This window comes from Candidatus Eremiobacteraceae bacterium (assembly GCA_035314825.1).
In the GTDB taxonomy this organism is placed as follows: domain Bacteria; phylum Vulcanimicrobiota; class Vulcanimicrobiia; order Eremiobacterales; family Eremiobacteraceae; genus JAFAHD01.
The window spans coordinates 1-57,021 of the sequence record DATFYX010000007.1; the positions used below are offsets into that span (position 1 = coordinate 1).

The window sequence follows — 57,021 nt, forward strand, 5'->3', positions numbered from 1 at the left end:
GGCGGTCATGGCCAAACTCAAACCGCTGGCGACGGCGCGCTGTCCGTTCGATCCGCCGCCACCGCCGCCGCTGCCGAAGACGAGCCACTGGGTCCGGCCGAAACTCGTCGCCGAAGTGAAGTTCGGCGAGTGGACCGACGACGGGCTCTTGCGCCAGCCCGTCTTCCTGGGTCTGCGGACAGACAAAGATCCGAAGGACATCGTGCATGAGAGGCCGGTCGAACGATGAAGGGTTCGCTGCGAGAGTACAAGCGCAAGCGCGATTTCAAACAGACGAGCGAGCCCGCCGGTGCGGTAAAGGCGCGCGCGGGCAAGCGGCTGCGTTTCGTGGTGCAGAAGCACCGCGCTTCCCATCTGCATTACGATTTCCGTCTAGAGGCCGGCGGCGTTCTCAAGTCCTGGGCGGTGCCCAAAGGCCCGTCGCTGGACCCGGGGGAGAAGCGCTTGGCGATGCACGTCGAGGACCACCCGCTCGACTACTACGATTTCGAAGGCGTGATACCGCAGGGCAACTATGGCGCCGGCCAGGTGATCGTGTGGGACTACGGCTGGTACACGCTCGCGGAAGGCACCGACCCGGCGCGCGAGATCGCCAACGGCAAGATCAAGTTCATCTTGCACGGGCGCAAACTGCGCGGCATGTTCACCCTTGTGAAGATGCGCGGCCGCAGCGCCGGCGACAACGCATGGCTGCTGGTCAAAGACAAAGACGAGTACGCCGACCCGCATTGGGATGCCGAAAAGCATGTTCGCTCGGCGAAAAGCGGCCGCACGCTCGATGAAGTGGAGAAGAATCCGCGCGCTCGCACTTGGATCTCCAACCGCCCTGCCGCGCCGTCAAAGGCGCCAGCGGGGAAAGCGCGTGTAGCAAAACGCGCTACTACGGGTGTTGCGTTGCCCGCGTTGACCAATCTCGACAAAGTGCTTTGGCCCGACGACGGCTATACCAAGGGCGACTTGATCAAGTATTACCTCAGCGTCGCCCCGTGGCTGCTGCCGTATGTAAAGGATAGGCCCTTGACGCTGCAGCGCTTCCCGAACGGCATCAACGGCGTCTCGTTCTTCGAGAAGCAGGCGCCGCGCGGCGCGCCGGACTGGGTGGAGACGGTGAGCGTCCCGTCCACGTACGGCAAGCGCTCGAAGATCGACTACGTCGTGTGCAACGACGAGCGAACGCTTGCGTGGCTGGCGAATCTCGCGGCGATCACGCTGCACGCGTGGATCTCGAGCATCGGCTCGCTCGGCTCGCCGGATTTTTGCTTGCTGGATCTCGACCCGCAAGCGGGCTGCTCGCTTGCGGCGCTGGCCAAGGTCGCCCTGCAGCTGCGAGACGAGCTCGAGGCGTTGGGCATAGCGCCGGCGGTGAAGACGTCCGGCGGCAAAGGGCTGCACGTGATGTGGCGTCTGGCGCCGGATTACGACTACGCGGAGATCCGCCGGTTCACCGAGCTGACCGCGACGCGGCTGGCGGCCGTCATGGGCGATGCGATCACCATGGAACGCTCGATCAAGAAGCGCAAGCGCGGCAGCGTCTACATAGATTGGGCGCAGGTGGGCGAAGGCAAGACCATCGTCATGCCGTTCATCGTGCGGCCCAGGCCAAAGGCGCCTGTCTCGTGGCCGCTGGAATGGAACGACGTCGCGCGCATGGCGCGCTCGCGGGCAGCGGATATCTTCGCCGAAGCGGCGCGCTGGAACATCGCGACGGCGCCGGCGCTGCTCAAGAAGAGCGGCGACCGCTGGAAAGAGGCCCTGCGCAAACCGCAGCGTTTGGAACCGGCGCTCAAGAAGGCGCGCACGAGCTGGAGCTAGAGGTGACGGTCGTCGGGTCAGCGTCCGACGAACTTGTCGAGGCGGAAGCGGCCTCGCCGCGCCAGCATCGGTTTCCACAGATCGCCGAAGCGGCGCACTCGGGCCGGCACGTTACGCAGCGTGAAGTCGTCGATCGCGATGCCGCGCTCGATCTCTTCCCAGCGGACCGGTGTCGAGACTGCGGCGTGCTGCGTCGGACGCACTGAGTAGATGGAAGCCAACGTCCTGCCCCACGCGTTTTGGTTGTAGTCGACGAGCACTCTGCCGCGCGGCCGCTTCGACACGCGGTACTCGGCGGTGATGAGCTTGGGATAGGTCTTGGCAAGGCTTAACGCCAGCGCTTTAGCGAACGTCCAGACCTGCTTTTGCACCGGGCCGCGCACGATTGGCACGTAGACGTGGATGCCGCGCGAACCGGTCGTCTTGGCGTAACAGGGCATGTCGAGACCCTCGAGGGCGGTGCGCACCACCAGAGCCGTCTCGCGCACGTCGTCGAAATCCGCACCGGGAACGGGGTCCAAGTCGAAGTGGAGATAGTCCGGACGATCGACGTCGTCGCACGTCGCATACCACTGGTTGAGGTCGATGCATCCGAGATTGATCACCCACAGCAGCGACGCCAGGTCTTGGACCATCGGGAAGTCGATGACGTTGCCCGACGAGTGATCGATGCGGCAGGTCTCGATCCACTCCGGATGGGGCTGCGGGATGCGCTTCATGAAGAAGAACGGCTTGTTGATGCCGTTGGGATAGCGCTTCATGACCATCGCCCGGTCGCGCAGGTGCGGCAGCAGCACATCGGCGACGTCGGCGTAGTATTGCAGCAGTTCGCCTTTGGTGATACGCAGCTTCGGCCAGAACACCTTGCCGAGATTGGTGAGCGACACGGAGCGCCGGCCGATCGCCAGCGTGCAATCGCCAAGCGCGGGAAGGTAGGGCATCGGACGGGCTCGCAACCTTTCTGTCGATGGTAGCGTGGCGGCGCGGTTTCGCGTGAGCGCCCGAGTTCTCATCGTCGGCGCCGGCCCCGGCGGTCTGACGCTCGGGCTGCTCTTGGCGCGCGCCGGCGTCGCCGTCGAGGCGTACGAGCAGGCAGCGACGTTCGAGCGCGAATTTCGCGGCGAGAGCCTGCTGCCGAGCGGGCTGCAGATCCTCGAGGATCTCGGCCTTCGCGAACGGCTGGCGTCGCTCGAGCGAGCTTCTCCCACCGCCGTGCGGCTGCACATCGGGCGCAGCGGTATGGTCTACGACTCTCCGCCGCTGCGATCGGACGACGGCAGTCCGATCGTGACGTCGCTGCCGCAGCGTCAGTTGCTCGAGGCTCTCGCCGGCGAAGCGCGCGCGCTTCCCGGCTTTTCGTTGCGCATGGGCGCCGCCGTGCGCGAGCTGCTCGACGACGGCTGTTGCATCGCGGGCATCCGCAGCGGCGCGGACGAGGTGCGCGCCGATCTTGTCGTCGGCTTCGACGGCCGTTTTTCGGCCGTGCGGCGCAGCGCCGGGCTTGAAATGCGTGACGCGCATGTGGATTTCGACATCGCGTGGTGTGCGGTGCCGCGGTTTGCGGACGCATCGGACCGATACGAGGCGACGATCCGCGGACGCGAAGTGTGTTTTTGGTATCCGACGGGCTCGGTCACGCGCGTCGGCTTGCTGCTGCGCAAAGGCGAGTTCCAAGCGCTACGAGCCGCCGGTTTCGACCGCTTCCGAACCCGCCTCATGGCCGCGACGCTGGGCCCGCTGCAGGCGTCGCTGTCGGCGGCGCTTCGGTCGTGGGGGGACGTCACGTTGCTGCCTGCGGTCAGCGAAATGGCACCGCGCTGGTGGCGGCCGGGGCTGATCGTGCTCGGTGACGCCGCACATCCGATGTCCCCGGTCGGAGCACAGGGCATCAACGTCGCCCTGCAAGACGCGGTCGTCGCGGCCCGCCATCTGCTTCCAGCCATGGAGCTGACGAAATCATTCGACCGTCGCGAGGCGATCGACGCAGCGCTGGCGGCGATCGAGCGCGAGCGGCGGCCCGCCGTGGCGCGGATCGCGCGCGCCCAGAACCTGTTGCCGCGTCTGATGTCGCTTTTGGGTCCCGAGTCCAGCGTGCGCTTGGCGATCGCGCTATTCGGGCCGCTGGCGCGAAGCGGCTACCGGGCTACGCTCGCACGTGCGCTCATCGGGCGTTTCGTGTGGGGCGACACCGCCGTGAGAAAATCGCGGGCTTGATGATCCAAGAACGCCGGACGTCGTGTGCGAGAGGGTCCATCGACGCACGCGCCTAAACGCGAATCATCATTATATACGCATTCCTCAGAGCGCGCGCCGGACGTGCAAGAAACGTCCCGGAGCTCGCCGAAACCGCGCACGCTCGCGGCGACATAGCCAAGTGGTAAGGCAGAGCTCTGCAAAAGCTCCATCGCCGGTTCGACTCCGGCTGTCGCCTCCAGCCTCGCCGGATCCGCAAGCCGGGCAGAGCGCGCCCTTCACCGGTGCGCCGCTAACATCTCTAGGAACCCTCAAGCGGGCTACCGTCGAGCAGTTCGACCGGATGGGCGTCCGCACCGTGCTCGACCTGCTGCGCCACTACCCGTACCGGTACGAGGATCTTCGCTCTGCGGCGACCGTCGCTGCGCTTCGCGAGACGCGCGCAGCCGAGGGCGAGGTCAATCTGCTCGGCGTGATCCGCCAGGTCAAACACATCCGCTTGCGCGGCCGCGTGCGCGCCAAGACCACGGCGATCGTCGACGACGGCACGGGCACCATCACCGCGATCTGGTTCGGCCGCCCGTACTTGGGCTCGCAGCTGCGCGCCGGTCAGCGCATCTTCATGCGCGGGCGTGTCGAGCTCACGTTGACGGGCGTGCAGATGTTGGTGTCACGCCACCGCGTGGTTCCCGAGGAGGAGCCGTACAGCGGCGAGCTCGTGCCAATCTATCCGTTGACCACAGGTTTATCGAACCACATCGTGGTGCGCCTCGCCGCACGAGCCCTCTCACGCCTCGCGGCGAGCAAGAACGCCGACGCGCTTTTCGATCCGCTCCCGGCGGCGATCGCCGCGCGGCGCAAGTTCGCCGACGCGCGCTGGTCGCTGCGTGCGATCCACCAACCGGGCTCGCTCGAAGAAGCCGAGCGCGCGCGCGGCCGGCTGATCTTTGAAGAGTTCTTCTTGCTGGCATTGGCCGCCGCGCAGCGCCGGGCAGCGCGCATGGGCGAGCGCTCGCCCGATTTTTCGAAAGCATCGGCCCGGCACGCGGACGACTTCAACGCGGCGATCCGCTCGCTGCTGCCGTTCGACTTGACCGGAGCGCAGGCGCGCGTGATCGACGAGATCGTGAGGGACCTGGTCAAGCCCTCGCCGATGAATCGGCTGCTGCAAGGCGACGTCGGCTCGGGCAAAACTGCGGTCGCCGCTGCGGCGGTGCTGTTCGCGGTGCGCGCCGGCCATCAAGCCGCGTTCATGGCACCCACCGAAATCCTTGCGGCGCAACAGTTCAACACGCTCACGCGGCTGCTGTCCGCAGCCGGCGTGCGCGTCGCGATGCTGGTGGGCGCGCTGCGGCGCGCCACCCGAGATGACATCCTCGAGCAGCTGCGCCGCGGCGAGCTCGACGTCGTAGTGGGCACGCATGCGCTGCTGACCGAGGACGTCGAGTTTGCACGGTTGGGTCTGGTCGTGATCGACGAACAACATCGCTTCGGCGTGATGCAGCGCGCCGCGCTTCGTGCCAAGGGCAAACACGTCACGCCGCACACGCTGGTCATGACCGCGACGCCGATCCCACGCACCCTCGCACAGACCGTGTACGCCGACCTGGACATCTCGGTGATCGACGAGATGCCGCCGGGGCGCAAACCGCCGAAGACGTACGTGCGCGACGTCGCGAGCAAAGACAAGATCTTCGCGTTCATCCGCGATCAGGTGGCGCAAGGGCGGCAGGCGTACGTCGTGTGTCCGGCGATCGACGAGTCGGACCGCGCGTTGCACACGGCGGTCAAGCAGGCGGAAGAGCTGCGCGCCGACGCGTTCAAAGGACTGCGCGTGGGGCTGCTGCACGGCAAGATCGGCGGCCACGAGAAAGAGAAGATCATGCGCATGTTCGCGGACGGGTTCTTGCAGATCCTGATCGCGACCACGGTCGTGGAGGTCGGCGTCGACGTGCCCAACGCGACGGTGATGCTCGTGTTCGACGCGCAGTCCTTCGGGTTGGCGCAGCTCCACCAGCTGCGCGGCCGCGTCGGCCGTGGAGCCGCAGCCTCGTACTGCATCCTCGTCGCCACGGACGATTCAGAGGAGACCGCCCGGCTGCATATCTTGGAGAAGACCAACGACGGTTTTGCGATCGCCGAGGAAGACGCGAAGATCCGCGGTTCGGGCGATCTGCTCGGCACCCGCCAGCACGGCATGGCGGACTTCCGCCTCGCGCATCTGGTGCGCGATTACCCGGTGTTCCTCGACGCCAAAAAGGAAGCGGATGCGCTGATCGCGCGCGACCCCAGGCTGGAGCGCGCCGAAAACGCGCGCCTGGCGGCATTCTTGGCCGCGCAAGACACGGACACCGCGCTGCGCGCCACCTCGTAAGAGCGCTCGAAAGCTCGGCTTGGCCCTACCTTAAGGAGAGCACCGCGCTGGCGTCCAATCCCAGCGTATGCGACTTGCAGGCGGCAGCCGGGCTCGGACCACGCTCTCGGCGCCCAAGGGCGCCAAGACGCGTCCGACCGGCGCGAAAGTGCGCGAGGCGATGTTCGCCATCTTGGCGCAACGCGTCGAGGGCGCGCGCGTCCTCGACCTGTTCGCCGGTTCCGGAGCGCTCGGTCTCGAGGCGATGTCGCGCGGCGCCGCATCGGTGGTCTTCGTCGACAACGACGCGAACGCGGTGATGACCATCCGGCGCAACGCCGTGCGGGTCGTGCCCGACAGCGACCGCTGGCGCATCATGCCCATGCACGCGCTGCGCGCGCTGCGCACGCTGCGCGGCTCCTTCGACATCGTGCTGGTCGATCCGCCATACGAGCGCGGCGCGCTCGACGAGTTGCGTCTGATGATGCAAAAGACGCTGCTCGGCGAAGAGGGCATCGCGGTCATCGAGCACCCGAGCTCCGACAAGCCCGATCTGCCCGATTCGCTCGAAGTCGTCAAACGCGCGAAATACGGCGACACGTCGCTGACGTTCGCCGTGTGCAAGCGCGGCAAAGGCGTCGCGGCAGACGGCGCCGCGCGCGCGGCTGCCGTCCGTGCGCCGCGTGCCGCCAGGCGTTCGTCGCGGGGGAACCGCTGATGGCGCGGGCGCGCACGCGCGCCGTCGCTGCACCGCGCGATGGATTCGTCGTCGTCTACCCGGGCAGCTTCGATCCGGTGACGTTCGGCCACCTCGACATCGTGCGCCGCGCCGCCGCGCAGTTCCCACGCGTGATCGTGGCCGTCGTGGCCAATCCCAGCAAAACGCCGATGTTCACGTTGGCCGAGCGCGTCGCCATGCTGCGCGATGCGTGCGCCGGCATCCGCAACGTCGAAGTCGATTCGTTCGCCGGCCTGCTCGTCGAATACGTGCGCTCGGCCGGACCGGCGCTGATCGTGAAGGGCTTGCGGATCGTGTCTGACTTCGAGCACGAGTTCTCGATGGCGCTGCTCAACCGCAAGCTGCGCGGCGGCGCGGACACGATCTTCATGCCGGCGAGCCCGGAGTTCGCCTACGTGTCTTCGTCGTCGGTCAAAGAAGTGTTCTCTCTCGGCGGCGACATCGCCGAGTTCGTGCCGCCTTCGGTCCTGCGCCGCATGCGCGCGCATCGCGCCAAGGGGAAGAAGAGGTGATCGCATGAGCGTCTACACCGTCATCGACAAGCTCGAGAGCTCCATCAAAGAAGGCATCTGGCTGCCGTTCGGCGCGCGCATCGTGAGCCAGGACCGGCTGCTCGACTTGGTCGAGAAGCTGCGCTCGACCCTGCCCGACGAGGTGAGCCGGGCGAAGGCGGTGACGAAAGAAAAGGACCGGCTGATCGAGGGCGCAAGATCGGAAGCAGCCGCGCTTGTCGCGCAGGCGTCGACGACCAAGACTCAGCTGCTCGACGAGTCGGACATCACGCGGCAGGCGCAGGAACGCGCCGCGCAGATCATCTCACAAGCCGAGGCACACGCGCGCGAAGTGCGCCGCGGCGCGGACCAGTATGCCGACGGCGTGCTGGCGGCGCTCGACACGAGCTTGGGCAGTGCGCTGGCCGCCGTTCACAAGGGCCGTGAGCAGCTCGCGACGAGCCTGTCAAGCAACGGCGAGGCGAAGGCGCGCGACCGTTCGTGACGGGAGATCCCGAAGAAAAGCATACGCGGCTGCGGCTGCTCGGCGCGGCCGCGATCGGCCTCATCGTCGGGCTGGCGGCGTTTTTGATCCCGCTGCCGGTTCTGGTGTTCGGACCCGGTGACGCGGTCGACCTCAATGGGCTCGTCGCCGTGCCCGGGCACTCGCCGCCGCCGGGAATACTCTACCTCACCGATGTGAAGGTGATGCCGGGCCGGCCGGCGTTCTATCTAGCAGCCAAAGTGCTGCCCGGATTTGAGATCGTGCCGCGCCGGGACTTCGCCGGCAACGACAACGACACGCAGTTCGACCGCGAGCTCGAAGACGCGATGAAGGAAAGCCAGAAGGTCGCCCAGATCGTGGCCGAGCGCGCGGCGGGTCTGCCGGTCAAGACGGCGACGACGACGAAGATCGTGGAGATCAAGGCCGGCATGCCTGCGGCAGGCTGCTTCAAGACCGGCGACACGATCGCGTCGATCGACGGCCGCACGCCCGACGGGGTCGAGGCGATCGCCGCGGCCGCGGGGAGAAAGCCGGTCGGGTCGACGTTCGCGTTCAAGATCGAGCGCGACGCCAAGCCGGTGGAGGTCGCCTGCCACACCGCGCTCTACAAAGGAAAGCCGCTGTTCGGCATCATCGTGTCGGCGAACACCACGCTGGTATCGCTGCCGGTGCACGTGGAGTACAAGGTCAAAGACATCAACGGCTCGTCGGCGGGTCTGATGTTCGCGCTGCAGATCTACCGCTCGCTGACGGGCACGCCGCTCGCGGGCGGCACGCAGATCGCCGGCACCGGCGTGCTGGCAGCCGACGGCGCGGTCCTGCCCGTCGGCGGCGCGATCGAGAAGCTGCGCGCGGCCATCGATCGCGGCGCGAAGATCTTCTTAGTGCCAAAGGCCGACTACCCGTCTATCTCAGGCATCCACGGCATCAGGATCTTGGCGGTGAGCTCGTTTGACGATGCGCTCGCGCAGCTGCGCCGGTACTGAGGCGTTGTCCCGCAGGGAAGCACATTTGACAGGGTGGAGCGCCTTTTCTATAATGATGCAAGTCAAATCGATGGCCCGTCATCAGGACGGGCTTTCGCGTGCGCAGGCATCCCCGTGAAAATCTCAGTAGAACGGCTCTTTGGCCACGACGTCGAGGCCATCGAGATCGACCAGCATGTCCGGCTCGACGGCGACCTGGCCCGGCGTTATCCCGACGGGGTGCGCCTGCGCGCGGCGATCAGGCGCATGCAGCGCGGCGTGTACATGGAGGGCGAAGTCGCCGGCCGCGAAGCGGAGACGTGCGTGCGCTGCCTCGAACCGTTCGTGCGCGAGGCGCGCATCGAGATCGCCGAGGCCTTCAGCGAAGACGTCAGCCCGCAGGACGCGCAGTTCGCGGATCTGGCGCCGCTGGTGGATCGGACGATCGACGTCAGCGAGCTCGTCGAGCAACTGCTCGAAGTCGACGAGCCGATGGCAGCGATCTGCGAGCCGCGATGTCGCGGCATATGCCCGCACTGCGGTGCGAACAGGAATCGCGAGCAATGCGCCTGCCATGAAGATCAGATCGACGAACGTCTGGCCGGCCTGGCAAAATTGATGCAAGAACCCGGAGTGAATTGAAGACGATGGCGAATCCGAAACAAAAACGCAGCAAATCGAATACGCGGACCCGGCGCGCGACGTGGAAGACCAAAGCGCCGGCGCTCTCGACCTGTCCGCAGTGCCACCAGCCGCGCCGGCCGCACTTCGCGTGCCCGAACTGCGGCCACTACAACGATCGCATCGCGATCGCGCAAAAGGATGAGGCCAAGCCGGCCGGCTAGGCCTGCACGCAATAATGAACTACGGCGTCACGATCAGCGGAGTCGGCGCATACGCGCCGCCCGGCGTCCTCACCAACGAGGACCTCGAGAAGCTCGTGGACACGAGCGACGAGTGGATCGTGCAACGCACGGGCATGCGGCGCCGGCATATCGCAGCTCCCGATGAAGCGACTTCGGATCTCGCGATTCCCGCGGCGTTCGCCGCGCTCGACGCCGCCAAGCGGGCGCCCAGCGACATCCAGTGCGTCATCGTGGCGACAGCGACGCCGGATTATCTGTTTCCGGCCACCGCATGCATCGTCGCCGCGCGTCTGGGCATCCCGGGCGCGGCGGCCTTCGACGTGTCGATCGGCTGCTCGGGTTTCGTCTACGCGCTGACCACCGCCGCGGCGCTCATCCGTTCCGGCGTCTACGAGCGCATCTTGGTCATCGGTGCAGAGACGCTGTCGAAACTGGTCGACTATACGGATCGCGCGACGTGCGTCTTGTTCGGGGACGGCGCCGGCGCGGTCGTGGTCGAGCGCTCGGATGAGGATTGCTTTCTCGGCAGCGAGCTCGGCGCCGAAGGCTCCGACCCGAGCGTGCTGTACCTGCCCGGCGGCGGCAGCCGCAACCCGCTCAATCGCGCGCTCAACGGGTACGTCGGGAACGGTCGAGCGAGTGACGGTCGAATGAATTCGACCGCTACAAGTGCGGCGAAGGGGAATGGGGCGGCGCACGAGCGCTTGGGCTATATCCAGATGCAGGGCCAGGCGGTCTTCAAGTTCGCGGTTCAGCAGATGGCGGGCTCGGTGCAGACCGCGCTTGCCAAAGCCGGCCTCACGCCGGCCGACGTCGACTTCGTCGTGCCCCATCAGGCCAACAAGCGCATCGTCGACGCGACGATGAAGATGCTGGCGCTGCCGCTCGAGCGCTGTATCACCAATATCGACGAGTACGGCAATACGTCGTCGGCGTCGATCCCGCTCGCGCTGGCCGACTCGATCCGCGCAGGCCAGATCAAGAAGGGCAACGTGGTCGTGTTCGTGGCGTTCGGCGCCGGGCTGTCGTGGGGCGCTGTGGTGTGGCGCTGGCTGGGCGCGCCGGTCGGCGACGCGCGCGCGGCGGCACCGGCAAGCGCGGCACAAGCCTAAGCCGGCATGCCGACGCTCGGTGTCATCTTCCCCGGCCAGGGGTCGCAGAGCGTCGGGATGGGCGTCGACGTCGCCGAGCGCTTTCCCGTCTCGCGCGAGTGCTTCGCGCGCGCTTCCAAGATCCTCGGCTACGATCTGCTCGAGCTGTGCCGCAATGGCAGCGACGAGCAACTGCGCGAGACGCGCGTCGGCCAGCCGGCGATCTTCACCGCCAACGTCGCCATCTGTCGCGCGGTCGAGACGCTCGGCCTGACGCCGATCGTGTCCGCGGGCCACTCGTTCGGCGAATACTGCTCGCTCACGATCGCCGGGTCGCTCACCTTTGACGAAGCCGCGCGGCTGGTGAACGAGCGCGGCTTAGCCATGGGTGCTGCAGCCGATGAAGCGCCGGGCAGCATGGCTGCCGTGATCGGCTTCGATCAGGCGCGCGTCGCTGAGATGTGCGCGCAGGCCCGGCAAAGCAGCGGCGCCCGCGTCGATCTCGCCAACCTCAATGCGCCCATCCAGATCGTCGTCTCCGGCGATGAGGCCGGCGTCAACGCGCTGTGCGAGCTGGCAAAGGAGGCCGGCGCGAAGCGCGTCGTCACGCTCAACGTGTCGGGCGCCTGGCACAGCGAGCTGATGCGTCCGGCGGTCGCGCGCTTCAGCGCGTTCGTCGAGTCCGCGCGCATCGCGTTGCCGGCATTCGAGGTCATCAGCAACGTCGAGGTCGAGCCGTATCGATCGGTCGAGCAGATCCGGCGCTGTCTCATCGCCAGTCTGGTCTCGCGCGTGCGCTGGCACGAGACGGCCGTGGCGCTAGCGGCGCGCAAACCGGACTTTATCATCGAATGCGGCGCCAGCGCCGTGCTCGCTCCCATGATGCGCCGCTTGCCCGGCGTGGACGCGGAGCGCGTGATCCATGTCGCGGACGCGCAGGGCGTCGCAAAGCTCGCGCAGGCCGCCGGCGTCGCGCCGCGCGGCCAGGACACGGTCGGGAGCTCCCCGCTGTGACTCGCACGCTCGAAGGCAAGACGGCTCTCGTCACGGGCGCGGGGACAGGCATCGGCCGCGCCATCGCGCACGCGTTCGCGCAGGCGGGCGCGGCGGTCGTGCTCGCAGGCCGGCGCCGCGAGCCGCTCGAGGCGGTCAGGCAGGAGGTCGAGGGAGCCGGCGGAATGGCGCACGTGCACGTGGCTGACGTTTCGCTGCAACCCGAGGCAGCGCAGCTCGTCGCCGCGGCGGTCAAAGCTTTGGGCCGTCTCGATGTCCTCGTCAACAACGCCGGGCGCACCTACGATCAGCTCATCTTGCGCATGAAATGGGATGAGCTCGACAAGACCCTGGCGACCAACCTGCAGTCGATGTTCTACACCTGTGCGGCAGCGGGAAAGGTCATGATAGGTCAGAAAAGCGGCTCGATCATCAATGTCACTTCCGTCGTGGCATTGACGGGAAATGCGGGGCAGAGCGCGTATGTCGCCTCGAAGGCCGGCGTGATCGGGCTTACGAAGTCGCTCGCGCAGGAGTTCGGGTCGCGCAACGTGCGCGTCAACGCCGTCGCTCCCGGATTCATCGAGACGGAGATGACCGCGTCGCTGCCCGACGCGCTCAAGCAGCAATACATGGGTCGCGTGCCGCTTCGCCGGTTTGGCAGCCCCGACGAGGTCGCTCGCGTGGCGGTGTTCTTGGCCAGCGACGCCGCGGCATACATGACCGGCCAGACGCTGGCCGTCGACGGCGGCCTGCACATGTAGTTCTATGGAGGTCATAAAAACCTGATGTCAGTCTTCGAGAAAGTGAAGAAGACCATCGTCGAGCAGCTCGGCGTCGAGGAAAGCGAAGTGACGATGGATGCGTCGATCACCGACGACCTCGGCGCGGATTCGCTCGACCAGGTGGAGCTCGTGATGGCGCTGGAGACCGAGTTCAATCTCGACATCCCCGATGAGGAGGCCGAGAAGATCAAGACGGTCGGCGACGCCGTCAAGTACATCGAAGAGGTCACCGAAAAGGCGTGACGGTCGCGCGCGGTTCCGCCCCGCTTCCGCACCCGCGCTAGCTAGGTCCATGCTCGAATCTCTATCCGGTCGCCTGTCGGCGATCTTCGCACGGTTGCGTTCCCGCGGCAAGCTGAGCGAAGCGGACGTCTCGGAGGTGCTCCGAGAGGTCCGCATCGCGCTGCTCGAAGCAGACGTCAATCTGGGCGTGGTGAAGGACTTCATCGCCTCGATCCGGCCGCGCGCCGTGGGCGCAGAGGTGCTCGAGTCGATGACGCCCGCGCAAGCCGTGATCGCGATCGTGCGCGACGGGTTGGTCGAACTGCTCGGCGCGCGTCTCGATCCGGTGCATTTCGAAGGCACGGGTGCGACCACGGTGATGCTGGCCGGGCTACAGGGCAGCGGCAAGACGACGCATGCCGCCAAGCTCGCGCTCTTGTGGAAGAACGAGGGCCGGCGGCCGCTGCTCGTGGCCTGCGACGTGCACAGGCCGGCGGCCGTCGAGCAGTTGCGCATGCTCGGCGCCCAGATCGACGTGCCGGTCTACGCGGAGGACGGCGCGAGCGACGCGCCCGGGATCGCCGCGCGCGCGCTCGAGCAGGCGCGTGCCGCGGGCAACGCGGTCGTCGTCTTCGACACCGCCGGCCGGCTGCAGATCGACGAACCGATGATGGCCGAGCTCGAGCGCGTGAAGGCCGCGATCCGGCCGTCCGAGACGCTGCTCGTCGTGGACTCGATGACCGGTCAAGAGGCGGTCAACGTCGCGCAGGTCTTCGACCGGCGCATCGGCCTGACGGGCACGATCCTCACCAAGCTGGACGGCGACAGCCGCGGCGGCGCCGCGCTCTCCATCCGGGCTGTGACGGGCAAGCCGGTCAAGTTCATCGGCGTCGGCGAAAAGGTGACCGCGCTCGAGCCCTTCCACCCCGACCGTCTGGTGTCGCGCATCCTCGGCATGGGCGACATGCTCACGCTCATCGAGAAGAGTCAGCGCGTTTTTGACGAACGTCAAGCCAAAGAGCTCGCCACCAAGATCCGCACAGCGAGCTTCACCCTGGCGGACTTCCTGGACCAGCTGCGCCAGCTCAAACGCATGGGCTCGGTGCAGGACCTGCTTCGGATGATCCCGGGGATGGGGAAGCTCGGCGCCGTGCGCGACATCGACGATTCCGAGGTGGCGCGCGTCGAGGCGATCATCTTGTCGATGACGCCGAAGGAGCGAGCCGATCCGCGCGTTCTCAACGCCAGCCGCCGGCGGCGCATCGCGGCCGGCAGCGGCAGGACCGTCCAAGACGTGAATCGATTGATCAAACAATTCGAAGCGTCGCAGAAGATGATGAAGACGCTGGGCCGCGGGCGCGGCCGCTAGACCATCGCGAGAGCGATCAGAGGAGAGACATTGGCCGTCAAGATCAGACTGCGCCGCACGGGCGCGAAAAAACAGCCTTCATATCGCGTCGTCGTCGCCGACTCGGCGTCGCCCCGCGACGGACGTTTCATCGAGATCATCGGGCACTTCAACCCACGCCGCGAACCCGCCGAGCTCGTGCTCGACGAGGACAAAGTCAAACACTGGCTGGGCAACGGCGCGCAGCCCTCGGACACCGTAGCGCGGCTGCTGGCCGCAAAGGGACTGTACGACAAGGCGAAAGTGCCGATGCGCAAACCGCGCGAGAAGCGCAAAGGAAAGTCAAATGCCTGACCGTCCGCCGGAGTTCACCGACATCGATCTGGATGACGAAGACGATCACGCCGCGACCGATCCGGCGCCCGTGCCCGCCGAGCCCGCTGATCTGGACGACGCTGACATCGATCTTGACGGCGATGAGGACGTAGACGAGGACGATGCGGAGGGCGACGACGAGGAGACCGGCGACGCGGACGTCGACCTCGATGAGGGCGCGGCGCCGGCGCCACAGGCGTCGCGTGCACCCTACGATGAGGATGACGAGGAGGAGCACGATGTCCGCGACGGCATCCAGCGGGCCGCGGCCGTGCTGAAGTACATCGTCGAGAACATCGTCGACGAGCCCGACCAGATCTCGATCGGCGCGACCGAGGACGACCGCGGGCCGGTCTTGCTCTTGCGCGTCGCCGAAGACGACCGCGGCAAGGTGATCGGCCGCCAAGGCCGCATCGTCCAAGCGATCAGGACGGTGGTCAAAGCGGCGACCATCGGCACGGGCGAGAAGGTCAGCGTCGAAATCATCGATTGAGCGGCGCCGACCGGGATGCACAGGTGCTGGTCGGCCGAGTGGTCGGGGTGTTCGGATTGCGCGGCGACGTCAAGGTCGCCGCTTCTTTTTTGGAGCTGCGCCCAGGGTTGGCGCTGACCGGCCGCGCCCCCGGGCAAGATGCGCGCACGCTGATCATCGAGCGCGTGCGGCCTGCGACCGGCCACGTGCGGGTGCTGTTCGAAGGGGTGACCGACGCGGACCAGGCGCAGGCGCTGCGCGGCACGACGCTGCACGCGCGAGCCGCCGATCTGCCGCCGCTGCCGGCCAATGCGTATCGCGAATCAGAACTTGTCGGTATGACGGTGACCGACGCCCGCCTTGGCGAACTCGGCGCTGTGGTCGGCGTCGCCCGCTATCCCGGCGCGGATATGCTCGTGGTCGGGCCCAAGCGCGCGCTGGTGCCGATGCTCGAAGCGTACGGCCTGACTGTCGACCGGGTCGCGAGAGTGATAACGACGCGTCTGCCGGCGGGTTTCGAGGACTTGTTGTGATGCTGTTCGCGGAGCCGCTGCGATGATGCGCGCGGCGCTGCTGCGCGCGGCGGACAACCGCGGGCTGCAGCATCTCATCATGCGCCATGGCCGGCGCTTCGGCGCCTACCGCTTCGTCGCGGGTGAGACCGTCGATGAGTTCATGGATGCCGTGCGGGAGACCAATCGGGCCGGCATGCGCGTCGCCGCCGGGCTGCTGGGAGAAGACGTGCGCAGCGGCGAGGACGCGGCCGGCGTGGCGAACGCCTACCGCGCGCTGATCGACCGGTTCGCCGCCGACCGTGCCGACGCCAACGTCGCCCTTAAGCTGACGCATCTCGGGCTGCCGATCGCTGCCGACCTAGCGGCCGGCAATCTCGACTCCGTCCTCGCCAAGGCCGCCGAGCATGGCAGCTTCGTGCGCATCGACATGGAGCAGTCCGAGCATACCGATGCGACGCTTGCCATCTATCGGGAACTGCGGGCGCGAGGGATCGACAACGTCGGCGCGGTGCTGCAGGCGTACCTGTACCGTTCGGAGGCCGACCTGCGCGCGCTGCTGCCGCTTCAGCCGAGCCTGCGAATCGTCAAGGGCGCGTATCTGGAGCCTGCATCGATCGCATTTCCGCGCAAGCTCGACGTCGACCGCAATTACGTGCGCCTACTCGAGCTGTGCTTGCGCGAAGGCCGGTTCACGGCGATCGCGACCCACGACGACGCCATCATCGCGCACGCGATCGAGTTCATCCGGCGCGAGGCGATCGCGCACGACCGCTTCGAGTTCCAGATGCTCTACGGCGTGCGCCCACGGCTGCAGGCGGATCTCGTGCGGCGCGGGTACGGCTTGCGAATCGCGGTGCCGTTCGGTTCGCAGTGGTATCCGTATTTCATGCGCAGGCTCGCGGAGCGGCCGGCCAATGTCATGTTCATGCTGCGCTCGATGTGGCGGGGATGAGCGAGCACCTCACGCGCGGCATCAACTGCGCGAGCCTCACGCCGCTCGGCGCGGACGGCAGCGTCTGCATCGATCTGCTGATCGCCCACTGCCGCTGGTTGTTGGACGAAGGCTGCGAGAGCATCGTGCTGCTCGGCACCACCGGCGAGGCGAACTCGTTCACGACGGCAGAGCGCCAGGCGATCCTGGAAGGCGTGCTCGAGCGCGGCATCGCGCCGGACACGTTGATCGTCGGCACGGGCTGCTGCGCGGTCGGCGACACCGTGGCGCTGACCAAGCACGCGCTGGCATGCGGGGTCGTGCGCGTGCTGATGCTGCCGCCATTCTACTATAAGAACATCGAGGAGAATGGCGTCGTCGCTTCGTTTTCGCGCGTTATCGAGGCGGCCGGCGAGGAGCGCCTGCGCCTGTACCTCTACCAGATCCCGCAACTTACCGGCGTTTCGCTCGTGCCGACGGTGATCGAAGCATTGCTCGAGACATATCCACAGGTCGTCGCCGGGATCAAAGATAGCTCGGGCGATTGGAACGGCATCGCGACCTTATGCGCGCGCTTCGGGGAGCGGATGGATGTGCTGGTCGGCAGCGAGCGATATCTGCTGCCGGCGCTGCGCGCCGGGGCGAGCGGCTGCGTCACCGCCACCGCCAATGCACATCCTGCGATGATCAGCGAGCTGTATCGCAACGCAGTCCGGGAGGACGCGGACGCGCGCCAAGAAGAGGTCGCCGCCGCGCGCGCGATCTTCGAGGAGTTTCCGATGATCGCGGCGCTCAAAGAAGTCACGGCTGTCCGCACCGGCGACGCGCGCTGGCGCAACCTGCGCCCACCGCTCACACCGCTCGACGCCGCGCGCGCGCAGCGCCTCGCGCGTTAGGCGCGCCAGCGGAGGAGTGTCCCGCGTGGCGCCGAAGGGCGGCTTATCGAACGCCTCTTCTGACGGGAGCTGTGATGAGACTTGCACGGATCGCCCTATGTTTCGGTGTACTCGTCGGCCTCGCCGCCTGCAGCTCGTCGTCGTCGACGACGATCAACATGCCGGCGGCGCAGACGATCTACGTGGGCAATGACGGCCCCACGAAGAGCATCGAGACGTTTTCCACCCTTGCCAGCGGCAATGCGACTCCGACAACGACCATCACCGGCGCGCTGACGACCGTCGCGAGCCCGCTTGGCATCGCCGTCGACAGTGCGGGCTTCATTTATGAGGCCGAGTTCGGCCACCCCATCATCAACGTCTTCAGCCCTGGTTCCACCGGTAACGTCGCCCCGGTGCGCACGATCACGAGCGTGAGCTCTCCGCTGGGTCTTGCGGTCGACGCAGCAGGCGATCTGTTCGTCGCCGATCGAGGCGCCGTCAACGTGAAGGTCTACGGGCCGGGCGCGACCGGCGCGGCCGTTCCGTTGCGGACGATCTCCGTCGCCGCGGCGGGCATGACCGATATCAGCTATCTCTGTCTCGATAACGCAGGCAATCTGTATGTCGGCGGGGAGAGCAGCGCCCACATCGCGGTCTATCCCGCCGCGACGGCGAGCGGTAACCCGGTGCCGCTTCATAACATCTCCGGTGCGGCGACGGGCCTCCTGAATCCCTACGGGATGTCCACCGACGCGCTCAATAACCTATACGTCGCCGACTACGGCACCCAGAAGGTGAGCGTGTTCCCGCTCGGAGCCGACGGGAATGTGGCGCCGGCCCGGACCATCACCAGCTCCGGCCCCGCGTTCGTGAACATCTACGGTACCGCGATCGACAACCGCGGGAACCTCTACGTCAACGACAACAACACGAACACGATCTTTGTCTTCCCGCCGACCGCGAGCGGCGCAACGGCTCCGACGGCGACGATCGTGGGAGCCGGCACGGGCTTGTCCAATCCGTGGGGACTGGCGATCCACTAAGACTACGCGATACTAGTTCGTCGTCCTCAGGAACGCCTCGATCGCGGGATTCACGAGATCGGGGCGTTGCGCCATCGCCAGGTGGCCGGCGCCGGGTACCTCGAGAAGTTGACTGCTGCCGAGGTGCTCGTGCAAGTAGCGCGAGTATTTCGGCGGTGTCAGCCCGTCTTCGCCGCCGACGACGATCAACGTCGGCGCGGCGACTCCTGGTAGCCGCGGCATGATGTCAAACTCGTTGCACGCCGCGTAGTCGGTACGCGTCGCCCTTTGACCTACCGTCTCGTGCCACTGCTGCACCCGCTGACGCAATTCGGCTGGCGCGTTCGCCGACAGCGCGTAATCCACGAGCGCCGGAATGCATGCAGGCCATTGGCGGTCGAGCATATCGAAGATGGCCTGGCCGACACGTAGGCGGGCGCCGGTGCCGATCAGGATGAGGCCGGCCGCGTGGTCCGGATAGCGCAGCGCCCACTCCATGGCGATCGCTCCGCCCAGCGAGTTGCCCCCCACGACTGCTTTGCCTGCGCCCGCGCCGCGGATCGAACGTCCCAGCCAATCGGCCATGTCGCCGACGCTCGCGAGCGGCTCGCCGTCCGGGTGCCCGGGCAGCGACAGCGCGACCGAGCCTGGGAACGCCTCGACTTGCGCGCGGAAGCTATCCTGCGTGTAGCCCGAGCCGTGGACCCAGTACAGGCGTTGCAGCATCCGCGCGGGTTCGGGCGTCGCGAGGTCCGGTCCGCTCCTGGCCGTCGAATGAATTCGACCCCTCCATAGGCGCAAATCCCAGGACATCGTACACATGTTCGACGAACCTACGTTCGCATGCTGGACGTCGCGGGCGCTGTCGCGTTCGAGAAGCTTGACCTCTGGTCGTGCCCATTTGCCGTGATCGATATCGAGACCACCGGCAGCGTCGCGGGCAAGCATGCGGTCACCGAGATCGCGATGGTCCACGTCGTCGAGGGCCGGCTCGCCAAACGCTGGCGCTCGTTCGTCAATCCACGCCAGCCGATTCCGCGTTTCATCACCGCGCTCACCGGCATCACCGATGAGATGGTCGCGGGAGCTCCGCTCATCGGCCGGCTGCTGCCCGACGTCGTCGATTTCATCGGGGACGCGATCGTCGTCGGCCACAACGTGCGCTTCGACGCGGGTTTCATCGAGCACGAGCTGCGCGCGCACGGCTATCCGGGCCTTGCCAATCCGACCGTCGACACGCTCGTGCTCGCGCGGCGCACGATCGCCGAGGTCGCCAACTACCGGCTCGGCACCCTGACGCGCGAGTTGGGGATCGACGTCGAGCGCCATCATCGCGCGCTCGCAGATGCGACGGCGACCGCGCAACTGCTCGTCCACTGCATCCGCAAGCTCGAAGATCACGGCGTTTTCACATACGGCTCGCTGCTCGAGTACTTGCGCACGCGCGCCCAGCCCCGCCGGCGCCCGTCCTCCGCGCGCAGCTATCCTCCGGCCGCGCAACTGCCGGTTTGGACCTCGATCCTGCTCGACGAGCTGGCGCACGTGCCTTCCAAACCCGGCGTTTACCTGCTCAAGGATGCGGGCGACAGCGTCGTCTACGTCGGCAAGTCGCGCAATCTGCGCCAGCGCCTGCGCGCGTACGCCACGGCCGGCGCGCCCGCGGGCGCCAAGCTGCAAGCGCTGCGCGGCGTCGTGGCGTCTTTCGACTATCTGGTCACGGGCTCGGAATTCGAGGCGTTGCTGCTCGAAGCGCAACTGGTGCGCCAGCACAACCCGCCGTTCAACGCCTTGCTGCGCAACTTCAAGGAGTTCGCGTTCATCAAACTCGAGCGGGGGCATCACGGCCGCGTGCTGACGACCACCCGGCTGGCGGCCGACGGGGCGCAGTACTACGGCCCGTATCGGAGCATGGCGGCCGCGCGCGCCGCGGTGGCTGCGCTGCAAGACGCGCTCGGCTTGCGCGGCGTCGACGCTCCGTCGGACGACGGACTGGCGCTGCCGCCCGGACGGGCCGAGGCGCTGGTGGACGAGGCGATCGCGTTCTTGGAAGGTACCGCGGACGACGTGCTGCTGTGCACGGCGCGCCGGCGCGACGAGGCGGCGGCCCGGGGCCGGCATGACGTCGCCGCGCGCGAAGAGCAGCGCCTTGAGCGCCTGCGCCGCTTGCGCGCGAGCCACGCCAGTCTCGAATTCGCTGCCGGTCTTAACGTGCTCGTCCTGGCCCCATCGACCGATCCGGCGCTGGAGCAGTGCTATCTGTTCTGCGGCGGGCGCCTGGCCGGCCGCTGCGGCCTGCCGCGACGCCTACCGCAGCGCGACGCGGCCCGTGCGGCGCTCGCGCAGCTGCTGCGCGAACGCTACAAACCGACGACGGCGCCTCATTCGTTCATGCGCCAAGAGGAGATCGATCAGATCTCGATCCTCGCGACGTGGTATCGCGAGCGCCGCGAAGGTCTCTCGTACGTCGATCTGCCCGGCATCGATCCAACCGAGAGCACGGCAGCCGGCTGGGCCGCCGCTATCCTTGACGGGCAGGCGCTAGACGTGGGTTGGGAAGTACCAAAGAATCAGGGCGAACAACAGCGCGAAGCCGGCCGCCAAGAAATAGAACAGGGCGGCTGCCCCGTTGTCATCGGCGACGCGGTGCTCGACATGGCTGGTTGAGATGTGTGCTGACATGGCTGAAATATCATCTCCTGCCGGCGCGCCCACAGCTATGACCAGGCTCACGTCTAGCGGAGGCGTGACGAGCCGGTCCGTCGTAGTAACCGTGACGGGGTTGCAGCTTCCCTAGGAATTCCACGCCGCATGAAGACTCGCATCATCCTCCTCGCCGCCATCTTGACCCTCGCGCCGATCGCCGCCGCGGCAATACCGCACGCGCCGGCTCCGGTCGATGCGCAGACCAAGGACATGCTGCTGCCGCAAGGGACGTTCGTCCGCGTCCGCATCTTGAACCAGATGTCGTCGCAGTACAGCCACGCCGGCGACCCCTTCTCGTGGGTCGTCTCCGACGATATCCTCGTCGGCAAGCGAGTGGTGATCCCCGCCGGCACGATCGGATTCGGCAGATTGTCCAAAGTGATTCCCGCACACGGCGGCAACCAGCCCGGCTACATGGTCCTCACCTTCTACCCGATCGCGCTGACGGATGGCGGCAGAGTCGACGTCGCCATCACCAAGGCCAGCATCGTCCTCGATTCAAACACCAAGAACGGGTATGCGCCCGCCGCCGACGACGTCGCGAACATGATGTTGCCATACTTCTTCCTGATCGACGCCTTCCGCAAAGGCCCCGACATGACGATACCAAAGAACGCGGTGTTCCACGTCGGGGTGTTGGAAGACGTCTTCGTACAGCCTGCCGCCGTCGCTATCTCGGCGACGCCGCCGCCCGCGCCGACGCCCGGTCCGCCAGCCGGCGGTACGATGGCGACAAGTTCATCGGCGCCGGCTTCGGGTTCGCCCACCGCGTCACCCGATATTCCGGCGGGCGCGACCGCGCCCGTCCACGCGACGCCGCACCCGGCCGCGACTCCGACTCCTGCGGCGTCGGCGACCCCCGCAGCCCTTTCTTCGCCGAAGTAGCGTTCACACGACCCGGTTGGTCAGGGTGCCGATGCCCGCGATCTCCACGCTCACCTGATCGCCGCGCTGCATCGGTCCGATGCCTGACGGCGTGCCGGTCGCGATGACGTCGCCCGGTTCGAGCGTGAACGCGGCGCTGATGTACTCGATGAGCGTCGGGACGTCGAAGATCAGTTTGCTCGTCGGGCAATCCTGTCTGAGCGTTCCATTGAGCGACGTGCGCACGCGCAGCGCGGCCGGGTCGAGCCCCGTGACGATCCACGGACCAAGCGGCGCGAACGTGTCGAATCCTTTCGCGCGCGCCCACTGGCCGTCGCTCTCCTGCAGATCGCGCGCGGTGACATCGTTGCAGACCGTGTAGCCGGCGACGACGTCGAACGCCTGCGACTTGGGCACGCCATGGCAGCGCTTGCCGATGACCACGGCGAGCTCGCCTTCGTAGTCGACACGCCGGCTCTGGGATGGATACACGATGTCGCCGTCCGGATCGTTGAGCGCGGACGGAGCTTTGAGGAACAGCAGCGGTTCTTTCGGCAGCGCGTTGCCGAGCTCGGCCGCGTGATCGGCGTAGTTGCGGCCGACCCCGATGATCTTGGACGGGACGCACGGCGCGAGCAGCTTGACGCGCGCCAGCGGCCAGCGCTCGCCGCCGGCGACGGCGCTATCATCTTCGATAGTGCCGCTCTTGATGCGGCCGTCGATGGCGAATCGTACCAGTCTCATGAACGGCGTTTGCGCGCGGGCGCGGCGGATGCCTTTTCGAAAGGCGCGCTGTGCGGCCGCGGGTAAGTGGGCGCCCATGAGCACTCACGAGTTCGATCTATGCGTCATCGGCGCGGGCAGCGCGGGCTTCGCAGCGGCGACGACGGCGCGCCGCATGGGCAAGCGCGTGTCGCTGGTGGATGGCGATGGCCCGCTCGGCGGCTTGTGCATTCTGCGCGGCTGCATGCCGTCCAAGACCGTCTTGCGTTCGGCCGAGGTCGCGCATCTCGCGCGCACCGCGGGAGACGTCGGCGTCACGGTGAGCGGGGTCGCGCCCGACGTCGCCGCCGTGATCGCCCGCAAACGGCGCATCATCGAGGGTTTCGCCGACTACCGGGTCGGCGGCATCAAAGAGTTCCCGCTGTTCCGCGGCCAGCCGACGTTCACAGGTCCGCACGAGCTGGCCATCGGCCCGGACACCATCAGGGCGTCCAAGTTCGTGCTGAGCACGGGCTCGGTCGTCAACCTGCCGGATATCCCCGGTCTGCGCGAAGCCGGCTACGTGACAAGCGACGACGTGCTCGAGCTGGAGAAGCCGCCGCGCAGTTTCATCACGTTGGGCGGCGGACCGACCGCGTGCGAGCTCTCGCAGTACCTGCGCCGCATGGACTGCGACGTGACGATGGTGCAGCGCAGCCCGACGATCCTGTCTTCAGAAGATCCCGACGTCGGCGAGGCCCTCGGAAGTGCGCTCGAGGACGACGGCATCCAACTGCACACGGCGACGGTCGTCAAGCGCGTCGAAGCCGATGGTGGGCGCAAGCGCGTCATCGCGCAGCGCGGTCCCCACGAGATGGCCTTCGAAGCCGACGAGATCTTCCTCGCGCTGGGGCGCAGGCCCAACGTCGACGGCCTGGGTTTGGAGCGAGCGGGCGTCAGGTCCGATGCGCGGGGCGTGAAGGTCAACGAGTATCTCGAGACCACCAACCCGGATATCTGCGCGGCGGGCGATGTCACCGGCAGCTACGAGCTCGTGCACGTGGCCGTCTACGAAGGCCAATTGGCCGCGCACAACGCGTTCGACAAGGACAAGAGACGGTCGCAGTACGACCTGCAGCACGCACGCGCGGTGTTCACCGACCCGCAGGTGGCGATCGCTGGCAAGACCGAGCGGCAACTGAGCGAGCTGGGCATCAGCTATTCGTCGTCGGCCTTCCCGTTCGACGACCTCGGCAAAGCGATCAGCGCGAACCTGACCCAGGGCTTCATCAAGGTGATGGCCGGAAAGGATGGCGTCATCTTGGGCGTCACCATCGTCGGCGCTGAAGCTGCCGATCTCATCCACGAGGCGATAGCCTTGCTGTACTTCAAGGCCAACGTGCGCGACGTGCTGGAGATGCCGCACTTGCATCCGACGCTGTCGGAGATCATCACCTATCCGGCAGAAGAGCTGTGCGAACGGCTCGAGGGCGAAGCGCGTGTCCTCGTCTGCCCGTAAGCGCACGCTGTTCGAGCATCCCCGGCTCTACGATCTAGCATTCGGCTTTCGAGATTTCGTCGAGCAGACCGACGGGCTGCTGGCGCTGGCCTCGCGCTATGGCGCGCGAGCGCCGTCGTCCGCGCTCGAGCTGTGCTGCGGGCCGGCGCACCATCTGCGCGAGCTGGCGCAGCGCGGCCTGCGCGCGTACGGCGTCGACCACAACCGCGAGATGCTCGCGTATGCGCGCAGCCTGAGCCGGCGCGACCGCGTCGACGTGCGCTTGATCCGCGCCGACATGCGCACGTTCTCTCTGCCGAAGCGCGTGGACATGGCGTATTGCCTGTTCGATTCGTTCTGCCACAACACGACTGATGCCGACGCGATCGCGACGCTGCGCTCGACCGCTGCGGCGCTGCGGCGCGGGGGAGTGTTCATCGCGGAGCTGACGCATCCGGCTGATTTCTTCGCAGGCATCCGCTCGCGCAGCCTCAGCCGCTGGACGCAGCGTTTTCCGGATGTCACGATCGCGACGCGCTTCGCGCATACCAATGTCGATCCCATCGCGGAGACGTTCGAGCCCAGCATCGAGATCGACGCGCGCTATCGCGACGGCCGCCGTCCGGTCCGCATCGTCGACCGGCTGCAGTACCGCATCTGGATGCGCAGCGGTCTGCGTTTGGCGGCCGCCGCGAGCGGGCGATTCGATATCGTCGGATGGCACGGCGACCTGACGCCCGACGTGCCGTTGAGCATGCGCGATGAGGCCTGGCAGATGGTCGTCGTGATGCGCAGGCGCTGATGAATATCGCGGTGCTCGTTCCGCATTGGGCGGGGCGTCTCGCGGCCGCGCTGCAGACGCCGGCATCGCCGGGCGGCGCGCGCTTCGACGTCGTCGCCGTCGACCCGGCGGATCCGACGGCGTCGCGCGACGTGCTGAGCGGCGCCGAAGTGGTCGTCACGGGGAGATTCGACGCGCAGTTGGCGGCGCTGTGCCCCGCGCTCAAGCTGCTGGTGTGTCCATGGGCGGGGACCGAGAACATCGATCGCGCCGCACTGCCTGCCGGCGTCTCGCTGATCAGCGGCGGCGGCACCGAAGAGCCGATCGCCGAATACGTGATCGGCGCGCTGGTGGCGCTGCGGCACCACATCCTCGAGGCCGACCGCGCGCTGCGCGGCGGCGAGTGGCTCTACAGCTATACGGGCGACGGCGCGTTCGTCGACGAGCTGTTCGGGTCGACGCTCGGCTTGCTGGGCTACGGGCGCATCGGGCACGAGATCGCCAAGCGGGCCGTCGCGTTCGGCATGACGTGCAAGGCGTTGACGATGCACCCGCAGCGCGCCCAAGGGGCTGACCGCGCGTCGTGCGAGCCCGGACCGCTATCGGACCCCGCAAGCGTGGATGAGCTGGTCGCGGGCTGCGATGCGCTGGCGGTCTGCTGCGAGTTGTCGGATGTCACCCGCGGCATGATCGACGCCCGGCGGCTGCAGAGCATGAAGCCGACTGCGGTGCTCGTCAACGTGGCGCGCGGGCCCATCGTCGTCGAACGCGATCTGTACGAGGCGCTGCGAGACCGGCGCATCGCCGGCGCGGCGATCGACGTGTGGTACCAATATCCGCAGCCTGGATCGAAGCACGCCAGCCCCTCCGCGTATCCGTTCGATCAGCTCGGCAACGTCATCATGACGCCGCACGACAGCGGCTGGACGCAAGCAGCGATGCGGCGCCGTCTCGAGGGCATCGCCCGCGCGATATCGTCCTTCGCGCATGGAGGCCGCGCGGGCTAGCCCGGCCGCCGCTCGATGAGCGAGCGTGCGCGTGCGAAGACGCGGCGCAGCATCGGCAGCGTGAGTTTGCCGGTGTTGGTGTTCTGACGGCTGGGGTGGTAGCTTCCGAGCAGCGCGACGTCGCGCCGGCCGGGGGCCCGCAAAACGTATTCGGTGCCGTGAGAGAAACGAGGCCGCCTCTTGTCTTCCGCCACGTAGCCGCGTTCGCGCAAGCGGTCGTAGCCGATGTCGAACCCGATCTTGCCGAGCCCGACGACGACTTGCAGATCGCGAAGCAGGTCTAGCTCGGCTCGCATGTGCGTCGCGCAGCGATCGATCTGGCGCGGCGTGGGTTTGTTCTTGGGCGGCGCGCAGCGTAAGGCGGCGGTCATGAACGCGTCGATGAGCTCGAAACCGTCGTCGCGATGGGTCGACGTCGGTTGGGTCGCAAAGCCTGTCGCGTAGAGCGCGGGCGCAAGCCACGCGGCGGAGCCGTCGCCCGTGAACATGCGTCCTGTCCGGTTGCCGCCGTGCGCCGCAGGCGCCAGACCGACGATGAGCACGCGCGCGTCGGCGCGGCCGATGCTGGGAACGGGCTTGCCCCAATAGCGATCGCCTGCGAACTCGCGCTTGCGCTCGCGCGCGATGGCGGCGCAATACGAGCGTAGCTCCGGGCAGCGGCGGCACGCGACGATGCGGCGGCGCACCGCGGCAAGGGTCATGCGTTTTTGGACTGCTCGTGTCAACTCGGCGGCGGTTCCCTTTGCACGTCGAAGGGAAGCGTGAGGCGCAGCCCTGCCGCCAGCGGTCGCGGATCGTATCCGAGCGCTCGCTTCGCCTTGCTGTTGTCGCCGATGTACGTCGCTGCCCCGGCTCGCAAAGCTTCGCCGGTGTACGTCGGTGGCAGAGGGAAGACCGTGCCGACGGCATCCATGAACGCCGCCAGCGCGCGCATCGTGGCAGGTCCTGGGTGGAAGCGAGGTGCTTTGATGCCCGTGAACTGCTCGGCGAGCGCCAGCGCGTCGATGAGCGTGTGCGGCGGGCCGGCGATGATGTAGGTCTCGCCGGGGGCTGCCGCCTCCATCGCTCTGATGTGCGCCCGCGCGATGTCGTCCACGTAGCCCCAGCACAGAGCCGCGCCGCGCGGGAGCAGCGGCAGCCGCCCTTTGAGGTATTGCGCGAAGAGCTCAGCCACTGCGCTCGTGTCGCCGGGTCCGTACACCGCACCCGGCATGACGATCACAAGCGGCAGGCCCTGGCGTATCATCGGCTCGGCCACTTCGTGATGGGCGACCCACTTGGTGCGGTCGTACTCGGTCAGCCATGGACCGCCCGGCGTGCGGTAAGACTCGTCGACCAAATTGCCGTGCGTGTCGCCGTTGACCGCAAGCGTGCTGGTGTACACGCCTTTGGGAACGCCCAGTTCCTTCATCATCGTCAGGACGTTGCGAGTGCCGTCGACGTTGATCGCTTGGCCTGGCGACGTATCGCGCGCGCCGATCTTGTACCAGCCCGCGATGTGAAAGACGCCGTCGACGCCGGCCATCGGTGCGCGCAGGCTCGCGGCGTCGGTGATATCGCCGGCGTGCACGGCCACACCCAGGCGCGCGAGATCGCCTGCGCGCGATGGATCGCGCGCGAGGGCGACGACCGTGTGGCCGGATAGGACGAGTTGACGCGCGACGTGTCCGCCGATGAATCCGGTCGCTCCGGTGACGAAATATTTCACCACATCGCGTTTTGTGTCGCCTCGCGGCGCACCTTTGCGGCAAGGCAGGACGGCCTGTCCGAATGGCCAAGGCGTCGGGGCCATAGTGAAGACATCTGACAGCGCGATCCAGCGGCGGTTGGACGATGCGCAAAGCGGAACAGCGCGCGCCGGCGTCTTGGGCATCAGCGACGGCCTCGTCACAAACATCTCCTTGATCCTCGGCGTCGCAGGTGCGAACGCGGATGCTTCTTTCGTGCGTCTCGCGGGGTTGGCGAGCCTTGTCGCGGGCGCGGGCTCGATGGCGGTCGGCGAGTACATCTCGATGCAGGCGCAAAAAGAGCTGCTCGAGCGGGTGCTCTCCGATGCGCGGGCCGAGCAGCGGACCGATCCGAACGCGATGACCGCGCGTCTTGCCGCCGTCTTCCAGCGGGCGGGCGTGCACCCCGATGATGCGCGTCATGCCGCCGAGACCGTGGCCCAACATCCCGAACAAGCGTTGGACACGTACGCGCGGATCGGACTGGGCTTCAACCCGAAGGAGTTAGGAGCGCCGGTCGGCGCCGCCATATCGTCGCTGCTCACCTTTGCAGCAGGAGCGCTCATCCCGCTCCTGCCGTGGTTTTTTTGGTCGGGAACGACAGCGGTGTTGATCTCGATATCGCTCTCGACGGTCGCCGCGGCGGCGATCGGCGGGTACCTCGGGCAGCAGACCGGCAAGGGCGTCGTCTGGTCGGCGGCCCGCCAAGTGCTCGTCGTCGCGGTGGCGGCGACCGCGACATATCTCGTCGGACGAATCTTCCGCGTTCGCGTCACGTAGCGGCTCTGCACAACGGCAGAGCAGAAAGGAACACACATGCCGACACGCACGGCTCAAGCTCAGTGGAACGGAGATCTTCGCAGCGGCAACGGCCACATGCGGTTCGGCAGCGGCGCGTTCGATGGGCCGTACTCCTTTGATTCGCGCTTCGGCGACGGGAAGGGGACGAATCCGGAGGAGCTGATCGCAGCCGCCCACGCCGGCTGCTTCAGCATGGCGACTGCGGGAGGTCTGACGCGCGCGGGCCATCCGCCGACGAGCATCGAGACGAACGCGAAGCTCACGCTCGAGCAGCGGCCAGAAGGCTTTCGCATCACGACGATCGAGCTGACCACCACTGCCGTCGTGCCGGGCATCGACGAAGCCGAGTTTCGGACGATCGCAGAAGAGGCGAAGAAGAACTGCCCGGTCTCCGTGGCGCTGGCCAGCGTGAACATCACGTTGAACGCCGCGCTGAAGCGTTAGGTCGGTGCGCAGAGGGCCGTTCATCAGCGCGCTGGCGATCGCGGCGCTGGCCCCGTCGCTGGTCCGCGCCGGAACGCCGCCGCCGCCCGACGTCGAGCTGCCCGCTCTCTTCAAGGGCGGGCGTCCGTTCTTGCGCCTGACCGCGCCTGACGGATCGCGCGTGCTCGCCTGGCTCGACACCGATGGTACCGGGTTCATCACGCGCGCGGCAGCCAAGCGGCTCGGATTACAGGTAGCCGCGTCAGGGCGCGCCGCGCTGCCCGCATTCGCCGAACAGCTGCCTCCGGTCGGCGGCGACGGTACGCTTCCCGTGATCGACCCAGACCCCAAGGACCCGGTGCTGGCCGGCGTCGATGTGCAGCTCGGCGCGACGTGGTTCGCAGGGCGTGTGTGGACGATCGATTACCGCAACGAGCACATCGTCTGGAATGTGGATAGGCACGACATCACGTCGGATGCGATCAATCCGGTGAAGCTCCATTTCCGAAACGGCATCTACCCGACGCTTCCGGTCGTGGTCGAGGGCGAGCTGATCGAGATGTCCTTGGACACCGCCGCGACGGTCGTGGAAAGGACGGGCACGATCGCCGCCACCAGTTTCATCACCCATGACAGGCTTGCGAAGTGGCATGCCGCACATCCGGACTGGCCCGTGCAGAACATATCTCCGGGCGTCGATCGCATCGAAGTGACTGAGGTGAAGGTGCTCAGCATCCTGCTCGGCAGCGTCTCGTTCACCACGCGTCCGAACGACGACGTGTTCGAAGGGGAGACGCTGCAGGGCAAGCTCGGTTCGAACGCCTGGGCATTTCGCGTGCTCATGCTGGACTACGTGCGCGGCTTCGCCGCGTTCGACTAACGCGCCGACGTCATGGAACTGCTCGTCTTGGGAGGCACGAAGTTCCTCGGGCCGCACCTGGTAGAGTCCGCGCGTGCACGCGGCCACCAGGTGACGTTGTTCAATCGCGGCAAGAGCGGTCGTGCGCCTGCGGACGTCGAGTGGATCGCCGGCGATCGGGATGGCGAGCTGGGCAAGCTGGGTCAGAGGCGCTGGGACGCCGTCATCGATACCTGCGGTTTCGTGCCGCGCGTCGTGAAGGCATCGGTGGACGCGCTGCGCGAGCGTGCCGGCCGGTACGTTTTCGTGTCGACGATCAGCGTCTATCCGGAGAGTTTTGGCGGATCGTTCGACGAGAGCGAACCGCTCATCGCCCTTGAAGATCAGTCGGTCGAGACCGTGACGCCACAGACCTACGGCGGCCTCAAGGCGCTGTGCGAGGCGCGGGTCAGCGCCGGTTTCGGCGATCGCGCGCTGATCGTGCGACCGGGCCTGATCGTGGGTCCGCTCGATCCGACCGACCGCTTCACCTATTGGCCCAACCGGTTCGCATTGGGCGGCGAGATACTCGCGCCGGCGCCGAGCGAGGCGTTCGTCTCGTTCATCGACGTGCGCGATCTGGCGGACTGGATCGTGGCGGCGCTGGACGGGGGCGTGGCAGGGATTTTCAACGCCAGCGGACGGTACGGCGCCATCACCATGGGAGACATGCTTGCCGCCTGTGCGGCGGCGGCCAGCACCGGGGTTCCGCTCTGGGTGAGCGAGGCGTTCTTGCTCGCAAACGGCGTGACGCCGTGGACCGAGCTGCCGTTATGGATCCCGCAAGGCGAGGACAGCATCGTAAAGGCGAGTTCCGCGCGGGCGGTCGAAGCGGGACTGCGCTGCCGCCCGCTCGCAGACACCGTCGCGGCGACGCTGGAATGGAGCAGGGGCCTTGGCCTTGACCGCCCCCTGAGGGCCGGTCTCACGCGGGAGCGCGAGGCCCAGTTGCTCGCCGCATGGCGGGCATCCGCGAAGACGACGACGTAACCAGCGGTACGATAAACGGAAAGGACCGCCATCATGAGCGCGCAGTCAGACCAGTGGCCCGCGATTCCGCTCGAGTCGTGGCGCGACACCCTCGACACCTTGCACCTGTACTCGCAGGTGCCTGGCAAGATCCGGACCAAGCTCGCGCCGCCCGAACCGGAGTTCAACCACGTCACGCTGTACGTCGCCGGGCGGGGGCTCACCACCGGTCCGATACCGTACGGCGGGCGCGCGTTCGAACTCGCCTTTGACTTCGTGGACCATAGGTTCGTCATCGCGTGCAGCGACGGCGCCACCAGTTTCATCGATCTGGGGCAGCGCAGCGTGGCGTCGTTCTATGCGGCGGTGATGGCCGGGCTGCGCGACTGCGGCGTCGAGGTGAAGATCTCCGAGCTGCCGCAAGAGGTGCCGGATCCCATCCCCTTCTCACAGGATGACAAGCACGCGTCGTATGACCGCGCCGCCGTCGAGCGCTTCTGGCGCGCCCTTGTCGGCATCGACACCGCCTTCAAAGCGCATCGGGCGCCGTTTCGCGGCCGCCACTCGCCCGTGCAGCTGTGGTGGGGTTCATTCGATCTCGGCTACGAGCGGTTTTCAGGCCGGCCGGCCGCGCCGCCGCCCAACGCGAATTTCATCTATCGCGAGTCGATGGACGCCGAACTGATCAACGCCGGGTTCTGGCCCGGCGACGCGAGGTTCCCCGAACCGGCGTTTTTCGCGTACGCGTATCCGAAGCCCGAGGGATTGGAGTCCGCTTCGATCGCGCCGACGGCTGCGTTTTGGAGCAAAGAGCTCGGAGAGTGGGCGCTGCGCTATGAGGATGTGCGCCGCTCGCCGTCGCCGCACGATATGATCATGCAGTTCTTGTCGAGCACGTACGACGCCGCGGCCTCGCGCATGCGTTGGGATCCCGAGTTGAAGGGCAGGTCCTAGACATGCCGGCGGTGTCGAGTCGCGAGATCCGGTTGGCCGCGCGGCCGAAGGGCTGGCCGTCGCTCGACGACTTCGCCATGGCCGCAGTCGAAGTACCCGCGCCCCCGGATGGATGGGTACAGGTCCGGAATCTGTGCATGTCGGTCGATCCCTACATGCGCGGGCGCATGGACGAGGGCAAGTCGTACGTGCCGCCATTCGAGCTCGGCGAGCCGCTTGAAGGCGCAGCGGTCGGCGAGATCGTCGAGTCTCGCGCGGCCGGGTTGGCGGCGGGCGATATCGTAACATCGATGTTCGGATGGCGCGAGTATTTCGCGGCGCCGGCCGACACCGTTCGAAAGGTCGACCCGAGCGTACGACCGCTGTCAGCCTATCTGGGCGTGCTCGGCGTGACCGGGTTCACCGCCTGGGTCGGACTGCAGCTCTTCGAGATCGCGACGGGCGAGCGCGTGTTCATCTCGGCGGCGGCCGGCGCCGTCGGCAGCGTCGCCGGACAACTGGCCAAGCTGCGCGGCTGTTTCGTCGTGGGCAGCGTCGGCTCGCCGCGGAAGGTCGCGTTCGCGCTGGAGGAGCTCGGCTACGACGCGGCGTTCAACTACAAAGACGGCGACATCCGCAGGCAGCTCGCGCGCGCGGCACCCGACGGCATCGACGTGTACTTCGACAACGTCGGCGGCGAGCATCTGGAGGCCGCCCTGTCCGCGCTGCGCGTGAACGGCCGAATCATCGCGTGTGGAGCCATCTCCGCGTATAACGCGAGCGAGCCGCCCCCGGGCCCGCGCAATCTGGGTTTGGTGATCGGCAAGCGGCTGAGTATCAAAGGCTTCATCGTGACCGATTGGAGCCGGCGCATGCCCGAGTTCGTGGCCGAAACCGGCCGCTATCTGCGTGAGGGCAAGCTTAAAGCCGAAGAGACCGTGGTCGACGGGATTGAGAACGCGCCGCGGGCGTTCCTCGATCTGCTCAATGGCGAGAACATCGGCAAGATGGTGGTCAAACTTAGTGGCGTATCGTGACGGCGACGCCGAGAATGCCGACCACGATCTCGATGGCGATCAGGACGATGACGATGAGCTCGAGGAACTCGCTGCGCGCGGTCGCGGCCCGATCGATCAGGTAGCGGTAGACCTCGCCGACGCTGTCGAGTTTGCTCTCGATCTGGCGCTGCCAGACGTCCAATCCTAGCCGCGACGCGACTGCGCGGTAGATGCGCGCGTAATATGCGTCGCCGACGATCTTGAGCGCGTTGCTTGCCCGATCGGCGAGCTCGCGGATGTCGACGAGCAGATAGCCGAGCGCTTCGGCGCGTTCGTCGGCCTCGAAGCGGCGCAGGGGGCGCCATTTGCGGCGCGGCGGCAGATCGGTCGAATAGATGGCGTCGAGCTCGGCGTCGAGGCGCGCGTCGTACGTGCGGAATTCGACGAGCTGCGAGTTGGCGAACTCGAGCAGGTCGAGGATGACCTCGGCATTCTCGCGGCTGTCGCAGATGAACGCTGCATCCCATTGCAGCACGACGAGATCGTCCGGCAGGTAGCTGAAGCGCAAACGCAGGGTCTCCGCCTGTTCTTCCGGCGAGAGCGGCTGGTGCTCGGCGAGCATGAGTCCGAGCACGGCGGGCCCGTGCTGGTCGAGCAGCATCGCCGCGTCGAGCGGCGTCGCAAGCCGCTCGACGGCGCTGGTGAAGTAATCCTCGACCAGCGTGTCATGGGGTTCGACGAGCGCGGGCGCGCTATCGCGCAGGATCTCGTCAAGCAAGCGGCGGGCGTCGCCGATCAGGCGGTCGTCTGTGCGCAGCGCGATGATCAAGTCGATGAACCCCGACCACGTTCCCGAGTACGGAAAGGCGAAGCGGATCGAGACGACGCCGTAGTCGTAGACCTTAGCGCGGGCCTCGGCGCTGACGCCGCCGAGCGTGACGGAGGGAAGTTTCGCGGCCAACGGCGGCACGGCGAATTGGATGTGCTCGGCCGACGGCGCGGCGCGAAAGCGCAACGGCGCGGGCTGCGCGCTCTCACCGGCGATGCTGCCGAGCTTGGTCAGGTCGATCGTGTCGGAGACGTCGAACAAAAAGCTCGCATAAAAAGTGGCGGCGGCGATGTCGGGGCCTTCGGGCATAATGGACTCTCGCCGCGCGATAGCGGGGAATCCTCTTTTGCGACCGCCGCGCAGGCAGGACATGGGCGGTTCGCAGGAAAGCTGATGGTCGCCGAGCCTCCGTGTGAAGAAGGAAGAGGGCGATGAGTTTCAGCGCAGCGGATATCAGGGAGACGTCTTTGATCGTCCTCGTGTTGATCGTGGTGGTCGGCCTGGGCTCGTATTTCGTCACCCGCCGGATGCGCGCGAGCAGTGCGGACGACGCGCCATTCGGCGTGATCCTCGCTGCTGCGTTCGCGCTCGTCGGATTGCTGCTCGGTTTTTCGTTCTCGCTCGCGCTGTCGCGCTACGACGCGCGCCGCCAGGTCACGGTGCAGGAGGCCAACGCCATCGGCACCACGATCCTGCGGGTCCATCTGCTCCAGCCGTCGATCGCCGTGCCGATGTGGTCGACCCTGCGGGAGTATGTCCAAGCGCGTATCGACTTCGCCGCGGCGGGCACCCAGCCGGGCGCGCGGGATGAGCCCGGCAGGCGCAGCGCGGCGCTGCAAAGCAAGATGTGGTCGCTGGCGATGAGCGCCGCTCAGCGCGATCCGCACTCGACGATGGTGCCGCTGTTCATCCAAACGCTCAATGCCGTGATCGATCTGAGCGCCGAGCAGGACGCCGCGCTCAGCGCCACGATTCCGGACGCCGTGCTGGTCATCTTGATCTGCGTCGTGCTCATCGCGGCGGCCCTGCTGGGAGCGAATTTCGGCAGGGTGAAGGAATTCGACTTTCCCGCGTTCTGTTTTTTCGCGGCGATGTTGGCGGTGGTCATCGCGACCATCCTCGACCTGGACCGTCCCCAGGGCGGATTCATCAAAGTGCCGCTGACCCCGCTGCAGAATCTACAGCCGATGGTGGCCGGCCCGCCGCCGGTCCCGAGCGGCGTGCGTTAGAGGTCGATGGATCAATCGGTCCAGACGCTCGCTCCTGACCTCTGGACGACGCTGCGCGGCGTCTTCGAGCTCGATCCGCACGCGTTCGTCGCCGGGTTGGCGCTGCGCGATTCCGCTCTGGTCGCGTTCGCGATCGTCTTCTTGGCGGGCCTGTCTGAAGCGATCGGGCAAAGCGTCGTGCTGTTCGCCAACCGCATCAAGCCGGCCCGGTTTTTCCTCAGTCTTGCGGTCACCGCATTGCTGTTCGGGTTCTCCTACGTGTTCTTGACGTTGAGCACGTGGGCCATCACGTTCTTGCCGCTGGCGACGCGCATCCCGCTGCGCTCGCTGGCGATCGTCTTCGCGCTCAGCTACGCGCCGCTGCTGCTGGGGTTCCTCGAGGCGCTGCCGTACATGGGCGTGCCGGTCGGCTGGCTGCTGCGCATCTGGTACCTGCTCGCGTCGCTGGTCGGCGTGGCCGCGGTGGGTCATCTCTCGGTGCTCGACGCCATCCTCTACGTGGGGGTCGGCTGGCTCGCGCTCGTGATCGTGCGCCAGATCATCGGCCGGCCGGTCGCGCTGTTGACGGCGCGGATCATGAGCGCGGTCTCCGGCGTGGAAGATTTCGACATGGACGAAGTCGCGGCGATCTCGCGCGCCGAGGCGCAGCCGGCCGCACCCCAGACGACTGCCGCAACGCCGGGCGCGGCACAGTCGGCTCGACCCGCGCATCCGCCGAGCCGCCGAGTGACGGCGTTGATCGGCGCGCTCGGCTTTGTGGTCGTCGGCGTCGTCATCGCGGTCTCGGTCAAGCCGCTCCAGAACGTGCTGTTCGGCTGGACCATCCATCTGCCGGTCGCATTGCGGCTGCCGTTCGACCTGTTATGGTTCGGCGTCGTCGCGTTGCTGGTCGCCGCCATCCTCGCGCCGCTCGAAACGCTGGGTTGGTGGGCCGGTTGGTATGGCGGCGAGATCCAGGGCGATGCGTCGAAGGTCGCCGCGGACGGAGGGGGAGCGGCCGGGATCTCGCGCTATATCATCTATCTCGACGGCATCGGGCAATCGAGCTCGACGTACACCCCCGACGTCGAGACCTTTCTCGACGCGCTCGCGCCGGCGCTGCCGCAGCGCGTACGCCTGCTGCGCGGCCTCATGGTGTACTCCGTGCTCAACAAGCCGCTGGAAGAAGACCCGATATGGTCGGGCTTTTGGACGATTGTCGACAAGCTGCGGTTCGCCAATCCGGCCAGCCTGCTCGGCATGTTCGTCAACCTGCGCAACGTGATCATCGTCGCCGTCTCGGCGGATTCGCGGTACGGACCGATCTACAACTACGGCATCGCCAAAGTGCTGTACGACGGACTCCTCGAGGACGGCTACCGCGTCGGCAGCGGCGTTCCGGTGACGTTGATAGGCTACAGCGGCGGGGGTCAGATGTCGGCGGCATCGGCGGGCCTGCTCAAACGGGCGATCGGCGCGCCGGTCGAGGTGATCTCGCTCGGCGGGGTCATGAGCGGCGCGAACGACTTCTTGGATCTGATGATGTTGCACCATCTCGTCGGGGAGAAGGACGGGGTGGAACGGCTGGGCCCGCTGTTGTTCCCGTCGCGCTGGAAGATCGCGTGGAACTCTTTTTGGAACCGGGCGCGGCGGTTGGGCCTGATCGAGATCATCTCGCTGGGCCCGGTCGGGCATCAAGTGCCCGGCGGCATGTTCGATCCGGTGGCCAGATTGCCAAACGGCCAGACGTATCTGACGCACACGATCGAGAACATCTCGGATATCGTGCGGGCCAAACCCTAACGGTCCAGGTGCAGTTCCATCTCTTCGGTGGGCGTGAAGCCCAGCGATTCGTACACCATGCGGCCTTGTTTCGAAGCGCGCAGGCGCACGACCACGCAGCCCTTGCCACGCGCCCACTCGATCGCTGCTTGGGTGATGCGCTTCGCGACGCCGAGACGCCGATGTGCGGGCGCGACGTAGACGCTGGTCACGTAGGCCGAGGGCTGGCCGTAGATCTCGCTGCGATGGTTGCGCAGGACGTACACGCCGCCGGTGCCGACGAGTTCGCCGTCGTGCTGCGCGACGAAGAACGCGGCGTCATGGCGCGCGATCAGGCCCGTGACGAATTCTGCGAACCGCTCGCGCCAGAGGCCGTCGGCGTCAAGGTCCGAGCCATCGAGCTCGAGCGTCATCGCGCGGCGCATCTCGATGATCGCGGAGAGTTCGCCCTCGGCGAACGGACGTATGTCGATGGGCAGGGTCTTGGGCGCAGACACAGGCGGATTTTGGCGAAATAGGAAGCGACGGCCTTGCGGCCGCCGCTTCCTTTTCGAGTCATCGCAGTATTATTCGGTTAGGAACAGCCCATGCTGCGGCCGCAGCTATCGCAGACGTAGCAGGCGCCGTTGCGGCGCGTGATCGAGCCGCATACGTCGCACAGCGGTGCGTCGCCCATCATCGCCGCCATCTGCGCCTCGCGCGAGCGGACGGCGGCGAGGTGCGCGGCCAGCGTCGGATCCATGATGGCGGACGTCTGCGCAGCTTGGCTCGCGCCAGAACCGTGCGCGCCGTTGGCGCCATTGGCGCTCTTGATGCGTGGGTTATTTCCCGGCCCGGCATTCGGGCCGCCATGGCCGTTGCCCGGATCGTCGTGCACCTGCTGTGCGGCGACATGCGCCTCGAACTCGGCTTGCGCCGCGTCTTCGTGGGTGACGGCGTCGACATCGCGGTCCTCCGGCTTGACCTGGACGAAGTCGGTGCGTCCGAGATATTCCATGCCGAGCACGCGGAAGATGTAGTCGATCACGCTAGTCGCGTGTTTGATGTTGGGATGGTCGACGAAGCCGTTGGGCTCGAAGCGCGTGAACACGAACTTGTCCACGAACTCCTCGAGCGGTACGCCGTATTGCAGACCGATCGAAACAGCTATAGCAAAGCAATTACCCGTGAGCACGCCCCCTTCAAGCACAAATGTGCTCGTGGTCGGCTCGACGACGCAATAGACAGGTTCTTGGCCATCGAGCGGCTCGATGGATTCTACAAAATACGGCAGCATCGTTTGACGCGCTGTAATCCGCCAAAGGGGCGCAGTGCGCGGTCCGAAGTTGGTCGGCTTGTCGTTCATCGAGACACCGGTTATCGTGTACCCGTAGAGCGGCGCATTGGCGATGAACCACTTGGCGGCTTCTTGATTGCTCGTACAGAGGAGTTCGGCGCCGCGGCAGTTCGAGCCGCCATCGGCGCTCATCCATCCTCTTATAAAGCTCGCCACGTAGGCACGGCTGTGTCGACTGGTATCAGGCAAGGCCTTAAGCGCTATGTCAGGCGATATGAACGTAAGACGCGGATCTCCGTGCAAAGAAGGCGGATGGACGATGGTATGCGCGAGGCCTGCCAGCACTGGTAAGTGTGCTTGGTCCTTGGCGCCGCATAGCCTCAAGTGGTAGCGCTGCGGATAGTGGACGTGCTGGTCACCGTCGCCGAACACAAACCCGTGCATGAAGCCTTCAGGATCGAGTTCGCTGACACACTCGATTCGGGCTGCGCCGAGACAGTCGCCAACTTTGAGAGACGTCGTTACCGATCCATCCTCGAGAACCCAGCGGTGATTCGGCGTGACGGTAAAGGTGCGCCTGAAAGCGCTTCCCTTACTACCGATCGTCTTGAGGACAACACGTTGAATTGGCTGCTCGCCGAACTCAACTACCCAGCCGCGTCGGCGAAGTCCATCAGCGCACGTAACGGTCACTGCTTGGCCGGCCTTGGACTTGAGCGTAACAAGAGAATTGCCGTCGAAGAAACGTGTGTCGCCGGTAAAGCAATTCATAAGGCTTCTGAACGACGCGCCTTCTTTGTGCAGGTCGACGAAGATCTCGCCAAGCGTGCCATCGGCGTATTCGCCGGTCCGTAGGAAGACCGTGTGACCCGAGATCTTCGCCTTTTGCGTCCAGCCGCGGCGCTTGGCGGGCAGCCGGTTGCGCTCGATGGCTTTGGCGAATTGGCGTTTGAAATCGGTCGAGGTCGTGTTGGCGAGGATGCGCTGGGCGGCGGCGAGGATCTCGTCGGGGCGCAGCTCTTCGGCGCGCTGCTTGCGAGCAGCCTCGAGCTGCTTGGCGAACTCCTCCGAAAGTGCTAGCTGTTTGTCGTCCTCTTGCGCGGTCTTGTCCGAGCTTTTGTTCGAGAGCGGCTGCGAGAGTTTCGAACCATCGCGGTAGAGCGCCATGGCTTTGATGCCGAGTTCCCACGAACGCATGTAGGCCTCTTTGATCTCGTCGACAGTCGCCTCGTTGGGCATATTGATCGTCTTGGAGATCGCACCGCTGATAAACGGCTGCGCGGCCGCCATCATGCGGACGTGGCCCATGTGATGGATGAAGCGCTTGCCGAGCTTGCCGCACCGGTTGGCGCAGTCAAACGCGGGATAGTGCTCCTCTTTGAGGTGTGGTGCGCCCTCGATCGTCATCGTGCCGCAGATGTAGTTGTTCGCCGTCTCGATCTCTTCACGCGAGTAGCCAAGCGCGCGCAGCAGGTCGAAGTCCGTCGCCGTGTATTGTTCGGCGTCGAAGCCGAGACGCTGCATCGTCGCCTCACCCAGCGTGAACTGGTTGAACGCAAAACCGACCTCAAACGCTGACGGAAGCGCCTTTTCGACCTTGGCGATGTCCTCATCGGTGAACCCGCGTGCTTTAAGCGTCTCTGCGTTCACGTAAGGAGCGCCGTAGAGCGAGCCGGTACCCTTCGCGTAGCGGATGACGTCGTCCATCTGCGTTTGTGTGTAGCCGAGGTTGCGCAGAGCTTCAGGGATGGACTGGTTGATGATCTTGAAGTAGCCGCCGCCGGCGAGCTTCTTGAACTTGACGAGTGCAAAGTCGGGTTCGATACCGGTGGTGTCGCAGTCCATGATCAGGCCGATCGTGCCGGTCGGCGCGATGCATGTGGCCTGCGCGTTGCGATAACCGTGCAGTTTGCCTAGCTCCACTGCGCGATCCCAGCTGTCGCGCGCCGCGGCCAGCAGGTAAGACGGGGCGAGCGACGGGTCTATGCCCATCGGGATGACCGCGAGCTCCTCGTACTCGGACGCCGTGGAGTTGTACGCGGCGCGCTTGTGATTGCGCATGACGCGCAGCATCGAGTCCGCGTTGTCCTTGTAGCGCGGGAACGGGCCGAGATCGCGGGCCAGCTCAGCCGATGTCGCGTACGATTCGCCGGTCAGCATAGCGGAGATGACGCCGGCCGTCGCGAGTGCGCGCGGCGAGTCATACGGAATACCCGAGACCATGAGCAGCGTACCGAGATTCGCGTAGCCGAGGCCAAGCGTGCGGTATTCGTACGACTTACGGGCGATCTCGGGGCTTGGGAACTGAGCCATCAGCACCGATATCTCGAGCACGACGGTCCACAGCCGAATCGCGTGCAGATAGCTATCGACGTCAAACTGACTCTTAGACGAGTCATAGAACTTCATCAGGTTGATGCTGGCCAAGTTGCAGGCCGTATCATCTAAAAACATATATTCAGAACAATTATGAACATAGAAACCATTTGCGTCAAAAGCGTTCTTGCCAGGCACTGTGCAATCAAAAACGGGCTTAACGCCCAGCGGCGTTATGTCCATGACCACCGCCGTCTGGCGGAACGGACTTAGCTCCGTCGTCAGGGCGACATCACCAACGCTGTCTCTTGAGGCCGCGAAGACTAGGCGAGAGACGTGGCTATGCAGCGCCAGCCGTTTACCGGAAACGATTTCTCGAAGCGGGAGCCAAGTTTCCGAGTCATCATCATTGACAGCTAAGAACAGATGGTCCTCAGTTGCTTTGACAGCGAAGCCGTCACGCGTTCGAAGCTCGTAGACTTGCTTGACGCCGGTTGGAAAGAAGCCTTCCGGCGTGCTTTGATACTCAACGCCGTCAACGAGCGCAGTGAACTGCCGTCCAACGAGATCCGAGACTACAACATAGCCGTTGCTCGTCGCGATTCGGGTATCTGCCGTCACGCACGGATTGCTCGCGCGGATGCGACCGCCCGCTGGGCACGTATGCCACGAGTTGATGATATCGTCGAACTGCACGCCAGGATCTGCGCAACTCCACGCCGCGCGCGCGATCTCATCCCAAAGGTCGCGTGCACGAACTGAACGCGCGATTGACTTGTCTTTCCGCCATAACAGATCCCATGTTCCGTCTTTGCGCACCGCATCGACGAATTTGTCCGAGACGCGCACGGTGTTGTTAGAGTTCTGACCGGAGACGGTCTGATAGGCATCGCCTTCGTATGAACTGGCATAGCCGGCCGCGATGAGCGCCGCGACTTTCTTTTCTTCCTCGACCTTCCAGTTGATGAATTTCTCGATGTCAGGGTGATCCATATCGAGGATGACCATCTTGGCCGCGCGTCGCGTGGTGCCGCCGCTCTTGATGGCGCCGGCCGCTCGATCGCCTACACGCAAAAAAGACATCAAACCGCTCGAGGTGCCGCCCCCCGAAAGTTTCTCGCCCTCAGCGCGAAGATTGGAGAAATTAGTACCGGTGTTGTGTATGACGACGAGACCACGCTCACCAGCCAGGTAGGTATTTGTTTTCCGCGTTGTAAGATCGTTGAATGGAACATCCTCGACGCAAGGGGCAACCTCCGTGACGAACGTGACGCCCTCGGCGACGAGGCGAATCCGTTCGAGTTCCGCGTCGACTTGTTCCTCAGGCCGAGCAGCAATGGCCGCAAGGACCTTGGCGGGATTAACGATTCCCTCGTATACAAGCCGCCCGACGTGAAAACGCTCACCTCCCGAAAAGCCATGGAGACCGTACTGGTCCCGTTCTGGGAAGACGCGCTCTCCGAGATCTGCGTCGATCGGCATGCACGTGTGACGGCGATTCTCATGTGCCGGGTCTTGTAAGGCTGCGGCATGCTTCGGCGTGGCAAGATTCTTCGCTACAGCTTGCGCGCGCCGAACGCTGGTCGATCGCCGGATGATCGCCGTTGAGAACGTATTTCCGTTCTTCACAATGCCGCCGCCTAGACCAAGCAAAGAGGCCATCACCGCTACTTCTTCGACGAACGTTCGGCACTCCGACGTATAGTTCGCACGACCATCTGCGACGGTACCATCGGAATCTATCAAGCCAGCAAGGAACGCGAGTTGCAGCTCCGAGTCGCCTGTCTTGATGAAATCCGGAACGGAAAGCGTCGCACCTTTGGCTCCGGGCGCATGCACGATTTCCGAAAAGAATGCTGTCGCCGCAGCCTTGGTGCACGTCAAGGATAGCCCCTTACTGCCTCGGCCGTCTTGCGAAATGGAGCTGCCTGCGCCGAAACGACTGCGAAGGATTCGCGCAGTGCGCTCTAACGGCTCGCGATCCTCGTCGTGGAACCGAAGACGTAGACTGCGATAGGTATACGCGCGGCCCCGCCGCACCGTGCGTTGACGGCGCCACCCTAAAGAACCGTCTCCGATGAAATAGCCGACGAGCCAAGCGATCTCGGTATCCGGCGTCACCGTCAGGTTCTTGCCGGTATGAAACCACGGTACTTTGTAAGAAAGCGGTTTGGCTGTGCTGTTGTTATCGATGTGACGCGTCGTTGAGGAGTTGGGACCGATCACTGCATCACCACGGACAAGTTGATCTGCGCGGCGCTCCACGATATCGCGACCATCCCAAACCATGAAAGGATGCCACGCTGATACGGTCGCTCTGGCACCCGAGTCGAAGCTGACGGTTATCTTATCTTCTTTGGGAATTTCATATGACCAGACCAACTCGATCGGGTCCTCTACGATACGTCCGCTTTTCTTGTCAAGCGATAGCGTCTTGAGTCCCATGTCGCGGACATTGACAAATCGGCCTTTGCCATCAAAATTAACGACGGGCCGATGGCGCGAGACTTCGTCGAACAGTTCCCCCAGCCGAACGAGCCCGCGGCCGGCGACTGGTACAAACGCACGTCCGGAAATGCAGCCACTTCCGTACTTGAACAATCGAGCCTCGCGGACCCATAGATCCATGATACCGTTATCGTTGACAAGATCGTCATCGACCGACTGGATGAAACAATTGTGGACCACGACGCTGTTTGTTAGGAAGTTGTGACTATCAGTTTCAATGTCATAAACGACTTCCTCGGCCAGTTGTTCAATGGACTCGATCTCTACCGGATATAGTGCCGGCGCCGTTAGTGTTTGCAGCCGACTCCCAGTGGCCTCTGCAATGCCACGCGCAACTTCAGCCACTAAAGGATTTTGAAGATTCTGTCTGTCCAAGAAATGCAGTGTCCGAACAAGTTCCGCATCAAAACGACGAACGAGCCGCATGCCAGGTGTCAGGTTAGAGACTTCGGACCAAAGGAATCCACGCTGTGGGTCGTCGACAAGGACGAGATGATCGGCCGTAGCTTCAATGAACTTGCCAAGCGCCAGATTCACGCGAAAAACGCGCTTGATTCCATTGTTCTTCGCTGCGCGAACGTGGGTGATTCCCTCTTTATCGTATACAGCTAATCCAACGAGATTGCGTCGATAAATCTCTTCGATTGGCATTGGACCTTGTAAAGTGTCGACTATTGCCCGGCCTGGCAAGCACGCATGGGGTTGTGGATGCGTGTAGGAATCTTTCGCGCGCGTCAGCTCTTTCGTGTCGGGATCGACGAAGTAGTGGCCCTGTGAGGGACCAGTGATCCCATACGCGTAGGCGAGGCCTGTGTTGAACCATTGCGGCGAGTTCGGCGCCGCCATCTGGTTGATCAGCATGTGCGTGATCTCGGCGTCGAACGCGGCAGCGTCTTCCTCGCTGTCGAAATACTTGTAGCGGCGTCCCCAATCGGTCCAGCAACCGGCGAGGCGGCGCACCACCTGGCGCGCCGAGGTCTCGCGACCGAGCGACCCATCCGGCTGCGGCACGCCGGCTTTGCGGAAATACTTCTGCGCGAGGATGTCGGTGGCGACTTGCGACCAGGCCTTGGGCACCTCGATATCGTGCATCTCGAACACGACTGTGCCGTCGGGCTCCCGGATGACCGAAGACCTACGATCCCAGTCGATCGTGTCGAGCGGATCGATGCCGGGTTGGGTGAAGCGCCGCTGGATCTTCATGGGGTGTTGATGTCCTTTCTCTCTCTAAGCCGCGCGGGGAGACGCGCACACCGCTGGTCCTCAAGAACAGCGCACAATAGTTCGACGAACGCTTGAGCGGCCCTACCTATAGTGGTAATAGGCCTAATGGACCCCATTATATAGCGGAAATATGGCTGATTCAAGAAAAATTTCGAACGGCCGTTCGTTCAAATGGGAGGCCCGATGCGGCGGGCTTTCGCGCGATTTTGCGCAGAACTTATCCCCAGGCGAGCCCGAATCTGGGGATGGCGATCGCCCTACAAGAACGGGACAGGATACGCGGTCTTACTGGGCGTCGATCGTCAACGTGAAGCCGTTGTACGCCGAATAGCAGCGATCCGCGCCGCTTGAAAAATCAGCCCGTTCCGGGACCAGGACGAAGCCATAGTTCGGGCGCGTCCCCGCCGCCCATTCCTGGACGGCCCGCGTCACGTCGATGCTGACGAACATGCCGTTGCTGATCGAGAACTGGCCGGATGTCTCCGTGTCACCCGGACGATTCGCCGGAAACACCAGATACGGAGTTCCCAGCAGCGCGGCGGGACTGTCGGGATTGTTCATCCACATCGCATTGGCCGTCTGCAGTTGAGCGGCGCACGACACGTTGCCGGTGAGCGGATTGCCCTGCGCAGTCGACGAGCTGCGCGAGACGTAGAACGTCAGCGTCGCGTCCACCACTTTAGCGCCTTTGGCCGCGTCACGGAACCAGATGCCCGAGCGGTAGATGACGCCGCACCGAGCGCCCTGAGAGAAGTTCCATCCGACGAGCGCCTCACCCGATTGAAGAAGCGGAACCACCGAGCGCGCGTTGGACATGCTGCACTGCGGATTGACATACGCCTTCGTGGTGTTATTCGTCGTGCTCAGGACTTGGCGTTGCACGCCCCGCGGCGGCGTCGGCGTGGGCGGCGGCGCCGCGCTTGGTCCCGACAACGGCACCGGCGGCAAGAAGGGAGTCGCAGCGATCGGCGTGGGTGTGGGAATCGGCGTCGGCGGCGAAGTCGGCGGAGATGTGGGAGGCGGTGCGGTCGCCACGAATGGCGTGGGCGTCGGAGCCGCCGTCGGCGTCGATGTCGGAACGGGGGTGGGAGTCGCAGTTGGATGCGGCGTGGGAGTCGCCGTCGGTGTGGGCGTCCCCGTCGGCGTTGGTGACGCGAGCGCGACCACGGAAGCGGTGCCGGCTTGAGCGGGAGCTAACGCTACCATGGGTACGAGCAGCAGCGCGGATACCAGCGCGATCGTCTCAAATCTCATCGTCAGCTCGCCCCTCGAAATGCGCGACTCCCCACGTGGGAAACGCTCCCGCAGCGGGCTTTAGTTCCTTCCAGCATGGTCAAGGCCGCACCCGCAGCCGGCCGGGCGCGGGGCCCCCGCACGTCGGGAAAGAAGCATCCATCACTATGGCGCATGCCAGGAAATTCGAGCTGGCGCTCGTGCAGTTCGCGCCCCGCAAGGGCGACGTCGACGCCAATTTCGCGGCGATCGGCGACGCGTTCGCAAGCCTCGCTGCCGACCGCGACGACTTCCCCAACGTCGTCGTGTTTCCGGAGGCCGCGCTCTCCGGCTATTTCGTCGAGGGCGGCGTCCGCGACGTCAGTCTCACCGCCCGCGAAGCGTTTGCGCGACTCGTGCGGCTTGCGAGATCGCATGCTCCCAAGCGCGCCTCGTTCGACGTCGTTCTCGGCTTCTACGAGATCGACGCGAACGATAAGCTCTACAACAGCGCGCTCTACGCCACCGTCGGCGCGCGCCCTCGCTTGCGCCACGTGCATCGCAAGCTCTTCCTGCCGACCTACGGCGTCTTCGACGAGGAGCGCTTCGTCACGCGCGGGCGGACGATCGCAGCGTTCGACACCCCGTACGGCCGCGCCGCGATCCTGATCTGCGAGGATGCCTGTCATTCGCTGGCCACCACGCTCGCAGCGCTGCGCGGCGCGCAGATCATCTACATCCCGAGCGCATCTCCCGGGCGCGGCATGGAAGATTTCGAACCGGACAACGTGCGGCTGTGGCGTGAGATCATCCGCGTGGCGGCAGCCGAACACGGCGTCTTCATCGCCTACGCGGGTCTGGTCGGCTTCGAAGGCGGCAAAGGCTTCACCGGCGGCTCGCGTCTCGTAGGACCGTTCGGCGACTTGCGCGTCGAAGCGCCGTTCGCCGGCACCGCCATCGTGCGCGCGCCGGTCAACCTCGAGGATGTCGCCGTCGCGCGAGCCGCGCTGCCGGCCCTCGGCGACCTCGAATCCAATCTGCCCGAACTGATCCCGGCGTTGCTGGCAGTCGAGGGCGAGGAGACGGAGAAGTCGGCGAAGCGGGCGCGGGTGAACGGTCGAATGAATTCGACGGCTCCACACAAACGCAATTCGACCGCTCCAAAGTCCAAGGCGCGGCGGAAAGCCGGGCGCCCATCGTGAGCCGAGCCTTCAAGATCGTCACCGCGCCGCCGCGCGACGACACGCCGGTCATCGATGCTGCGCTTGTCGAGCGCTGGCTGGTCGCATTCATCCACGACGAGCTCGTCCGCCGCCGCGGGATCACGGAAGCGGTCGTCGGCGTTTCCGGCGGCGTCGACTCCGCCGTCGTCGCTTACTTGTGCGCCCGCGCGCTCGGCCCGCAACACGTGCTCGGTCTGCGTCTGCCGTATCGCACTTCCAGCAGCGAAAGCCTCGAACACGCAGCGCTCGTGATCGAGAAGACCGGCATCCGAGAACGACTCATCGACATCAGCGACGCGGTCGACGGTTATCTCAAGCACGAGCCCGACGCCTCGGCGCAGCGGCGCGGCAACGTCATGGCCCGCGCGCGCATGATCGTGCTTTTCGACCAGGGCGCAAAGATCGACGGCTTGCCGATCGGCACGGGCAACAAATCCGAGCGCATGCTCGGCTACTTCACCTGGCATGGGGACGATTCGCCGCCGATCAACCCGATCGGCGATCTCTTCAAGACCCAGGTCTGGGAGCTCGCCCGGCAGCTCGGCGTGCCCGACGTCGTCATCGACAAGCCGGCGACCGCCGATCTCATCCGCGGCCAGACCGACGAAGAAGACCTCGGCATCACCTATGCCCAGGCCGACAAGATCCTCAACCGGCTGCTCATGGGGTATACTATGGCGGACATGATCGCGGCGGGCTATCCGCGCGAACAGGTCGAGCTGGTCAAACGGCGCGTCGACGCGACCCATTGGAAGCGGCACCTCGCGACCACCGCATTGATCTCGACCACGGCGATCAACGAGTTCTACCTCCGCCCTGTAGATTATTGATGTAGTCCCGCGCTCTTGAGCGCGGGTGAGTAAGGAGCAGAAGATGCCCATCAAGCTCGGCACCGTCGGACATTTCGGCATCAGCGTGCGTGATCCCGAGAAGAGCGCGCACTGGTGGGTGAAAAACCTCAACGTGAAAAAGCTCTTCTCGTTTCCTGACGGGGTGCTCATCGGCACGGACGCGGTGACGATCGTGCTGCTCAAAGGCGAGCCCCGTCCGGAGGTGCTCGACCACGTCTCCTTTCATCTGAACGATATGAAGGCGCTGCGCGATGCGCTCGCCGAGCTCAAGCGCAAGGGCGTCGAGCTCGAAGATCCGGGCGAGGAGATCGGACCCGAGGCGTCGGGATCCAAGAACATGGGCCTGTGGTTCCACGACCCTGACGGCTACCGATGGGAGCTCAGCGTGCTGGCCAAACGTCCGGTCAAACGCCCGGTCAAACGCAAGGCCAAGCGAACGACCAAGAGGAGCCGGTGATGTCGCGCTACCTTCACACGTCCATCTTCGTCAACGACATGGACGAGACGATCGATTTCTACACCAAAAAACTCGGCCTGAAACTGCTCGACAAGGCGCACTATCCCGGCAACGCGGACATGGCGTTCGTCGGCCGCGATTGGGACGCGTACATCGAATTGGTCTACGACTTGGAAGCACATCCGCCGTATCAGCTCGGCAACCGCTACGAACACCTCGCGCTCGAGATCGACGGCCCCCTGACCGACCTGGTGGAGCGCCTGCGCCGCGACGGCGTCAAGATCGTCAAGGAGCCCAAGAAGTCGCCGGGCGGAACCCGCGCGCTCGCCATGATCGAAGATCCCAACGGAATCGTCGTCGAACTGCTCGAGCCCAAGACCGGCCCGATCAAGTAGCCGCGTGGCCAGCGCCGAGATCATCACGGTCGGAACCGAGCTGCTGCTCGGCCAGCTCGTCGACACCAACACGACCTTCATCGCCAAGGCGCTGGCCGATGCGGGCATCGACGTGCACCGCGAGACGTCCGTCGGCGACAACGCGGCGCGCATCGCGGCCGCGGCGCGCGAAGCGCTCGGGCGCGCCGACTGCGTCATCATCGCCGGCGGTTTGGGCCCGACGGTCGATGACCTCACGCGCGACGGCGCCGCCGCCGCGACTGGACGCGCCCTCGAACTCCACGAAGCCAGCCTCGAGCGCATCAAAGCGATGTTCGCGCGCCTCGGCCGGCCGATGGCCGAGAACAACGCCCGACAAGCGATGATGCCGGCCGGCGCGATCGTGCTCGATAACGATCAGGGCACCGCGCCGGGCTTCATCGTAGAAGAAGATGGACGGGCGCTCATAGCGGTTCCGGGCGTACCGCGCGAGATGAAGGAGATGATCACCCAGCAAGTCGTGCCATGGCTCGTCAAGCGCTATGGCGTGGAGGCGACCATCGTCACGCGCGTGCTCAACACGATCGGCCTGGGCGAGTCCGATCTCGACGCGCGCATCGCCGACCTGTTCCACGCCGGCGTCAATCCCAGCATCGCCGTGCTGGCGCACTACGGCCAAGTCGACGTCAAGCTCACCGCCAAAGCCGCCACTCGCGCCGAGGCGATCGCGATGCTCGACGAGCTCGAACCGCGTATCCGCGAGCGGCTGCCCGATTGCGTGTACGCCGTGGACGGCGGACCGATCGAGCAGGTCGTCGGCGAGCTGCTGCGCGCGCGCGCCTGGACGCTGGCCACCGCCGAGTCGTGCACGGGCGGCCGCATCGCCACGATGCTGACAAGCGTCCCCGGCTCTTCGGATTATTACCTCGGCGGCGTGGTCTCGTATGCGAACGAGGCGAAACTGGATTTCCTCGACGTCGCGCCCGATCTCATCGAGCAGCACGGCGCGGTGAGCGCCGAGGTCGCGACCGCAATGGCCGTCGGCGTGCAGGCGCATCTGCGCGCGTCGTGCGCTATCGCCGTCACCGGCGTGGCGGGACCGGGCGGGGGCAGCGAAGAGAAGCCGGTCGGTCTCGTGTACGTCGCTCTGGCCGGCCCGGACGAGACCGCCGACGTGCGCAAGCTCATGCTGCCCGGAGACCGCGAGATGGTACAGCGCCGCGCGGCGATGGCGGCGATGACGATGCTCTGGAAGGCCGCGCGCTGATGCCGCCGGCCATAGAAACGCCGCGCCTCATCCTGCGCAGTTTCACCGAGGCCGACTTCGAGCCGTACTTCGCAGCGATACTCTCGCAGCGGCCGGTCATGCGCTGGCTCTCCGGCACGGGCGAGCCGCGCACGCGCGAGGAGGCCGTGCTCACCTGGGCGCGCCTGCTCAGCCCGGATCGCGATCCGCGCGACCGCTTCTGGGCGGTCGTCGACCGGGCGAGCGGCGATCTGCTCGGCCACGCCGTGCTCCAGCGGCTCGACAAGGGCGAGTTGATCGAGGTCGGTTACGCGCTCGGCGAGCGCTGGTGGGGCGCCGGCATCGCCACCGAAGCGTCTCGCGCGGTCGTCGACTTCGGTTTCGCCACGACCGACCTCGACATGATCGTCGGCATCGCGCGGCCTGAGAACGCCGCCTCGCGCCGCGTGCTCGAGAAGAGCGGCCTCACGTACCAAGGAACGCGACAGTATTATGGTCTCGACGTCGCCTACTACGAGCTTCGTCGCGCCGACCACAAAAAGGTCACCCCGGTCCCCCTTCAGAAAAAACGCGAGGAATGAAGCACCGTTCCAGCGGTTCCTGGTTTGTCTTTGCCTTGGTCGCGGCGGCATCGGTCGCGTCTATGGCCAATTCGTGCAACGGCAAGAGCAGCAGCAGCGTCGGTCCGACGCCGCCGCCTGGACCTACGCCGTTGACCGGCTGCAACGCCGGCGCGACGAGCATCCAGATCGCGGGCGAAGAAGCGTCGTTCTCCCGGCGCCTTCCCGGGCGCCAGCCGCGCCAGCCGTACGTCCCCGGCGAGCTCGCCGTCAAGTTCACCGGCACCGGTTCCGAGCCGGAGGTCGCGGCGGCGATGGCGCGCGTGCGCGCCGTGCAGGTGCAGCCGCCGAGCGAGCTCGGCTACGCCGTCTACAGCATCCCTCAGACGCAGGATCCCGCCGCTGCGGCCGCCTCTCTTGCGGGCACGCGCGGCATCGCCGAAGCCAAGCCTCTCATGGCACGCTATCTTCAGGATATCCCAGATGATGTCGACTTCGGCACCGCCGCGCAGCTGACGTCGCCGCAGACGGTCAATCCGGTGCAGTGGGACATGTACGCCATCCAGATGCCCGCGACGTGGACGAACTATAAAGGAAGCGCGGCGGTGACGATCGCGATCATCGACACCGGCTACGACGCTAATAACGTCGACATCTGCTCCAAAGTCGTCAACTCCGCGGTTTTCGACAAGGGCGGCGGCGCGCTGGATACCGCCGGCAGCGCGCAAGACATGGACGGGCACGGCAGCAACGTCAGCGGCATCGCCGCGTCGGTGACCAACAACGTCACCCGCTTTGCCGGCGTCGGCTGGAACACCGATCTTTTGGAAGTGCGCGTGTTCCCGACGCCGACCGTTTCGAATCCATCGCCGACCGCCAGCAACCTGGACATCGCTGCGGGCATCAACTGGGCCGTGGCCAACGGCGCCAAAGTCATCAATCTGAGCTTGGGCGCCCAGGGCACATGCGACACGACGGAGGGCAACGCCATCAACGCGGCGCTCGGCAAAGGCGTCGTCGTCGTGGTCGCCTCGGGCAACGACGGACTGGGGACGATCGACGCGCCGGCCGACTGCCCAGGTGTCATCGCGGTCGGCGCGACCGCGCTCGACGACATCAATTTTCCAAGCAACCCGCCTGAGGTCATCGCGGGCTATTCGAACTGGGGGACGAACCAGAACGGTTTGACGCTGGTCGCACCGGGCGGCGACCCATGCATCAACCAATCGCAGAGCAGCTGCACGCCGAGCCAGCCGCCCGACTATCTCCAGTGGATCACCAACAATTACTCGACGACGGCGCACTCGCTCGCGGGCCACGGCATCTTCATCGCGGGCACCTCGCAGGCGACGCCGCACGTCTCCGGCGTCGCCGCGCTGATGCTCACCAAGAACCCCGCTTTGACGTCGGCGAGCGTCAAGGTGCTGCTGCAGACCTATGCCACCGATATCGGCAATCCCGTCAAACAAGGCGCTGGGCTTCTAAACGCCACAGCGACCCTCCAACATACGTGACGTCGTGGTAGCGGCGCCACCGCGCGCAAGCGTCGCACCGTCAGCGCACCTCGCCCGAGTCCTCGGTTTCCTCGACCTGTCGATCCTGTCGTCGGCCAGCATGGCGCCGGCCTATTCGATCGCGGCGACGTTTGGCCTGATGATCGCAGCGGCGGGCGCGGGCGCGCCGCTCGCGCTGATCATCCTCACCGTGCCGGTCATGTTCATCGCGATCGCCTTCCATCGCATGTGCGAAGAACACCCGGATGCCGGTTCCACCTATGCGTGGGCGCGGCTCGCGTTCGGCACGCGCACCGGGGCGTTCTCCGGCTGGATCGTGATGCTCTCGTATTTCGGGGCGGCGATGGCGACGGTCGTGCCCGCCGGCGTGTACACGCTGCGCTTCCTCGATAACCCGCTCCACATGGTCGGACCGCAACTGGCCGACAACCCGTTTGCCGTCGCAATCGTGGGCGGCGCCTGGATCGTGGCCGCCGGGCTGCTGCTCGCCTGGGGCATGCGCCCGACCGCCGATGCGTCCGCCGTCTTCCTTATCCTCGAGCTCGGCGCGCTGTTGCTGTTCGCGGCATTCGCGCTGATGCATCCGGTGGTCCCGGGCGGCCACGCCGGATCGCTGCTCACCTGGGGCAGCGGCGGCGGCGCAGGTTTCCTCACCGCTATGGTGCTCGCCATCTGGGTCGCCGACGGCTGGGAGATCTCGACCTACACGTCCGAAGAGAATACCGGCTCGACCCGGCAACCGGGGCGCAGCGCGCTCGTCGCACTCGTGACCACCACCGCGATCATGCTCGTCTGCGCGGTCGCGTTCATGCGCGTCGCTCCGCTGTCGGGTCTGGCGGCGCACGCCACGGACACCCTTGCCTATGTCGCGGATCAGCTCGGCGGCGGCTGGCGCACCTGGGCCATGGTGCTGACCGTCATCGTGTCAACCGGCGCGACGCTGTGGACCGGCCAGCTCGGTCTGTCGCGCCTGCTCTTCTCCGCCGCGCGCGACGGCCTGCTGCCCAAAGCGTTCGGTGTCGTGCATCCGAAATTCGGCACGCCGGCGTTCAGCATCGGCGTCGTGACCGTCGGCGCGTTGATCTTGGCGCTTCTGCTCGGCCTCGAACCGACGGTGTATGCGAGCCTCGATGACGTCGACAACATCGTGTCGATCCTGCTCGGCATGACCTTCATCGCCACCGGAGCGGCGTGCGTGGTCTATTTCCTGCGCAAAGGCACGAAGTGGTTCGACCTCACGCGCGTGGTCCTGCCTGCGATCGGAACGATCGGCCTTGCCGCTCTGCTCATCAAGAACTTCCACGACCAGAGCCGCGTCGATCAGATCGCCGCCATCGGCTGCATCGTCGCCGGCATCGTCGTCGGCTGGCTCGCGCCGATAGCCACGTCGTCGTTCGCGAAGCGCACGACCAGTTGATCGCTGCCCTGTTCGCGGCGGCGGCGCTGCTCGTAGCGTCGCCTGCGTCGCCCGCTCCGTCCATGACCCCGACCGCGGCCGCTAGCCCGAGTCCGGCCGCCAGCGCCGCGCCGACGCCGGTGCGCACGGCTCCGCCGGGTGCGCACATGTGGCAGGGCATCGCACCCGGCACTCCGGCGGCGGGGCTGCGCAGCAAGCTCGGCACGCCGCTGCTCGTGCGCATCCAGCCCGACGGCTCGCTGCTGGATTGGTATCCCGGGCCGACGACCAACGCCTACATGATCGTGCGCGAGCACCAACAGGTCGTACAGTACGTCCAGGCGTTTCCGATCGACATCAGCGGGCCGCTCGATGGTTTGAAAGATCCGTACGGCGTCCAGCCCGGCTTCGACTACGGGCAGATCAAAGCGCTGCGCGGCGAAGCCAAAGAGGCCCGCCAGGTCGCCCCCGCCATTGCCGTCGCAGTCTATGAGGACCAACAGGGTTTCGTGTGGCTGTATGAGCTCACCGCCGCAGGCGTGCACGCGATCACGCTGTACGACACGCACGCGCCCTCGGCGCCGCCGCCCGAGCCCGTGCCGGATCCACACGACGGTTCGAGCCTGGGTCGCGCCTATGTGCTGCACGCGCACGACGAACAAGAAGGCGTGCGCTTCGAGCAGTACTACGCGACGCACCGCGGCGGCTGCTCGGCGTGGACGGTCGCGAACCAAACGCTGCTCTCGATCGGCGCACGCAAGATAGACCAACTCGACCTTGAGTGCATAGATACGAAGGACCACGCCAGCATGTTCTTCGACGTCACCTCCTTCATGGGCAAGACCTAGGTACGCTTCGCGATCACGCCGAACCGTGAGTATCGCACGCATCCGCGGAGGACTCGCATGGCACGGCCGATGACCCAGACCGAAAAAATCCTCGCCGCGCACGCCGGCAAAGCCGACGTGAGCCCCGGCGATATCATCTCGATCGACCTCGATCTCGTCATGGCCAACGAGCTGTCGGCGGCCGTCGCGATCACCGAGTTCCGCAAGATCAAAGGCGCGACCAAAGTCTGGGATCCCGGCAAGATCGCGCTGTGCCCGAGCCACTTCACGCCCAACAAAGACATCGCGACGGCGACGCTGTCGACGATGATGCGAGATTTCGCCAAAGAGCAGCACATCGTGCATTACTTCGAAGTCGGCCGCGGCGGGATCGAGCACGTCGTGCTGCCCGAGAACGGCATGGTCGGGCCGGGCGAGACGATCATCGGCGGCGACAGCCACACCACGACGTACGGCGGCGTCGGCGCGTTCGCGACCGGCGTGGGCAGCACCGATATCGCCGCGGCCTTCGCGACCGGCGAGATGTGGGTTCGCGTGCCTCCCAGCATCAAGGTGATCTATGAGGGCGCCTTGCGCCCCTACGTGCATGGCAAGGATCTGATCCTGACGACCATCGGCCGCGTGGGCGTCGACGGCGCCATCTACGCGGCGATCGAGTTCACCGGGCCGGTGGTCAAAGAGCTGCCGATCTCCGGGCGCTTCACGATGGCGAACATGTCGATCGAGGCGGGCGCGAAGAACGGCATCTTCCCCGTCGACGCCATGACCGAGGCGTATTGCGCGGCCGTCGGCAAGAAGAACTATACCGTCTACCACGCGGACAAGAACGCGCAGTACGAGTCGGTCATCACGATCGATTGCTCGAAGATCGAGCCGCAGGTCGCGCTTCCCTGGCTGCCCGAGAACACCAAGAACGCATCGGACCTCAACGACATCAAGATCCATCAGGCGGTCATCGGCACGTGCACGAACGGGCGCATCGAAGACATGCGCCAGGCGGCTGAGGTCCTCAAAGGGCGCTCCATCCATCCAGACGTGCGCTGCATCGTCATCCCCGGCAGCCAAAAAGTCTACAAGCAGTGCATCATCGAGGGTCTCACCGAGATCTTCATCGATGCCGGGTGCGTCGTGTCGACGCCGACCTGCGGGCCGTGCGTCGGCGGACATATGGGCGTCCTGAGCGAGGGCGAGCGCTGCATCTCCACGACGAATCGCAACTTCAAAGGGCGCATGGGCCACGTCAAGAGCGAGGTCTACCTCACCGGCCCGTATGTCGCCGCCGCGTCTGCGGTCGCAGGTTTTATCGCCAATCCCGAGCAGCTAGGCAGCCCCGTCGCGGTGTGATGCGGGCATGATCGCGTGCGCGCTCATCGTCCTGCTCGCCACGTCGGCGTCACCGTCGCCAACGCCGACACCATACAAACTGCTAGCCGTTCCCACGCCAGGCGCGACGCCGTGGAGCCCGCTCTCGCTCGCGGGCGTGACGCTGGGCGACACCCCCGACGCCGTGCGCGCGCGGCTGGGCGAGCCATCCGTCGAAAACGTGAAGCCCGAGATCACCGTCTGGACCTATCCGATGGACATGGGCCGCGTCAACCTCAACGTGTTCATCAGCCACGCGCGCGTCAACAGCGTCAGCGCGGCGTTGGCCAACGGCGCCAAGCAATCGAAGTTCGCGGATCCATACGGCGTGCATCTCGGCGACGGCGTCGACTCGATGACGTCGTCGCGCGGCGATCCGGGCGATCTGTCTGCCAACCGCAATACGTACGCCATCGGCCCAGGATTCAGGTGGATATACGAGTTCGATCATGGCGTCGCCGCGTCGGTGCTGCTCGAAGGGAGCACCACGTTGACCGGCCCGCTGCCGAGCGCGATCCCTGGCCCGCCCGGCCACGACGGCAGCAGCCTCGACAAAGCGATCCGATTCAAGGCGGGCAACCAGCGCCAAGCCGCGCTCGCGCAAGGCGTGTTCCTGGCCCAATTCTGCGACGGCCACGGCGGCTGGGTGCCGACCACGCGTGCGTTGCTGTCCAATCCGCAGACCGGCATGGCGGCGGTGATGTACGGCGTCACATGTTCGACCACGCAGCGCGCGGTCAGGTACTACTTCGACGTCAGCCGCTTGCCAAAGTAAAGGAGCGTCATGTCAAAGCTATTGAGTTTCATCTTGATCGCGTGCGCCGCGCTGCTTTTCGCCCGATCGAGCGTGCTGGCCGCCAGCGGCGGCGCGGCGGCTTCCGGCGGAAATCTCCTCCATGACGGCGACTTCTCAGCCGCGCCGAACCCCGGTTCGTACACCACGTATTCAAAGGGATCGACCGCGATCACGGGCTGGGTCGTCACGAAGGCGACTGTCGATCTGATCGGCACCTACTGGAGCGCGCCCGGCGGTCTGCGCAGCGTCGATCTCGATGGCACCCCCGGCTTCGGCGCGATCGCCCAGACCATCGCGACGACTCCCGGAAAGACATACTCCGTGAGTTTTCTGTTGTCAGGCAACGATGAGTGTCCTCCGACCGTCAAACACATGCGCGCCAGCGCGGCCGGTGTGCACGCCGATTATACGGTGAACGGGGCCGGAGTGCGTAAGAACGCGTGGGTGCACAAGACCTGGACCTTCAAGGCATCGGCTTCGAAGACGACGCTGCAGTTCGAAAGCAAAGATACGAGCGGCGGCGAGTGCGGCCCAGTGGTCGCCGACATCCGGGCGACCGGTTAGAGCGCCCAGAGGGCTTACGCGAGGCGCCGGTCGGCAAGGCGCCGGTTGCGCACCCGGAGAACACGCTTGACCGGAGGCGAACCGAACCGATGATTCTCAAAGGCACGGCGCACAAATACGGCAAGAACGTCGACACCGACGTCATCATCCCCGGCCGCTACTGCAACCTCATCGATCCGGTCGAGCTGGGCAAGCACGCGCTCGAAGACCTCGACGCGGAATTCGTGAAGAAGGCCAAGCCGGGCGACCTCATCGTCGCGGATACCAACTTCGGCTGCGGCTCGTCGCGCGAGGTGGCCGCGGTGGCGCTCAAAGGCGCCGGCGTGTCCGGTGTGGTGGCCAAGTCGTTCGCCCGCATCTTCTACCGGAACTGCATCAACACCGGGCTGCCGATCTTCGAATGCCCTGAGGGCGTGGACGGCATCAGCGACGGCGACACGATCAAAGTCGACGCGGATAACGGCGTCATCGTCAACGAGACGACCGGCAAGTCGTTCAAGGCGACGCAATTCCCGAAATTCATGCAGGACCTGATCGCCAAAGGCGGACTGCTGCGCTACGTCGAGCAGCGGCTGGTCGAGAAGAACGCCGGGAAGGGCTCGGTCGAATGAATTC

General features: G+C 65.8%; 56 protein-coding genes and 1 tRNA gene. 48 read left to right on the forward strand and 9 right to left on the reverse strand.

Features of this window, described 5'->3' with window-relative positions; translation table 11 throughout:
- A partial coding sequence (locus VKF82_02035) for a hypothetical protein (protein HME80833.1) occupies positions 1–229 on the forward strand: 229 nt, incomplete at its 5' end.
- The gene (ligD, locus tag VKF82_02040) at positions 226–1,812 is read left to right on the forward strand and encodes a non-homologous end-joining DNA ligase (GenBank protein HME80834.1); all 1,587 of its coding nucleotides are present in this window, start codon (positions 226–228) and stop codon (positions 1,810–1,812) included. The genes VKF82_02035 and ligD (VKF82_02040), both read left to right, overlap by 4 nt.
- 17 nt (positions 1,813–1,829) lie before the next feature.
- Here ligD (VKF82_02040) and ligD (VKF82_02045) read toward each other — a convergent pair whose 3' ends face one another.
- On the reverse strand, positions 1,830–2,753 hold the full coding sequence (gene ligD / locus VKF82_02045) for a non-homologous end-joining DNA ligase (GenBank protein ID HME80835.1): 924 nt from the start codon (positions 2,751–2,753) through the stop codon (positions 1,830–1,832).
- Between the two features lie 52 nt (positions 2,754–2,805).
- Here ligD (VKF82_02045) and VKF82_02050 point away from each other — a divergent pair, with 52 nt between their 5' ends.
- The 20 genes from VKF82_02050 to VKF82_02145 all read left to right on the forward strand — a co-directional run bounded on the left by VKF82_02050 (position 2,806) and on the right by VKF82_02145 (position 18,577).
- Positions 2,806–4,026 (forward strand): FAD-dependent monooxygenase, encoded by a 1,221-nt coding sequence (locus VKF82_02050; GenBank protein ID HME80836.1) that lies wholly within the window; start codon positions 2,806–2,808, stop codon positions 4,024–4,026.
- 146 nt (positions 4,027–4,172) lie between these two features.
- Positions 4,173–4,246, forward strand: a tRNA-Cys gene (locus VKF82_02055).
- Positions 4,235–6,379, forward strand: coding sequence for an ATP-dependent DNA helicase RecG (gene recG / locus VKF82_02060; GenBank protein HME80837.1), 2,145 nt, complete (start codon positions 4,235–4,237; stop codon positions 6,377–6,379). The genes VKF82_02055 and recG overlap by 12 nt, the downstream gene beginning before the upstream one ends.
- 67 nt (positions 6,380–6,446) lie before the next feature.
- Positions 6,447–7,076, forward strand: a complete 630-nt coding sequence (gene rsmD, locus VKF82_02065; protein HME80838.1) for a 16S rRNA (guanine(966)-N(2))-methyltransferase RsmD — start codon at positions 6,447–6,449, stop codon at positions 7,074–7,076.
- Positions 7,076–7,609 carry a pantetheine-phosphate adenylyltransferase gene (gene coaD, locus VKF82_02070; GenBank protein ID HME80839.1) on the forward strand — a complete coding sequence of 178 codons (534 nt, stop codon included), beginning with the start codon at positions 7,076–7,078 and terminating at the stop codon, positions 7,607–7,609. Before rsmD ends, coaD begins: the two co-directional genes overlap by 1 nt.
- Before the next feature lie 4 nt (positions 7,610–7,613).
- A complete protein-coding gene (locus VKF82_02075) occupies positions 7,614–8,093 on the forward strand; it encodes a hypothetical protein (GenBank protein ID HME80840.1) in 480 nt (159 codons plus the stop codon).
- Positions 8,090–9,079 carry a S16 family serine protease gene (locus VKF82_02080; GenBank protein HME80841.1) on the forward strand — a complete coding sequence of 330 codons (990 nt, stop codon included), beginning with the start codon at positions 8,090–8,092 and terminating at the stop codon, positions 9,077–9,079. Before VKF82_02075 ends, VKF82_02080 begins: the two co-directional genes overlap by 4 nt.
- Positions 9,080–9,193: 114 nt before the next feature.
- On the forward strand, positions 9,194–9,700 hold the full coding sequence (locus VKF82_02085) for a DUF177 domain-containing protein (GenBank protein HME80842.1): 507 nt from the start codon (positions 9,194–9,196) through the stop codon (positions 9,698–9,700).
- Positions 9,701–9,705: 5 nt separating this feature from the next.
- Positions 9,706–9,903: a 50S ribosomal protein L32 gene (gene rpmF / locus VKF82_02090; GenBank protein HME80843.1), complete on the forward strand. Its 198-nt coding sequence runs from the start codon at positions 9,706–9,708 to the stop codon at positions 9,901–9,903.
- A 14-nt stretch (positions 9,904–9,917) separates the two neighbouring features.
- A complete protein-coding gene (locus tag VKF82_02095) occupies positions 9,918–11,036 on the forward strand; it encodes a beta-ketoacyl-ACP synthase III (protein HME80844.1) in 1,119 nt (372 codons plus the stop codon).
- 6 nt (positions 11,037–11,042) lie between these two features.
- The gene (gene fabD, locus VKF82_02100; protein HME80845.1) at positions 11,043–12,029 is read left to right on the forward strand and encodes an ACP S-malonyltransferase; all 987 of its coding nucleotides are present in this window, start codon (positions 11,043–11,045) and stop codon (positions 12,027–12,029) included.
- Positions 12,026–12,772 (forward strand): 3-oxoacyl-[acyl-carrier-protein] reductase, encoded by a 747-nt coding sequence (gene fabG, locus VKF82_02105; protein ID HME80846.1) that lies wholly within the window; start codon positions 12,026–12,028, stop codon positions 12,770–12,772. The genes fabD and fabG overlap by 4 nt, the downstream gene beginning before the upstream one ends.
- Positions 12,773–12,796: 24 nt before the next feature.
- Positions 12,797–13,036: an acyl carrier protein gene (locus tag VKF82_02110; protein HME80847.1), complete on the forward strand. Its 240-nt coding sequence runs from the start codon at positions 12,797–12,799 to the stop codon at positions 13,034–13,036.
- 49 nt (positions 13,037–13,085) lie between these two features.
- Positions 13,086–14,384, forward strand: coding sequence for a signal recognition particle protein (ffh, locus tag VKF82_02115; GenBank protein HME80848.1), 1,299 nt, complete (start codon positions 13,086–13,088; stop codon positions 14,382–14,384).
- A gap of 30 nt (positions 14,385–14,414) precedes the next feature.
- Entirely contained in the window at positions 14,415–14,717 is a 303-nt protein-coding gene (gene rpsP / locus VKF82_02120) for a 30S ribosomal protein S16 (protein HME80849.1), read from the forward strand.
- Positions 14,710–15,231, forward strand: a complete 522-nt coding sequence (locus tag VKF82_02125) for a KH domain-containing protein (GenBank protein HME80850.1) — start codon at positions 14,710–14,712, stop codon at positions 15,229–15,231. Before rpsP ends, VKF82_02125 begins: the two co-directional genes overlap by 8 nt.
- Positions 15,228–15,743: a ribosome maturation factor RimM gene (gene rimM / locus VKF82_02130; protein HME80851.1), complete on the forward strand. Its 516-nt coding sequence runs from the start codon at positions 15,228–15,230 to the stop codon at positions 15,741–15,743. Before VKF82_02125 ends, rimM begins: the two co-directional genes overlap by 4 nt.
- A 22-nt stretch (positions 15,744–15,765) precedes the next feature.
- The gene (locus VKF82_02135) at positions 15,766–16,677 is read left to right on the forward strand and encodes a proline dehydrogenase family protein (protein ID HME80852.1); all 912 of its coding nucleotides are present in this window, start codon (positions 15,766–15,768) and stop codon (positions 16,675–16,677) included.
- Entirely contained in the window at positions 16,674–17,552 is an 879-nt protein-coding gene (locus VKF82_02140) for a dihydrodipicolinate synthase family protein (protein HME80853.1), read from the forward strand. Before VKF82_02135 ends, VKF82_02140 begins: the two co-directional genes overlap by 4 nt.
- A 74-nt stretch (positions 17,553–17,626) precedes the next feature.
- The gene (locus tag VKF82_02145; GenBank protein ID HME80854.1) at positions 17,627–18,577 is read left to right on the forward strand and encodes an NHL repeat-containing protein; all 951 of its coding nucleotides are present in this window, start codon (positions 17,627–17,629) and stop codon (positions 18,575–18,577) included.
- A gap of 12 nt (positions 18,578–18,589) precedes the next feature.
- On the opposite strand, the gene VKF82_02150 is transcribed toward VKF82_02145, so the two are convergent.
- Positions 18,590–19,282, reverse strand: a complete 693-nt coding sequence (locus VKF82_02150; GenBank protein ID HME80855.1) for an alpha/beta hydrolase — start codon at positions 19,280–19,282, stop codon at positions 18,590–18,592.
- Between the two features lie 117 nt (positions 19,283–19,399).
- Here VKF82_02150 and VKF82_02155 point away from each other — a divergent pair, with 117 nt between their 5' ends.
- Together VKF82_02155 and VKF82_02160 are read left to right on the forward strand one after the other, a co-directional pair.
- Entirely contained in the window at positions 19,400–21,220 is a 1,821-nt protein-coding gene (locus VKF82_02155; protein ID HME80856.1) for an exonuclease domain-containing protein, read from the forward strand.
- Between the two features lie 144 nt (positions 21,221–21,364).
- Entirely contained in the window at positions 21,365–22,144 is a 780-nt protein-coding gene (locus VKF82_02160; GenBank protein HME80857.1) for a hypothetical protein, read from the forward strand.
- A 3-nt stretch (positions 22,145–22,147) separates the two neighbouring features.
- Here the strand turns inward: VKF82_02160 and VKF82_02165 are convergent, their stop codons facing one another.
- A complete protein-coding gene (locus VKF82_02165) occupies positions 22,148–22,867 on the reverse strand; it encodes a fumarylacetoacetate hydrolase family protein (protein ID HME80858.1) in 720 nt (239 codons plus the stop codon).
- Between the two features lie 76 nt (positions 22,868–22,943).
- Between VKF82_02165 and VKF82_02170 the strand changes: the two genes are divergently transcribed.
- Genes VKF82_02170 through VKF82_02180 form a run of 3 tightly spaced genes read left to right on the forward strand, consistent with a single transcriptional unit; the run spans position 22,944 to position 26,111 of the window.
- Positions 22,944–24,344: an FAD-dependent oxidoreductase gene (locus tag VKF82_02170; protein HME80859.1), complete on the forward strand. Its 1,401-nt coding sequence runs from the start codon at positions 22,944–22,946 to the stop codon at positions 24,342–24,344.
- Entirely contained in the window at positions 24,325–25,125 is an 801-nt protein-coding gene (locus VKF82_02175) for a class I SAM-dependent methyltransferase (GenBank protein ID HME80860.1), read from the forward strand. The genes VKF82_02170 and VKF82_02175 overlap by 20 nt, the downstream gene beginning before the upstream one ends.
- The gene (locus VKF82_02180; protein ID HME80861.1) at positions 25,125–26,111 is read left to right on the forward strand and encodes a 2-hydroxyacid dehydrogenase; all 987 of its coding nucleotides are present in this window, start codon (positions 25,125–25,127) and stop codon (positions 26,109–26,111) included. The genes VKF82_02175 and VKF82_02180 overlap by 1 nt, the downstream gene beginning before the upstream one ends.
- Here the strand turns inward: VKF82_02180 and VKF82_02185 are convergent.
- Positions 26,108–26,812 carry a uracil-DNA glycosylase gene (locus VKF82_02185; GenBank protein HME80862.1) on the reverse strand — a complete coding sequence of 235 codons (705 nt, stop codon included), beginning with the start codon at positions 26,810–26,812 and terminating at the stop codon, positions 26,108–26,110. The genes VKF82_02180 and VKF82_02185 overlap by 4 nt on opposite strands.
- A gap of 20 nt (positions 26,813–26,832) precedes the next feature.
- The gene (locus VKF82_02190; GenBank protein ID HME80863.1) at positions 26,833–27,819 is read right to left on the reverse strand and encodes an NAD-dependent epimerase/dehydratase family protein; all 987 of its coding nucleotides are present in this window, start codon (positions 27,817–27,819) and stop codon (positions 26,833–26,835) included.
- Positions 27,820–27,904: 85 nt separating this feature from the next.
- Between VKF82_02190 and VKF82_02195 the strand changes: the two genes are divergently transcribed.
- The 6 genes from VKF82_02195 to VKF82_02220 are packed head-to-tail and all read left to right on the forward strand — an operon-like array spanning position 27,905 to position 32,899.
- Complete coding sequence (locus tag VKF82_02195) at positions 27,905–28,618, forward strand: VIT1/CCC1 transporter family protein (protein HME80864.1); 714 nt, start codon at positions 27,905–27,907, stop codon at positions 28,616–28,618.
- Positions 28,619–28,654: 36 nt separating this feature from the next.
- Entirely contained in the window at positions 28,655–29,083 is a 429-nt protein-coding gene (locus VKF82_02200) for an OsmC family protein (protein ID HME80865.1), read from the forward strand.
- A 4-nt stretch (positions 29,084–29,087) separates the two neighbouring features.
- A complete protein-coding gene (locus VKF82_02205; protein ID HME80866.1) occupies positions 29,088–29,942 on the forward strand; it encodes a hypothetical protein in 855 nt (284 codons plus the stop codon).
- Positions 29,943–29,954: 12 nt separating this feature from the next.
- On the forward strand, positions 29,955–30,950 hold the full coding sequence (locus VKF82_02210) for an NAD-dependent epimerase/dehydratase family protein (GenBank protein HME80867.1): 996 nt from the start codon (positions 29,955–29,957) through the stop codon (positions 30,948–30,950).
- A 33-nt stretch (positions 30,951–30,983) separates the two neighbouring features.
- On the forward strand, positions 30,984–31,883 hold the full coding sequence (locus VKF82_02215; GenBank protein ID HME80868.1) for a DUF5996 family protein: 900 nt from the start codon (positions 30,984–30,986) through the stop codon (positions 31,881–31,883).
- A gap of 2 nt (positions 31,884–31,885) precedes the next feature.
- A complete protein-coding gene (locus VKF82_02220) occupies positions 31,886–32,899 on the forward strand; it encodes an NADP-dependent oxidoreductase (GenBank protein ID HME80869.1) in 1,014 nt (337 codons plus the stop codon).
- Here the strand turns inward: VKF82_02220 and VKF82_02225 are convergent.
- Positions 32,883–33,998, reverse strand: coding sequence for a hypothetical protein (locus tag VKF82_02225; GenBank protein ID HME80870.1), 1,116 nt, complete (start codon positions 33,996–33,998; stop codon positions 32,883–32,885). The genes VKF82_02220 and VKF82_02225 overlap by 17 nt on opposite strands.
- 122 nt (positions 33,999–34,120) lie before the next feature.
- Between VKF82_02225 and VKF82_02230 the strand changes: the two genes are divergently transcribed.
- The gene (locus VKF82_02230; GenBank protein ID HME80871.1) at positions 34,121–34,918 is read left to right on the forward strand and encodes a hypothetical protein; all 798 of its coding nucleotides are present in this window, start codon (positions 34,121–34,123) and stop codon (positions 34,916–34,918) included.
- A gap of 6 nt (positions 34,919–34,924) precedes the next feature.
- Positions 34,925–36,700: a hypothetical protein gene (locus VKF82_02235; protein HME80872.1), complete on the forward strand. Its 1,776-nt coding sequence runs from the start codon at positions 34,925–34,927 to the stop codon at positions 36,698–36,700.
- Here the strand turns inward: VKF82_02235 and VKF82_02240 are convergent.
- From VKF82_02240 to VKF82_02250, 3 genes are all read right to left on the reverse strand, one after another.
- Positions 36,697–37,176 carry a GNAT family N-acetyltransferase gene (locus VKF82_02240; GenBank protein HME80873.1) on the reverse strand — a complete coding sequence of 160 codons (480 nt, stop codon included), beginning with the start codon at positions 37,174–37,176 and terminating at the stop codon, positions 36,697–36,699. The genes VKF82_02235 and VKF82_02240 overlap by 4 nt on opposite strands.
- A gap of 77 nt (positions 37,177–37,253) precedes the next feature.
- Complete coding sequence (locus tag VKF82_02245) at positions 37,254–43,982, reverse strand: LAGLIDADG family homing endonuclease (GenBank protein ID HME80874.1); 6,729 nt, start codon at positions 43,980–43,982, stop codon at positions 37,254–37,256.
- 306 nt (positions 43,983–44,288) lie between these two features.
- Positions 44,289–45,257 carry a DNRLRE domain-containing protein gene (locus VKF82_02250; GenBank protein HME80875.1) on the reverse strand — a complete coding sequence of 323 codons (969 nt, stop codon included), beginning with the start codon at positions 45,255–45,257 and terminating at the stop codon, positions 44,289–44,291.
- A gap of 146 nt (positions 45,258–45,403) precedes the next feature.
- On the opposite strand from VKF82_02250, the gene VKF82_02255 reads away from it, so the two are divergent.
- From VKF82_02255 to VKF82_02315, 13 genes are all read left to right on the forward strand, one after another.
- Complete coding sequence (locus tag VKF82_02255) at positions 45,404–46,417, forward strand: nitrilase-related carbon-nitrogen hydrolase (GenBank protein HME80876.1); 1,014 nt, start codon at positions 45,404–45,406, stop codon at positions 46,415–46,417.
- The gene (locus VKF82_02260) at positions 46,414–47,268 is read left to right on the forward strand and encodes an NAD+ synthase (GenBank protein ID HME80877.1); all 855 of its coding nucleotides are present in this window, start codon (positions 46,414–46,416) and stop codon (positions 47,266–47,268) included. The genes VKF82_02255 and VKF82_02260 overlap by 4 nt, the downstream gene beginning before the upstream one ends.
- 43 nt (positions 47,269–47,311) lie before the next feature.
- Entirely contained in the window at positions 47,312–47,746 is a 435-nt protein-coding gene (locus VKF82_02265; protein HME80878.1) for a VOC family protein, read from the forward strand.
- A complete protein-coding gene (locus VKF82_02270) occupies positions 47,746–48,141 on the forward strand; it encodes a VOC family protein (protein ID HME80879.1) in 396 nt (131 codons plus the stop codon). The genes VKF82_02265 and VKF82_02270 overlap by 1 nt, the downstream gene beginning before the upstream one ends.
- A gap of 4 nt (positions 48,142–48,145) precedes the next feature.
- On the forward strand, positions 48,146–49,387 hold the full coding sequence (locus tag VKF82_02275) for a competence/damage-inducible protein A (GenBank protein HME80880.1): 1,242 nt from the start codon (positions 48,146–48,148) through the stop codon (positions 49,385–49,387).
- Positions 49,387–49,947: a GNAT family N-acetyltransferase gene (locus VKF82_02280; protein ID HME80881.1), complete on the forward strand. Its 561-nt coding sequence runs from the start codon at positions 49,387–49,389 to the stop codon at positions 49,945–49,947. The genes VKF82_02275 and VKF82_02280 overlap by 1 nt, the downstream gene beginning before the upstream one ends.
- Positions 49,944–51,440, forward strand: a complete 1,497-nt coding sequence (locus tag VKF82_02285; GenBank protein ID HME80882.1) for a S8 family serine peptidase — start codon at positions 49,944–49,946, stop codon at positions 51,438–51,440. Before VKF82_02280 ends, VKF82_02285 begins: the two co-directional genes overlap by 4 nt.
- 4 nt (positions 51,441–51,444) lie before the next feature.
- Positions 51,445–52,857, forward strand: coding sequence for an APC family permease (locus VKF82_02290; protein ID HME80883.1), 1,413 nt, complete (start codon positions 51,445–51,447; stop codon positions 52,855–52,857).
- Complete coding sequence (locus tag VKF82_02295; protein ID HME80884.1) at positions 52,854–53,684, forward strand: hypothetical protein; 831 nt, start codon at positions 52,854–52,856, stop codon at positions 53,682–53,684. Before VKF82_02290 ends, VKF82_02295 begins: the two co-directional genes overlap by 4 nt.
- A gap of 57 nt (positions 53,685–53,741) precedes the next feature.
- On the forward strand, positions 53,742–55,028 hold the full coding sequence (gene leuC / locus VKF82_02300) for a 3-isopropylmalate dehydratase large subunit (GenBank protein ID HME80885.1): 1,287 nt from the start codon (positions 53,742–53,744) through the stop codon (positions 55,026–55,028).
- Positions 55,029–55,035: 7 nt separating this feature from the next.
- On the forward strand, positions 55,036–55,821 hold the full coding sequence (locus tag VKF82_02305; protein HME80886.1) for a hypothetical protein: 786 nt from the start codon (positions 55,036–55,038) through the stop codon (positions 55,819–55,821).
- A 9-nt stretch (positions 55,822–55,830) separates the two neighbouring features.
- Positions 55,831–56,406, forward strand: a complete 576-nt coding sequence (locus VKF82_02310; protein ID HME80887.1) for a choice-of-anchor C family protein — start codon at positions 55,831–55,833, stop codon at positions 56,404–56,406.
- A gap of 89 nt (positions 56,407–56,495) precedes the next feature.
- Positions 56,496–57,017, forward strand: a complete 522-nt coding sequence (locus tag VKF82_02315; GenBank protein HME80888.1) for a 3-isopropylmalate dehydratase small subunit — start codon at positions 56,496–56,498, stop codon at positions 57,015–57,017.
- Positions 57,018–57,021: the final 4 nt, after the last annotated feature.

What these genes read in the sequence shown, in the direction of transcription:
- VKF82_02145 (HME80854.1), top strand. Translation starts at nt 17,627, where the DNA reads ATGAGACTTGCACGGATCGCCCTATGTTTCGGTGTACTCGTCGGCCTC.
- VKF82_02140 (HME80853.1), top strand. Translation starts at nt 16,674, where the DNA reads ATGAGCGAGCACCTCACGCGCGGCATCAACTGCGCGAGCCTCACGCCG.
- VKF82_02235 (HME80872.1), top strand. Translation starts at nt 34,925, where the DNA reads ATGGATCAATCGGTCCAGACGCTCGCTCCTGACCTCTGGACGACGCTG.
- leuC (HME80885.1), top strand. Translation starts at nt 53,742, where the DNA reads ATGGCACGGCCGATGACCCAGACCGAAAAAATCCTCGCCGCGCACGCC.
- VKF82_02305 (HME80886.1), top strand. Translation starts at nt 55,036, where the DNA reads ATGATCGCGTGCGCGCTCATCGTCCTGCTCGCCACGTCGGCGTCACCG.
- VKF82_02075 (HME80840.1), top strand. Translation starts at nt 7,614, where the DNA reads ATGAGCGTCTACACCGTCATCGACAAGCTCGAGAGCTCCATCAAAGAA.
- VKF82_02265 (HME80878.1), top strand. Translation starts at nt 47,312, where the DNA reads ATGCCCATCAAGCTCGGCACCGTCGGACATTTCGGCATCAGCGTGCGT.
- ffh (HME80848.1), top strand. Translation starts at nt 13,086, where the DNA reads ATGCTCGAATCTCTATCCGGTCGCCTGTCGGCGATCTTCGCACGGTTG.
- VKF82_02215 (HME80868.1), top strand. Translation starts at nt 30,984, where the DNA reads ATGAGCGCGCAGTCAGACCAGTGGCCCGCGATTCCGCTCGAGTCGTGG.
- VKF82_02245 (HME80874.1), bottom strand. Translation starts at nt 43,982, where the DNA reads ATGAAGATCCAGCGGCGCTTCACCCAACCCGGCATCGATCCGCTCGAC.
- VKF82_02200 (HME80865.1), top strand. Translation starts at nt 28,655, where the DNA reads ATGCCGACACGCACGGCTCAAGCTCAGTGGAACGGAGATCTTCGCAGC.
- VKF82_02180 (HME80861.1), top strand. Translation starts at nt 25,125, where the DNA reads ATGAATATCGCGGTGCTCGTTCCGCATTGGGCGGGGCGTCTCGCGGCC.
- VKF82_02285 (HME80882.1), top strand. Translation starts at nt 49,944, where the DNA reads ATGAAGCACCGTTCCAGCGGTTCCTGGTTTGTCTTTGCCTTGGTCGCG.
- VKF82_02160 (HME80857.1), top strand. Translation starts at nt 21,365, where the DNA reads ATGAAGACTCGCATCATCCTCCTCGCCGCCATCTTGACCCTCGCGCCG.
- VKF82_02280 (HME80881.1), top strand. Translation starts at nt 49,387, where the DNA reads ATGCCGCCGGCCATAGAAACGCCGCGCCTCATCCTGCGCAGTTTCACC.
- VKF82_02150 (HME80855.1), bottom strand. Translation starts at nt 19,282, where the DNA reads ATGCTGCAACGCCTGTACTGGGTCCACGGCTCGGGCTACACGCAGGAT.
- VKF82_02210 (HME80867.1), top strand. Translation starts at nt 29,955, where the DNA reads ATGGAACTGCTCGTCTTGGGAGGCACGAAGTTCCTCGGGCCGCACCTG.
- VKF82_02165 (HME80858.1), bottom strand. Translation starts at nt 22,867, where the DNA reads ATGAGACTGGTACGATTCGCCATCGACGGCCGCATCAAGAGCGGCACT.
- VKF82_02170 (HME80859.1), top strand. Translation starts at nt 22,944, where the DNA reads ATGAGCACTCACGAGTTCGATCTATGCGTCATCGGCGCGGGCAGCGCG.
- VKF82_02110 (HME80847.1), top strand. Translation starts at nt 12,797, where the DNA reads ATGTCAGTCTTCGAGAAAGTGAAGAAGACCATCGTCGAGCAGCTCGGC.
- VKF82_02220 (HME80869.1), top strand. Translation starts at nt 31,886, where the DNA reads ATGCCGGCGGTGTCGAGTCGCGAGATCCGGTTGGCCGCGCGGCCGAAG.
- rpmF (HME80843.1), top strand. Translation starts at nt 9,706, where the DNA reads ATGGCGAATCCGAAACAAAAACGCAGCAAATCGAATACGCGGACCCGG.
- VKF82_02310 (HME80887.1), top strand. Translation starts at nt 55,831, where the DNA reads ATGTCAAAGCTATTGAGTTTCATCTTGATCGCGTGCGCCGCGCTGCTT.
- VKF82_02255 (HME80876.1), top strand. Translation starts at nt 45,404, where the DNA reads ATGGCGCATGCCAGGAAATTCGAGCTGGCGCTCGTGCAGTTCGCGCCC.
- VKF82_02125 (HME80850.1), top strand. Translation starts at nt 14,710, where the DNA reads ATGCCTGACCGTCCGCCGGAGTTCACCGACATCGATCTGGATGACGAA.
- ligD (HME80835.1), bottom strand. Translation starts at nt 2,753, where the DNA reads ATGCCCTACCTTCCCGCGCTTGGCGATTGCACGCTGGCGATCGGCCGG.
- VKF82_02250 (HME80875.1), bottom strand. Translation starts at nt 45,257, where the DNA reads ATGAGATTTGAGACGATCGCGCTGGTATCCGCGCTGCTGCTCGTACCC.
- ligD (HME80834.1), top strand. Translation starts at nt 226, where the DNA reads ATGAAGGGTTCGCTGCGAGAGTACAAGCGCAAGCGCGATTTCAAACAG.
- coaD (HME80839.1), top strand. Translation starts at nt 7,076, where the DNA reads ATGGCGCGGGCGCGCACGCGCGCCGTCGCTGCACCGCGCGATGGATTC.
- VKF82_02095 (HME80844.1), top strand. Translation starts at nt 9,918, where the DNA reads ATGAACTACGGCGTCACGATCAGCGGAGTCGGCGCATACGCGCCGCCC.
- VKF82_02155 (HME80856.1), top strand. Translation starts at nt 19,400, where the DNA reads ATGCTGGACGTCGCGGGCGCTGTCGCGTTCGAGAAGCTTGACCTCTGG.
- rsmD (HME80838.1), top strand. Translation starts at nt 6,447, where the DNA reads ATGCGACTTGCAGGCGGCAGCCGGGCTCGGACCACGCTCTCGGCGCCC.
- VKF82_02315 (HME80888.1), top strand. Translation starts at nt 56,496, where the DNA reads ATGATTCTCAAAGGCACGGCGCACAAATACGGCAAGAACGTCGACACC.
- VKF82_02135 (HME80852.1), top strand. Translation starts at nt 15,766, where the DNA reads ATGATGCGCGCGGCGCTGCTGCGCGCGGCGGACAACCGCGGGCTGCAG.
- fabD (HME80845.1), top strand. Translation starts at nt 11,043, where the DNA reads ATGCCGACGCTCGGTGTCATCTTCCCCGGCCAGGGGTCGCAGAGCGTC.
- VKF82_02270 (HME80879.1), top strand. Translation starts at nt 47,746, where the DNA reads ATGTCGCGCTACCTTCACACGTCCATCTTCGTCAACGACATGGACGAG.
- VKF82_02230 (HME80871.1), top strand. Translation starts at nt 34,121, where the DNA reads ATGAGTTTCAGCGCAGCGGATATCAGGGAGACGTCTTTGATCGTCCTC.
- VKF82_02185 (HME80862.1), bottom strand. Translation starts at nt 26,812, where the DNA reads ATGACCCTTGCCGCGGTGCGCCGCCGCATCGTCGCGTGCCGCCGCTGC.
- VKF82_02225 (HME80870.1), bottom strand. Translation starts at nt 33,998, where the DNA reads ATGCCCGAAGGCCCCGACATCGCCGCCGCCACTTTTTATGCGAGCTTT.